Annotated in this window: 35 protein-coding genes, 3 pseudogenes and 2 riboswitches; of the genes and pseudogenes, 29 read left to right on the top strand and 9 right to left on the bottom strand. The window is 67.0% G+C overall.

Translation table 11 applies throughout. From position 1 onward, the window contains the following. Window positions 1-187: 187 nt before the first annotated feature. From MKK54_RS01250 to MKK54_RS01275, 6 genes and pseudogenes are all read right to left on the bottom strand, one after another. Window positions 188-760 (bottom strand): winged helix-turn-helix domain-containing protein, encoded by a 573-nt coding sequence (locus MKK54_RS01250; protein ID WP_244008698.1) that lies wholly within the window; start codon window positions 758-760, stop codon window positions 188-190. Between the two features lie 83 nt (window positions 761-843). Next, window positions 844-1,730 (bottom strand): annotated as a pseudogene (locus MKK54_RS01255) (IS3 family transposase); the annotation flags it as partial. Between the two features lie 417 nt (window positions 1,731-2,147). After that, window positions 2,148-4,268, bottom strand: coding sequence for a peptidase domain-containing ABC transporter (locus tag MKK54_RS01260; protein ID WP_244008699.1), 2,121 nt, complete (start codon window positions 4,266-4,268; stop codon window positions 2,148-2,150). A 4-nt stretch (window positions 4,269-4,272) separates the two neighbouring features. Next, window positions 4,273-5,550: an HlyD family secretion protein gene (locus tag MKK54_RS01265; RefSeq protein ID WP_244008700.1), complete on the bottom strand. Its 1,278-nt coding sequence runs from the start codon at window positions 5,548-5,550 to the stop codon at window positions 4,273-4,275. Window positions 5,551-5,779: 229 nt separating this feature from the next. Beyond that, on the bottom strand, window positions 5,780-5,989 hold the full coding sequence (locus tag MKK54_RS01270) for a hypothetical protein (RefSeq protein ID WP_243910716.1): 210 nt from the start codon (window positions 5,987-5,989) through the stop codon (window positions 5,780-5,782). A gap of 130 nt (window positions 5,990-6,119) precedes the next feature. Continuing rightward, window positions 6,120-6,329: a hypothetical protein gene (locus tag MKK54_RS01275; RefSeq protein ID WP_244008701.1), complete on the bottom strand. Its 210-nt coding sequence runs from the start codon at window positions 6,327-6,329 to the stop codon at window positions 6,120-6,122. Window positions 6,330-6,863: 534 nt separating this feature from the next. On the opposite strand from MKK54_RS01275, the gene MKK54_RS01280 reads away from it, so the two are divergent. The 9 genes from MKK54_RS01280 (at window position 6,864) to MKK54_RS01320 (ending at window position 18,261) form a co-directional block, all read left to right on the top strand. Further along, window positions 6,864-7,736, top strand: a complete 873-nt coding sequence (locus MKK54_RS01280) for a helix-turn-helix domain-containing protein (RefSeq protein ID WP_244008702.1) — start codon at window positions 6,864-6,866, stop codon at window positions 7,734-7,736. A gap of 332 nt (window positions 7,737-8,068) precedes the next feature. Continuing rightward, a riboswitch (cobalamin riboswitch) is annotated at window positions 8,069-8,271 on the top strand. 120 nt (window positions 8,272-8,391) lie between these two features. Next, complete coding sequence (locus MKK54_RS01285) at window positions 8,392-10,371, top strand: TonB-dependent receptor plug domain-containing protein (protein ID WP_244008703.1); 1,980 nt, start codon at window positions 8,392-8,394, stop codon at window positions 10,369-10,371. A gap of 83 nt (window positions 10,372-10,454) precedes the next feature. Beyond that, window positions 10,455-11,240, top strand: coding sequence for an ABC transporter substrate-binding protein (locus MKK54_RS01290; protein ID WP_244008730.1), 786 nt, complete (start codon window positions 10,455-10,457; stop codon window positions 11,238-11,240). After that, window positions 11,237-12,271, top strand: a complete 1,035-nt coding sequence (locus MKK54_RS01295) for a FecCD family ABC transporter permease (protein WP_409564106.1) — start codon at window positions 11,237-11,239, stop codon at window positions 12,269-12,271. The genes MKK54_RS01290 and MKK54_RS01295 overlap by 4 nt, the downstream gene beginning before the upstream one ends. Further along, the gene (locus tag MKK54_RS01300) at window positions 12,268-13,086 is read left to right on the top strand and encodes an ABC transporter ATP-binding protein (protein ID WP_244008705.1); all 819 of its coding nucleotides are present in this window, start codon (window positions 12,268-12,270) and stop codon (window positions 13,084-13,086) included. The genes MKK54_RS01295 and MKK54_RS01300 overlap by 4 nt, the downstream gene beginning before the upstream one ends. Continuing rightward, complete coding sequence (locus MKK54_RS01305; protein WP_244008706.1) at window positions 13,061-14,020, top strand: DUF6925 family protein; 960 nt, start codon at window positions 13,061-13,063, stop codon at window positions 14,018-14,020. Before MKK54_RS01300 ends, MKK54_RS01305 begins: the two co-directional genes overlap by 26 nt. A gap of 50 nt (window positions 14,021-14,070) precedes the next feature. Next, entirely contained in the window at window positions 14,071-14,577 is a 507-nt protein-coding gene (locus MKK54_RS01310; protein ID WP_244008707.1) for an AAA family ATPase, read from the top strand. 83 nt (window positions 14,578-14,660) lie between these two features. Then, window positions 14,661-14,860: riboswitch (cobalamin riboswitch) on the top strand. 111 nt (window positions 14,861-14,971) lie between these two features. Next, window positions 14,972-17,080, top strand: coding sequence for a TonB-dependent siderophore receptor (locus MKK54_RS01315; protein ID WP_244008708.1), 2,109 nt, complete (start codon window positions 14,972-14,974; stop codon window positions 17,078-17,080). 26 nt (window positions 17,081-17,106) lie between these two features. Continuing rightward, window positions 17,107-18,261: a DUF1624 domain-containing protein gene (locus MKK54_RS01320; RefSeq protein ID WP_244008709.1), complete on the top strand. Its 1,155-nt coding sequence runs from the start codon at window positions 17,107-17,109 to the stop codon at window positions 18,259-18,261. Between the two features lie 306 nt (window positions 18,262-18,567). On the opposite strand, the gene MKK54_RS01325 is transcribed toward MKK54_RS01320, so the two are convergent. Continuing rightward, window positions 18,568-20,004: a carotenoid oxygenase family protein gene (locus MKK54_RS01325; protein ID WP_244008710.1), complete on the bottom strand. Its 1,437-nt coding sequence runs from the start codon at window positions 20,002-20,004 to the stop codon at window positions 18,568-18,570. A gap of 421 nt (window positions 20,005-20,425) precedes the next feature. Next, a complete protein-coding gene (locus MKK54_RS01330; protein WP_244008711.1) occupies window positions 20,426-21,274 on the bottom strand; it encodes a LysR family transcriptional regulator in 849 nt (282 codons plus the stop codon). A 98-nt stretch (window positions 21,275-21,372) separates the two neighbouring features. On the opposite strand from MKK54_RS01330, the gene MKK54_RS01335 reads away from it, so the two are divergent. The 3 genes from MKK54_RS01335 to MKK54_RS01345 all read left to right on the top strand — a co-directional run bounded on the left by MKK54_RS01335 (window position 21,373) and on the right by MKK54_RS01345 (window position 23,889). After that, a complete protein-coding gene (locus MKK54_RS01335; RefSeq protein WP_244008712.1) occupies window positions 21,373-21,777 on the top strand; it encodes a tautomerase family protein in 405 nt (134 codons plus the stop codon). Window positions 21,778-21,919: 142 nt separating this feature from the next. Beyond that, entirely contained in the window at window positions 21,920-23,077 is a 1,158-nt protein-coding gene (locus MKK54_RS01340; RefSeq protein ID WP_244008713.1) for an alpha/beta fold hydrolase, read from the top strand. Window positions 23,078-23,181: 104 nt separating this feature from the next. After that, complete coding sequence (locus MKK54_RS01345) at window positions 23,182-23,889, top strand: haloacid dehalogenase type II (protein ID WP_244008714.1); 708 nt, start codon at window positions 23,182-23,184, stop codon at window positions 23,887-23,889. A gap of 212 nt (window positions 23,890-24,101) precedes the next feature. On the opposite strand, the gene MKK54_RS01350 is transcribed toward MKK54_RS01345, so the two are convergent. Continuing rightward, window positions 24,102-25,010, bottom strand: coding sequence for a LysR family transcriptional regulator (locus MKK54_RS01350; RefSeq protein ID WP_244008715.1), 909 nt, complete (start codon window positions 25,008-25,010; stop codon window positions 24,102-24,104). A 244-nt stretch (window positions 25,011-25,254) separates the two neighbouring features. On the opposite strand from MKK54_RS01350, the gene dctA reads away from it, so the two are divergent. The 17 genes and pseudogenes from dctA to MKK54_RS01435 all read left to right on the top strand — a co-directional run. After that, a complete protein-coding gene (gene dctA / locus MKK54_RS01355; RefSeq protein WP_244008716.1) occupies window positions 25,255-26,610 on the top strand; it encodes a C4-dicarboxylate transporter DctA in 1,356 nt (451 codons plus the stop codon). A gap of 67 nt (window positions 26,611-26,677) precedes the next feature. Further along, on the top strand, window positions 26,678-28,108 hold the full coding sequence (leuC, locus tag MKK54_RS01360; protein ID WP_244008717.1) for a 3-isopropylmalate dehydratase large subunit: 1,431 nt from the start codon (window positions 26,678-26,680) through the stop codon (window positions 28,106-28,108). Between the two features lie 3 nt (window positions 28,109-28,111). Beyond that, on the top strand, window positions 28,112-28,720 hold the full coding sequence (leuD, locus tag MKK54_RS01365; RefSeq protein WP_244008718.1) for a 3-isopropylmalate dehydratase small subunit: 609 nt from the start codon (window positions 28,112-28,114) through the stop codon (window positions 28,718-28,720). A 16-nt stretch (window positions 28,721-28,736) separates the two neighbouring features. Continuing rightward, window positions 28,737-29,636, top strand: a complete 900-nt coding sequence (locus MKK54_RS01370) for an alpha/beta fold hydrolase (RefSeq protein WP_244008731.1) — start codon at window positions 28,737-28,739, stop codon at window positions 29,634-29,636. Window positions 29,637-30,264: 628 nt separating this feature from the next. Beyond that, complete coding sequence (gene solA / locus MKK54_RS01375) at window positions 30,265-31,434, top strand: N-methyl-L-tryptophan oxidase (RefSeq protein ID WP_244008719.1); 1,170 nt, start codon at window positions 30,265-30,267, stop codon at window positions 31,432-31,434. A 131-nt stretch (window positions 31,435-31,565) separates the two neighbouring features. Continuing rightward, window positions 31,566-32,396, top strand: coding sequence for a transporter substrate-binding domain-containing protein (locus tag MKK54_RS01380; protein ID WP_244008720.1), 831 nt, complete (start codon window positions 31,566-31,568; stop codon window positions 32,394-32,396). 40 nt (window positions 32,397-32,436) lie between these two features. Next, window positions 32,437-33,183: an amino acid ABC transporter permease gene (locus MKK54_RS01385; protein ID WP_244008721.1), complete on the top strand. Its 747-nt coding sequence runs from the start codon at window positions 32,437-32,439 to the stop codon at window positions 33,181-33,183. Next, window positions 33,180-34,028, top strand: a complete 849-nt coding sequence (locus tag MKK54_RS01390; RefSeq protein WP_244008722.1) for an amino acid ABC transporter permease — start codon at window positions 33,180-33,182, stop codon at window positions 34,026-34,028. The genes MKK54_RS01385 and MKK54_RS01390 overlap by 4 nt, the downstream gene beginning before the upstream one ends. Window positions 34,029-34,056: 28 nt before the next feature. After that, window positions 34,057-34,809 carry an amino acid ABC transporter ATP-binding protein gene (locus MKK54_RS01395; protein ID WP_244008723.1) on the top strand — a complete coding sequence of 251 codons (753 nt, stop codon included), beginning with the start codon at window positions 34,057-34,059 and terminating at the stop codon, window positions 34,807-34,809. Between the two features lie 138 nt (window positions 34,810-34,947). Next, window positions 34,948-35,238 (top strand): annotated as a pseudogene (locus MKK54_RS01400) (transposase); the annotation flags it as partial. A gap of 216 nt (window positions 35,239-35,454) precedes the next feature. After that, window positions 35,455-36,351, top strand: coding sequence for a LysR family transcriptional regulator (locus MKK54_RS01405; protein WP_244008724.1), 897 nt, complete (start codon window positions 35,455-35,457; stop codon window positions 36,349-36,351). Between the two features lie 207 nt (window positions 36,352-36,558). Further along, window positions 36,559-37,284 carry a PIG-L deacetylase family protein gene (locus MKK54_RS01410; protein WP_244008725.1) on the top strand — a complete coding sequence of 242 codons (726 nt, stop codon included), beginning with the start codon at window positions 36,559-36,561 and terminating at the stop codon, window positions 37,282-37,284. Continuing rightward, window positions 37,281-37,970, top strand: coding sequence for a 4-carboxy-4-hydroxy-2-oxoadipate aldolase/oxaloacetate decarboxylase (locus tag MKK54_RS01415; protein ID WP_244008726.1), 690 nt, complete (start codon window positions 37,281-37,283; stop codon window positions 37,968-37,970). The genes MKK54_RS01410 and MKK54_RS01415 overlap by 4 nt, the downstream gene beginning before the upstream one ends. Before the next feature lie 114 nt (window positions 37,971-38,084). Further along, window positions 38,085-39,389 carry an MFS transporter gene (locus MKK54_RS01420; protein WP_244008727.1) on the top strand — a complete coding sequence of 435 codons (1,305 nt, stop codon included), beginning with the start codon at window positions 38,085-38,087 and terminating at the stop codon, window positions 39,387-39,389. Window positions 39,390-39,441: 52 nt separating this feature from the next. Beyond that, a complete protein-coding gene (locus MKK54_RS01425) occupies window positions 39,442-40,899 on the top strand; it encodes an MmgE/PrpD family protein (protein ID WP_244008728.1) in 1,458 nt (485 codons plus the stop codon). A 166-nt stretch (window positions 40,900-41,065) separates the two neighbouring features. Continuing rightward, a pseudogene (locus MKK54_RS01430) lies at window positions 41,066-41,374 on the top strand (transposase); the annotation flags it as partial. 665 nt (window positions 41,375-42,039) lie between these two features. Beyond that, window positions 42,040-44,356: hypothetical protein (locus tag MKK54_RS01435; protein ID WP_244008729.1), on the top strand; the 2,317-nt coding region annotated here is incomplete at its 3' end.

Below are 44,356 nucleotides of genomic sequence, written 5' to 3' on the forward strand. Positions count from 1 at the left end.
GCCTCGCGGGCGAACAGCGCTAGCAGGCGCTCGAAGAGCGGCTTGGAGACGCCGTTGCCGACGTACCAATGGCTCTCGCCGGTGGCCGGCGCCACGAAGGCGGTGACGTAGAGCCACTCGTAGCGATGATGGCCGAGCGCGACCGGCCTCTGTCCGCGCGGAGCCCAGACCCGGCGGATGACCGGCTTCAGCCCGATGCGGTGCTCGTCCGTGCAGAAGACCGAGACCGGGCGCCCGGGATGGCGCGCTTCTTCCTCGGCGAGGGTGTCGGCGAGTTTTTTTTGAAGGCGGCTTGTTCTTCGGGGCTGGCTGCGGCCGGGTTCTTGGGACGTGGCGCCTGGATCGACCAGTCGAGCGCCTGCAGCGCGTCCCAGGCGCGTTGCGGGTAGACCGAGGCGAGGCCAAGGTCGGCTGCCATCCAGGTGGCGATCTTGGTCGTGGTCCAAGCCCCGCCATCGGGCGGCGGTGTCTCCAGACGCGTGCGCAAGCGATCCAGAAGCTCGGGGGTCAGAAGGCGGGCGGTTGCGCCGTTGCGGCGGCGGCGGTCGCCCAATGTGTCGGGCCCGAACTGGTTGTAGCGGCGGGCCAGTTGCTCCAGCCAGCGCGATACGAAACCGGTCACGGCGGCGACATCCGGCACCGTCTGTCCCTGGGCCAGAAGCCAAATCGCCTGATAGTGACGCGCCGCGCAGGCGTCTGCGCTCGTGCGAGCCCGCCGGCCCAGCTCCTCGACGCTCAGATGGTCGGCGATGTGTGCCATGCCTGCCTCCGCAAGACGATGCGGAGGCTAAACCCAATTCCCCTCAACGGGAATCCGTCCCGAATCAATCAGCCGGAAACGGTATCACTCGTGTATTGCGAGCCCTGGTCCGAGTGATGCAGCAAGGCATCCGGCTTTCCTCTGCGCCAGATCGCCATGACGAGCGCATCCGTGACGAGTTGAGCCGTCATGCTGGTTTGCATCGACCAGCCCACGACACGGCGTGAGAACAGATCGATGACGGCGGCGACGTAGAGCCAGCCCTCGGCGGTCCAGATATACGTGAAGTCGGCGATCCACTTCCGATTCGGGGCGTCGGCCGCAAACCGCCGATCCAGAAGATTGGGCGAGGCGGTCGCCCGCTCTCCCTCGTCCTTCGGCAGGCCACGTCGGCGTGGCCGTGCCCGCAGGGCGTTCTCGCGCATGATCCGCTCGATGCGGTGCAGCCCGCACGAGACGCCCTCAGCCAGCACGTCATGCCAGACGCGCCTTGCGCCGTAGGTGCGGTCGCTGGCCACGAAGCTCGCGCGGGCCTTGACCAGGATGGCGTCGTCGTCCCGCGCGCGTTGGCTGGGCTGCCGGGTGAACCAAGCGTGGAAGCCGGAGCGCGACACGCCCAGCGCAGCGCACATCCAGGCAACCGGCCAGACAGCGCGATGCTTTGCGATGAACGCGAACTTCATATCGCGTCCCTCGCAAAGTAGGCGGCGGCTTTTTTTAGGATGTCACGCTCCGCCTTCAGACGAGCGACCTCCTTGCGCAGCCGGTCGATCTCGATCTGCTCGGGCTTCATCTGCCCCTGACCGGGAAAGGCGTGCTGCGGATCGGCCGCCGCCTGCTTCATCCACCGGTGCAGCATCGTCTCGTGAACATCGAGATCGCGCGCGGGCTGCGCGACACTGACACCACGTTCCCGAACCAGTCGAACCGCCTCGATCTTGAACTCACGTCCGAACTTGCGACGCTGCATGGAGCACCTCAGGCTTCACCATCACACCTCAACCGGGTGTCCGTGAAACTGGCAGCAGGCCAAAGCGGCAAGCTTCCGCTCCCACCCTCCAGCGACCTTCGGATCGTCCGCTTCGAGGCTGATGAGGCGGTGACCCACGACCGAGGTGGGTGGGAAGCGGAATGGCCGCTCTTAGGCAGGCCATGAGACAAAGCTGACATTCTGAGCCAACAAGAGAAGGTCGTCCGTATTGCTTTCCCTGCAGCCACCGTGGCCTGCTCCTGCTGTAGCCAATTAAATTTGCGACCTAGCCCTTAGGCTGAAAATTCGTTGCGGAAATCCAGTGCAGCATAAATATATTTTATCATATATTATTTGAAAATCAATAAGCGCCGATTCAAAATCCTATAATAACTTACATACTCGAATTTTTGCAGTCTAAGCTGACGCTTGCGCTGCAAAATGATAAGTAGCGTTGGCGTGCATCACGGTCGCGGGGCGGTGCGCGACGATCACGCGGGTCATGCGCAGGTCCCGCAGGGCGGTCGCGATGGCGGCCTCCGTGGGCTCGTCGAGGTGGCTCGTCGCCTCGTCCAGGAACAGGATCTCGGGTCGTCGGTAGAGCGCGCGGGCCAGGATCACGCGCTGCTTCTGCCCCCCCGACAGGGTGGAGCCCATGTCGCCGACCAAAGTCTCGAACCCCATCGGCGTCCGGCGGATGTCGTCGAGAACCGCGGCACGTGCCGCGCATTCCTCGATCCAGCCCGGATCGGGCCGCTCGTCGAAACAGGCGATGTTCTCGGCGATCGATCCCGCGAACAGGCCATCGTTCTGCATGACACCGGCGATGCGCCGGCGATAGGCCGCCGAGCCGAGGGTGCGGAGGTCCTGGCCGTCGATCAGCACGCTGCCCTCGGTGGCCGGCAGCAGACCCATCATCACCTTCATCAGGCTCGACTTGCCGCAGCCCGACGGTCCCGTGATCGCGAAGCTCGATCCGGCGGCGATATCGAGGGCGAGATCGCGGAAAATCCACGGCTCGTCGCTGCCGTAGCGCAGGGCGAGGCCCCGCACCGCGATGCTGCCGGCGGCCCCCCCGGCCCCGACGACGGCCGGACTCGGCACCGACGGCGCGAGCGTGAAAGCCTGCTCCTCGGGCTCGCTCATCACGATGTCCGACAGGCGATCGGTCTGGACGTTGAGCATCCGCAGCTGGAAGCCCGACTGGATGAGGTTGCCGATCCGCTGCGAGAACTGGTCGCGGTAGGCGAGGAAGGCCACCAGCATGCCCAGAGTCATCGACTGGTCGATCACCGCTCGCGCGCCGAGGACGAGGAGCAGGAGGCGGTCGATCCCGAACAGCAACTCGTTGGCCCGCCCGAAGACGAGGTCGAGGCGCTGCAGGCGCAGGCGCGCGTTCACCGAGGTGACGAAGTGGTTCATCCAGGTACCGTTGCGGCGCTCGCGCAGGTCGAGGAGCTTCACGCTGGCCATGCCGCGCACGGTCTCGATGAAATGCGACTGCTGGCGCGCCTCCGCGACGATCGCCTCCTCGGTCCCCTCCCGGTAGGAGCCGTAGGCGAAGATCCGCAGGATCGCGGTCAGGACTGTCGAGGCGACGACGACGAGCGCGAGCCATCCTCCGTAGACCACCAGCATGGCGAGCATGCCCACCGACATGATCCCGTCGAGGATCGCCTGCACGAGGTCCGTCGTGATCCCCTTCTGGATCGTGGCGAGCGACCCGAAGCGCGAGATCACGTCGCCGACGTGGCGCTTCTCGAAATAATCGAGCGGCAGCCGCGAGAGATGTCCGAACAGGCTCCCGGACCATTGCAGGTTCAACTTCGTGCCTGTGAGCATGATCGCCCAGGTTCGAGCCACCGAGAGCACCAGCTGGACCACGAGCAGGAGCGCCAGTCCCACCGCCACCACGAGAAGGAGGTCGAGGTCGGCGTTGACGATGACCTCGTCGATGACGATCTGCGAGGCGATCGGCATCAGGATCGCGACGAGTTCGATCCCGAGGGAGAGGGCGAGGATCTGGGCCAGGGCCGGACGGATGCCGCCGATGGTGCGGAAGAGGTCCCGCAGGGCGAGCCCGCGCTGGCGCGTCTCGCGGACGAAGCTCGTCGTCGGGCTCGTCTCCAGGGCGACGCCCGTAAACTCCCGCGACGCCTCCGCCAGGGGGAGCCGGCGCCGGCCGCGTGCCGGGTCGTGGATGGTGATGCCGTTCGCCCGGACGGCCGTCAGCACCACGAAGTGGTTGAGGCCCCAGTGCAGGATGCACGGCAGCTTCAGGCGCGGCAGGTCCTTGAGCTCGACCCGCAGGGCCCGGGTCGCCAAGCCCATCGTACCGGCGAGGTCGATGAGATTGCGCAGGGTCATGCCCTTGAGGGACAGGGCGTGCCGCCGCCGCATGGTCCCGAGATCGACGTGGCGACCATGGTAGCCGAGGACCATGCCGAGGCAGGCCATGCCGCATTCCGCCGCCTCCGCCTGGAGCAGGACGGGCGCACGCCGGCCGAAGCCGAAATGAAGGTTGGTCAGGAGACTCACGCGTTCATTGGCCCCGGGTCACGAGATCGACGCTGCGCTTGACCCGGTACAGGGGATCCAGGAGCCATCGGTAGAGCGGGCGCTGCTCGAGGGCGATATCGGCCTCCACGCGCATGCCCGCCTCGAGGCGGCGCTTCTCGCCGTAGGCAAGGACCGCATCCTCGTCCGGGCGGACGATGATGCGGTAGATCCCGTCGCCGCTCTTGGCCTTGCCGCCGGCGGGCTCCGGCGCATCCGCGGCCTCCAGGGGGGCGCGGGTCACCTCCGAGACGGTTCCGCGATAGAGGCCGAAGCGCTGGAACGGGAACGCGGCGTAGCGGAGCATCACCGGCTCCCCGGTGTCGATGAAGCCGATGGCCGAGGATTCGACGAACAGGTTGGCCTGGAGGCGCCCCTCGCTCGGCAGCAGCGTCAGCAGCGTCGCGCCTGCCGACACGCTCTGGCCGGCCTGGACGCGGATGGAGGTGAGGATCCCGCTCTCGGGCGCCCGCACCTCGATGCCGCGGCGTGCCTCGCTCTCGGCCCGCTGCTGTTCGAGCTGGGCGGCGGTGCGGTCCATCTCGGCGAGGTCCCGGGCGAGTTTGTCGTCGAAGGTGGCAAGCGTCGAGCGCAGTTCCCCGACCTTGCCCATGAGCTGGAGGTTGGAGTTCCGGAACTGGGCGAGCTGCGAGCTGGCCTGCAGGTAGAGGTAGTTCTGGTTCTGCAGGTCGGCGGACCGCGCGAACCCGTCGCCGACGGCCTTGGCCAGAACGTCGACGCGCTCCTTCAGCGGCGGCACCAGCTTTTCCTGAAGGCTCACCTGCTCCTCGAGCTGGCGCGACTGGGATTGCAAGTTGTCGATCTGCTCGGCGAGCGAACGCTTTTCAGTCTCGGACATGCTCGCGCGCAACGCCGCCTGAGTCTCGATGCTCGCCTTCTGCCGTGCGAGCTGGTCGATGATGCGCTGCTGGGTCGGACCGTTGGCGGAGACCGCGTCGAGATCCAGCGTGTAGAGGAGCTGCCCGCGCCGGACCTTGTCGCCCTCTTTGACCGCCGAACTGCTGACCCGGCCCGCCACGGGACTCGCCACCGTCATCAGGCCGACGTCGGGGGTCAACATCCCGTAAGCGTGCACGCGCCGCGTGTAGGTGCCGAGCCCGACGAAGAGGAGCGTCGCGATGATCATCAGCGCAGTCAATCCGGTCACCGTGCGGACCGAGACGGGCTGAACGATCTGGGCTTCTCCGAGCCAGGAATCTTTGCGTGCCTGAGCGACCTCGGCGCGAAACAACGGTGTCGTCATCGACGGTGGCGTTTCTCCGTGCCGCGCCTTGCGATCGATTTTTGGGGGCGACGTCTCAGTGTCTCTCACAAAACTCCCGCTGCGCCGCTGTGCCCAAAGTGAGGATCGGCGGTGGTCGGGAGTTTTGTGCGGCACTCTAAACCGAAGTCAGCGGCAAGCCCACGGGGAGCTTGCCGCTGATGGTTGGATCGAGTCTGCCGCCGGACGTCAACCAGACGGCGACACGCTCTTACTTGCCGCCCAGGAGGCCACCGACCGCACCGAGCAGGCCGCCGACCAGACCGCTCACGAGACCGCCGACTTGCCCGACCACGCCGGAAACGGCGCCCAGCTCACTGGAGAGGTCGAGATCGAGGCCGAGGCCCAGGGACAGGCCGCCGCCCACGGCGTCGAGTTCCGTCGCGTTGAGCTCGCGAATGGTGTCATGGTTCTGAGTCATGGTCGTTCTCCGATTGGGCCGATCTCAGCCAAGGATTCGGGTGTTCCGTCGCCACGGGGCCACGCGTTGAGAGGGGCCGGACTGCGCGACCCGGGCTAACTGAATGCTGGGGCTCACTTGATGCTGGGGCTCACTTGCCGCCGAGCAAGCCGCCCACAGCACCGAGCAGGCCGCCGACCAAGCCGCTCACGAGGCCGCCGACTTGGCCGACTACGCCAGAGACAGCACCAAGTTCGCTGGAGAGGTCGAGATTGAGGCCAAGTCCCAGGGACAGGCCACCGCCCACAGCGTCGAGTTCCGTCGCGTTAAGTTCGCGAATGGTGTCGATCTCCTTGGACATGATATCTCCAATTCTTGATGCGGGATGAAATCGTATTCAATTTCTCTTCGTATATGTGAGAGCAGTACCCCTGTTGCTCCTGATTACGAAGCTAACGGATGAGAAACATACTTCAACCCTGCCGGCGGACGCCGCCTCGATCCACGGTACGTCGGCGCCGAATTTTGATCGGCCGGAATCGCCTGGGTCTTTGCCGAGGCAAAGGATGCCTAGATCGTTCGTCCGAGACTCATATTTGGCGAAAATTGAGATCGGTATGGCAACATCCTGAATTTCAGATTAAACTATTGATTTTTAATGTGAAAATTGAAATTGACTGACAATTTGTCGCAGAGAAAAACGTGCTTCCACTACTGGCTGCTGCGGAAAATTCCTCTTCCGGAATCGGTTTCAGGAAATTGCTCTCATCGCGGAGGCACGGTTATACCGATGGAATTATAGAGCTTCCGATCAGCAGCCCGGTGACGGTCCAGCTTCGCGTTGGATAAGACACGGATGCTGATGGAAATGTCTCCTGTGTGCGGAGGAGGGTTGATGAAGCTAGAGTTCCGTGACTTCGGCAGCGACATCTCCTTCGACGGGGATATCAAGGCCGTCCTGTGCGACAGCACGCGGAACGGCTGGCGGGGGATCTACTTCTCCGACGTAATCCTCGGCGCGAACGGCCGCGTCTCCATCGAGCAGAGGGGCGTCCATTTTGGGCTGTCGTTGCGACCGCGCGACCAGACCTTTCACTATGCCAGCCAGGATCACCACTTCAACGAGGACAACATCTCCGTGCTCCACCCCGGGGCCTCGGTATCCGGGACCTGGACGGGGGAGTTTCGCAACCTGACGCTGAAGATCGCACCGGAAACCATCGAGCGGATGGCGGACGTCGCACCGCACCGAACCGGTATCCAGACCCAGTTCGTCAGCGCCCGCTCGCAGAGCGCGGTCGAGTATCTCCTGCGCGCCATATCGGTCGACCTTGAAGGGGGATGCCCGCACGGCGCGCTCCTGGTGGAGAGCGTGGCCTCCACCCTCATCCGGATGTTCTCGACGCCGGAACGCGACCATCGCACGATCCCCAGGCTGCGGTCGTCCGAGGCGGCCCTCCTGCGGGACCTGATCGCGTCGCGTCTGTCCGAACCCCTCACTCTCTCGCACCTCGCCGAGGCCGCGGGCGTTAGCATGGGGCACCTCGTGCGCGCGTTTAAGGCCTCCTTCGGGGTGACCCCCTACCAGTACATCCTCCGTGCCCGGGTCCTCTACGCCCGTGAATTGATCGAGTCCGGCGACGCCAGCCTTACGGACGTTGCAACACGGGCCGGATTCACCGACCTCAGCCAGATGTCCAAGACCTTCCGACGGGTGCTGGATCTGTCGCCGAGCGCGGTGGCCCGGCAAGCGCGCAAGGGCGGTTAAACGTGGCGGGCGCTCGAGATGCCTGATCCGTCTCGTTGGGCCGAGCCGACAGGCGATGATGTCTTCTGCCGGACCGAGCGCATACGCCATACTCCGCCATGGACTGACACGACTCCTTTCAAGAACAGTAAGGATCCAACGCTCTGAGGAAGTCGGGCCGCTTCCGGAATGGTTGCTTGGGGTGGTTTTGCGACGATCCGCTTCCAATTGAGTTGTTGAGAAGCGGATGCTGGATGGCATCGGGCGAACCTTCGGAAGTGTTGATCTGTAACCTTGTGGGCACACATCGTCGGAAAGCCTTTGGGCACCATTGACGGCGTACCGTTCGGTCTGGCCTCCTGGCGGTCGACGGTTCCTCTCTGGAGGATCAAAAGGGAACGCAGTGAGGGCTTTCGCCCGATGCCGCGGCTGCCCCCGCAACTGTAAGCGGCGAGCCCATCATCAACACGTCACTGGCGGCCTCAAGCCTCTGGGAAGACGATGAGAGGGCGGTGACCCGCGAGCCAGGAGACCTGCCGTCAGTCGTGGTCACACGCGAAACGCATCGGGCGGGGTGTCCTGGTGGGTGTCGAGGCGTCCGGCTGTCCTCTTGGCAGACGAGCGCCCAGGCCTCGTTCGCGGTGACGTGCCACAGACGTCGCCCGAGGCTTGTCCCATGTCCTTTCCCTCCCGATCCGCGTGCCTGCGCACGCTCGTGCTCGCCTGCGCCTCCCTTCCCGTATCCGCCCTGGCGCAACAGGCCGCCGCCCCCTTCGCCGATGTCCCGCGCGGGGCCGAGGCGGCCGTCACGCTCTCCGAGCTTTCCGTCTCCGCCACCGGCGTTCCGACCCCGGTCGACCAGGTCGGATCAAGCGTCACCGTGCTCACCGCCGCCACCCTGGAGGCCCAGCAGCGCCGCACCGTCCCGGATGCCCTCCAGCAGGTGCCGGGCCTCAACGTCGTGCAGACCGGCGGCCCGGGTGGCCAGACCTCGGTGTTCATCCGTGGCTCGAACTCGAACCATGTGAAAGTGCTCGTCGACGGAATCGACGCGACCGACCCGTCGAACCCGAACGGCTCCTTCGACTTCGGGCAGCTCCTGACCGACGACCTCTCGCGTATCGAGGTGCTCAGGGGTCCCCAGAGCGGCCTCTACGGCAGCGACGCCATCGGCGGTGCGATCTCCTTCACGACAAAGCGTGGCGAGGGACCGGCCAGGGCGAGCGTGCGCATCGAGGGCGGCTCGTTCGGTACTTTCAACCAAAGCGGCAGGATCAGCGGGTCGGAGGACGGCTTCGACTATTCGGTCTCGATCCAGCACGTCCGTGCGGCCGCGACGCCGGTGACGCCGCCGAACCTCGTCCCGTTCGGCCGGGCGATCCATCCGAATTTTTACGATAACGAGACCGTCTCGGCGAAGTTCGGCTACCAGTTCACCGACACCTTCCGCATCAACTCGGTGACGCGCTTCATCAACTCGCGCCTGCTGTTCACCGGCACCGACTACAGCACCTTCCCGGCCTTCCCGGCGGCGTTCCGGAGTGCCGCCGACGTGCAGCAGGTATTCATCCGCAACGAGGCCGAATGGACGCCGTTCGCCGGCTTCCACAACCTCTTCGCCGTCAACTACTCGAACCTGTTCAACCGGCAGCAGGGCCCCCTCGATCCGCTTGTGACGCCGGACGCGACGACGGGCTTGGGCGAGCGCACCCTCTACGAATACCGCGGCGACTATCAGATCTCGCCCGGCAACCTCGTCCTGTTCGGGGCGCAGCGCGATGACGAGAGCCTGTCGACCACCGACCCGAGCCCGTTCGGGGCCGGCAACCTGCGGGCGAGGAACGGCAATACCGCCGGCTACGCCGAGGCGCAGCTGACGCCGTTCGACCGGGCCTCGCTCATCGCCAACATCCGCCACGACGAGAACGACGCCTTTGGGCCGGCCACCACCTTCCGCGTCGCGCCGAGCTACATCCTGCCCTTCACCGAGACCCGGATCAAAGGCAGCGTCGGCACCGGCTTCAAGGCGCCGACCTTGAGCCAGTTGTTCCAGAACTTCCCGGCGTCCAACTTCTTCGCCAACCCCAACCTCAAGCCGGAGGAGAGCCTCGGGTACGACGCCGGTATCGAGCAGCCGCTGGGGGATCGTATCCTCGTCGGCGCGACCTACTACGCCAACGACTTCAAGAATCTCATCACCGCGAACGCGACCTTCACCTCGAACGAGAACGTCGGCCGGGCCGCGTCGTACGGGGCGGAAGCCTTCGTCGCCGTCCGGTTCTCCGATACTCTTACGGGCCGGGTCGACTATACCAACACGGTGACCAAGAACGAGATCACCAACCAGGAGCTCCTGCGCCGGCCCCGCCACAAGGGCAGCGCGACAGCCTTCTGGACACCCCTCCCGGGCCTGACCGTCAGCGGCACCGTGATCGTGCTCGGCCACTTCGTCGACGGCAACCGAGACTTCTCGGTGGCCCGGCTCAAGAACCCGGGCTTCACCCTGGTCAATCTCGCGGTGAACTACGACGTCAGCGAGACGGTGAGCGTGTTCGGGCGGGTCGATAACCTGTTTGATCGTCGCTACGAGAACCCCACCGGTTTTCTTGGCGCTGGCCTCGCCGTGTACGGCGGCGTCCGCCTGACCACGTTTTGAGACCGCCGATGGCACGACGGTCCGGCTTCGCGGTCCTAACGGTGATGCTGGCGGTCAGCCAAACCTGGTCGATTGCCGGTGGGATGGCCGCCCCGGCGTCCGGAGGACTCCGGCACGTCGTCTCGATGAACCTCTGCGCGGACGAACTTGTGCTCCGGCTTGCCGACCGCGATCAGGTTACCGCCGTGACCTACCTCGCCCACGACCCGCGCGGCTCGACCGTCGCGCGGGAGGCCGCCGGCATCGCGGTGACGCGCGGCCTGTCGGAGGAGATCGTTGCCCTCCGGCCCGACCTCGTCGTCGCCGGTGCCTTCACGACACGGACCACGGTGGGCCTGCTCAAGCGCGTCGGCTTCCCCCTCCTCGAACTCGGCGTACCCCACGACTTCGACGGGGTGCGGGCGCAGATTCGGACCGTCGCCGCGGCCCTCGGGCACCCGGCGCGCGGCGAGGCCATGGTCTCGGCCCTCGACGCGCGCCTGGCCGAGGTGGTGCCGGCGGCCAAGCCGCTCCGGGCCCTCGTCATGCGTCCGAACGCCTTCACGGTGGCCCCCGGCAGCCTTGGCGACGCGGTGATCCGCGCCGCCGGCCTCGTTAACGTCGCCGCCGAACTCGGCCGCGACCGCTTCGGGCAGGTCCCGCTGGAGGCCGCGGCCTTCGCCGATGCCGACCTGATCGTCCTCGATGAGGGGGAGCCCGGCAGGCCATCGCTCGCCGACGCCCTGCTGCATCACCCCGTCCTCGACGCGCTGCGCCGGCAGGGGCGCACCGTCTCGATTCCGAACCGGCTCTGGACCTGTCCGGGTCCGCAGGTCGCCGAGGTCGTGGCCTTGCTCGCGGCAGCCGCGCGCGACAGGGCAACGCGATGAACGCCCCCATGCGGGCGCCCGTCCGGATCGAAGGCCGCCCCCCTGGACGCCGGACCGTCATCGGATGCCTCGCCCTGCTGGTCGTCCTGCTCACGGGCGCGTCCATCGCGGTCGGCTACGCCCCCTTCGACGTTCCCGCAGCGGCCGGCGACCTCCTTGCCGGACGGGCGACGCTGCCGGCCCTGGTGCTCTGGGAACTGCGCCTGCCGCGCGCCTTGCTCGGGGGTCTCGTCGGCTTCAGTCTCGGGCTGACCGGTGCGGCGATGCAGGGCTACCTCCGCAACCCCCTCGCCGATCCGGGCATCCTCGGCATCTCCTCGGCGGCGGCCCTCGGGGCCGTGGTGGTGTTCTACGGCGGGTTCGCGGCTTCGTTTGCCCTCGCCCTTCCTTTGGGCGGGATCGCCGGCGCCGCGCTGGCGGCGCTCGCCCTGAACCTCGTCGCCACCAGGGGCGGCACCACGCTGGGATTGATCCTCGCCGGCGTCGCCCTGTCGAGCTTGGCCGGCGCCATGACGGCGCTGGCGCTCAACCTGTCGCCCAACCCCTACGCGGCCCTGGAGATCGTGTTCTGGCTGATGGGGTCGCTCGCCGACCGCAGCATGGACCATGTCTGGCTTTGCCTGCCGCTGATGGCGGTGGGCTGGGGCCTGATGCTGTCCACGGCTCGCGCGCTCGATGCCCTGACGCTGGGCGAGGACACGGCCGCGAGCCTCGGCTTCCATCTGGTCTCGGTCCGCCTGCGCCTCGTCACGGGCGCGGCACTCGCCGTGGGCAGCGGCGTCGCCGTCAGCGGCGCCATCGGATTCGTCGGCCTCGTCGTGCCGCACCTCGTACGACCCCTGGTCGGCGCACGTCCCGGTGCCAGCCTGTGGCCGAGCGGACTGGCGGGGGCCGCGCTGGTACTCGCGGCGGATCTGGGCGTTCGTCTCTTGGCGACGCGCCCGGAACTCAAGCTCGGTGTGGTGACGGCGCTCGTTGGGGCACCGTTCCTGATCGTGCTCCTCCTGCGTGGGCGAGGGCGCGACGCATGAGCCTCGCGACCGCCGCCCTCGATGTCCGCCTCGGCGGCCGTGCCATCCTCTCGAATGTCAGCCTGTCCCTGGAACGCAGGGCCCTCGTCGGTCTGGTCGGTCCGAACGGCGCCGGCAAGACCACCCTCCTGCGTTCCCTCGCGGGCTTGGTCGCCCCGACCAAAGGCCGCGTGGATCTCGACGGTATGCCGCTCAAGGGCATTTCCCGCGACGCGCGCGCCAAGCGCATCGCGGTCCTTTTCCAGGGCGCGGGGGCCGGTTGGCCGATGCAGGTGCGTGACCTCGTCGCTCTCGGGCGGCTACCGCATCGACGCGCGTTCGGTGGCCTCGATGCCGCCGATCACGCCGCCATAAATCGAGCGATGGCACGGACCGATGTCGCGCGCTTCGCCGAGCGGACCGAACCGACCCTATCCACAGGCGAGCGGATGCGTGTGCTGCTGGCGCGGGCGCTTGCCGTCGAAGCGGAGTGGTTGTTGGCCGACGAACCGATCACCGCTCTCGACCCGGCCCACCAGCTCGACGCCATGACGCTGTTGCGGAGCGTGGCCCTGGCCGGCACCGGCGTCGTCGCCGTCCTGCACGACCTCTCTCTCGCGGCCCGGTTCTGCGACCGGATCGTGGTCCTCGGCGAGGGACGTGTCGCCGCCGATGGACACCCGGACGTTGCGTTGAACGACCGGCTGCTTTCGGACGTCTTCGGCGTCACGGTGTGCCGTGGGGCCGGACCGGACGGAACCGCCTATATCCTGCCCTGGAACCGTTCGGGGCCCCATACGGAGGAGATCGATGCAGCCTTCCCGAAACAGCCCTGATGCCACCGTCGCCCTTCTTCGCGGTGCGCTGGCCGATCCGACCACGGCCTGGAGCCTGGGCAGCTTCGGTGCGATCGCCGAGTTCATGCGCGATCCCGACGAACCCGTCGTGGCGCTGCCGGACGAGCGCCTGGGCCTTGCGACCGCGCGCGGGGCCATCGCCCTGACCCCGAGCTCCGACCTGCGGCCCATCGCCTACGAGACGGCCGTCTCGTCCGGCTGGAACCACGCGCTCGCGCTTTGCCTGCCGGAGGCGACCTGCGCGATGAACCGCAGGACCGTGGTGACGGAGCTTGGGCCCGACCGGAACGCCGCCCGGGTCGAGGATCGCGACGACATCCTGTTCGATCTCGGTCTTGGCCTTCTCGCGGTGGATGCCTGCGTGCGGGTACGCGATCCGGAGGCCGTCGAGCGGCTGCGGGCCGGCGTCGGCATGCCGCTGTTCGACCACGCCAATCCCATCGGGCCGCATCTCGTCGCCATGAGCCCGCACCGGGTGTTCCTGGCGCGGATCGGGCGCGTCGAGGTCTATGCCCCGATCCCCGGCCCCGGCGGCACCAGCCCGGAGGGGCCGCACACGCACGTGCTGCCGAAGCTCCTGCGCAGCGGTCGGACCCATGCCGCCACGACGCCGATCCCGGCGGGCTGGGTCCCCTGCGGCGGCCTGCACCCGGCCCATCCCTACAAGGACATGATGGGCGAACGCATCGCCTTTGACGCCGGACGCTACGAAGCGTTCCAAGAGATGCTCGACCAGTGGGGTGATCCGGAACTCGTGGCGATCAAGCGCGGCGGGTCCGAGGCGCCCGGCGGCACGGTGTCGACCCGCCACGCCCAGGGCGCACGCCGGGTCGCCGAGGCCCAGGCGCGTTACCTGCGCGGCGAGATCATCGAGGCCACGGCCGACGACGAGGATGCGGAGGCGACAGCCTGATCGTGACCCGGACGGCGCCCGGCAGAAATCGTCCGGGGGCGCCCCAAAGGGTGATCGGCCTGATCGGCTGCCCGGGCGCGGGGAAGACGACCTACGCCCGCCGCTTCGACCCCCTCGACGGTTGGGTCCACCTCACCCTCGACGATTTCCGTCAGGCCCTCTGGCCGCCGGACCGGCAGGTCTACTGGCAACTCAGGCAAGGCTCGCATGACGATGCGGCCCGGGACGTCCTGCACCGGGTCAAGGAAGCGGCCCTGGAGGCCGCCCTGGCGAGCGGCTTCAGCGTCGTGATGGCGGACACCCATCTCACCAGACCTGTGTTCGAGCGCGAGCTCGGGATCGTGGCCCGTCACGGGCTCACCGTGGAGTGGAAAGTGTTCGACGTGTCGTGGGAGGTCCTGAAGGCTCGCAACGCGGAGCGCGGTCGCGTGGACCCGTCGCATCGCCAGCCGGATGAGGTGCTCCGGTTCACCTACGAGGTATTCCGATCCCCGGACGCGTGGTGGCGTGACTTGCCGCCGGATCAGGTCGAGGTCCTGACCTACCGGACAGGATGAGCGATCCGTCTCACCAAGTGTTGCGGGCCGGGCATAACCCTCGTGCATCGCACTTGGTCCGTTGACGAGCATGGGCGTCGGCATGTTACCTCGGCCGTGACGGTTCCTCCCTGGAGGATCAAAAGGGAACGCGGTGCGGGGGTAGCCCCAACGCCGCGGCTGCCCCCGCAACTGTAAGCGGCGAGCCCTTCGCCACCGACGTCACTGAGCGGCCTCGCTCGGGAAGACGGTGAAGGGCGGTGACCCGCGAGCCAGGAGACCTGCCGTCAGTCGTGGTCACACGCGAGACACGCTGGGCGGGGTGCCCCGGCGGGTGTCGGGGCGTTCGCGTGTCGCGAACGGTTCGGCCTCGTTCGCGGTGACGTGCCACTGCCGTCGCCCGAGGCCCATCAACGTGTCCCGTTCACCGTCCATCCCGCTGCTGCCCGTGCTGGCCCTGTCCTGCGCGATCCCCGCCGCCGTCGCCGCCCAGGGGACGCCCTCCGGTGAGACCGCCGTGGTGCTCGACGCGCTCTCGGTCGAGGGGACCTTCACCGCCACGCCGACCTACCGGGTGCCGGACCTCTACAGCGGCACCAAGACGGTGACGCCGCGACGGGACGTGCCGCAGCAGGTCGACGTGGTGCCTCGCGAGGTCCTGGTCGACACCGCCGCGACCCGGGTCGAGCGCGCCCTCGACTACGTGCCCGGTGTCGGCAAGCAGAACGACTTCGGCGCCCAGAACCTTGCCCTGTACTCGGTGCGGGGCTTCGCCACGCAGGACATCTTCCAGAACGGGTTCAACATTGCCCGCGGCTACAACGGCGCGCCCGACACCCAGAATGTCCAGTCCATCGAGGTGCTGAAGGGCCCGGCCGGTGCCCTCTATGGTCGGAGCGACCCGGGCGGGACGGTCAATATCCTGACGAAGCAGCCCGTGGCCCGGCCCTTCGTCGAGATGGGCACGCTGTTCGGCAGCTTCGGCACCGCCCGCACCACGGTCGACGCTGGCGGCGCGCTGAGCGAGGACGGCAGCGTCCTCTATCGCTTCAACGGCGCGCTCGCCCGCCAGGACAGTTTTCGCGATTTTGTCGACGGCGACCGGGTGCTCGTGGCCCCCGTCGTGAGCTGGCAGGTCACGCCCGACACCAAGATCACCTTCGAGGCGCAGTACCTGCGTAACCGTCAGACCTTCGACCGCGGCACGGTGGCGGTGAACAATCGTCTCGGTCTCGTCCCGCGCTCGCGCTTCTTCGGCGAGCCGGGTGACGATTCCGTGTCCGAGAGCGCGCTCCTGCAGGTCCGGCTGGAGCACGCCTTCAACACCGACTGGCAGTTGCGGGTCGCCACCCATCTCAACACCGGCAGCCTCACCGGCCTCCAGACCGGCGCGACCGGCATCCTGGACGATGGCCGCACGCTCCTGCGCGAGTTCCGCCGGCACGACTTCACCTGGGGCGTCGCCATCGGCCAGGCCGAACTCGTCGGCCGCTTCGAGACCGGGCCCTTCGCCCACACCTTGCTGCTCGGCCTGGAGCACGAGCGCTACAACAGCACCGAGAACCTCCTGCGCTCGACCCCGCGCCTCAACCCCTTCGCCATCGACCTGTTCAACCCCGTCTACGGGCAGGCCAAGCCGCCCTTCACGCGCCGCTACAGCGCCAGCGAGAACGTCGGCAATACGGCGGTCTACCTCCAGGACCAGATCGCCCTGAGCCCGGAATGGAAGCTGCTGCTGGGCAACCGCACCGACTTCTACAACCAGACCTTCCGCGACAAGGTCGCGAACGAACGGACCGAGCAGGATCGCACCGGCTTCTCGCCGCGGGCCGGCCTCGTCTATCAGCCGCTGTCGTTCCTGGCCCTCTACGGCAACGTCGCCGCCTCGTTCCGCCCCAACACCGGCTTCGACAGCGCGTCGCGGCCCTTCGCGCCCGAGACCGGGTTCGCCTACGAGGTCGGAGCCAAGCTCGACCTGTTCGACGGCCTCAGCGTGACGGCGGCCGCCTTCCACATCGAGAAGGAGAACGTGCTCACCACCGACCCGGCGGACTTCTTCTTCCAGATCGCCGCGGGGGCCGTGCGCAGCCAGGGCTTCGACGTCAGCCTCGTCGGGCAGGTCACGCCCGAGTTCCGGGTGATCGGCGGCTACGCCTTCATCGACGCGGCGGTCACTCGCGACGAGGTGCTGCGGGTCGGATCGCCGCTCCTCAACATTCCACGCCATAGCGGCTCGCTGCTCGGCATCTACGAGGTCCAGGCCGGCGAGTGGAAGGGTTTCGGGATCGGCGGTGGGTTCCGGGCGGTCGGTTCGCGCCTCGGCGACAGCGGGGTCGAGAGCTTCCGGCTGCCCGGCTACGTCCTGACGGACGCGCTGGCCTACTACCGCTACGAGAACCTGCGCTTCGGCCTCAACGTCGACAACATCTTCGATGAGACCTACTACGAGCGCTCGTACAATACCTTCTGGGTCGGCGTCGGTGAGCCGCGGCGTGTCACCGTCAGCATGACGGCGCGGTTCTAATGGGCGAGCGTCGGGAGCCATCCGAGGTGTCAGCCAGTCTATCGACACTGTCCAGCCGCATCGCCTCCATCGATGCCCTGCGCGGACTGGTGATGGTGCTGATGCTCCTCGACCACCTGCGCGAGACTTGGTTCCTGCACGTGCCCGTGGCCGACCCGGTCGACGCACGGACGACCTTACCGGCCGTGGCACTGGCCCGCCTCGTCGTCAGTTTGTGCGCGCCGATCTTCGTCGCGCTGACTGGCGTGGCCGCGTTCCTATTCGGCACCCGGCACACGCTGGCGGAGACGCGGGCCTACCTGCTGAAGCGTGGGCTCGTGCTGATGGCGCTGGAGGTCCTCTACCTGTCGGAACTGTACTGGGGCGTGGCCAGTCCGACGCTCTGGCTGCAGGTGATCTGGTGCATCGGCGTGTGCATGATCCTCCTCGCGGCCCTGATCGGCCTGCCGCGCTCGGTTCTGTTTGCGCTCGGACTGCTGATCGCCTGCGGTCACAATCTCCTCGACCCGATCCACCTTCGGCCCGACCAATCGCTCTTTCCAGTCTGGGCGATGCTGCACCAGCGCGATGTCATCGCGCTCCCCTTCGGACTCATCGCCAAGACGACCTATCCGGTGCTCCCATGGATCGGCGTGATCGTGCTCGGCTACGCGGTCGGTCCGTGGTTCCTGCCGGGCGTCGCGGTCATCACCCGCGAGCGCCGGCTCCTGGCGCTCGGCTGCGGGATGCTCGTCGCCTTCATGGTCCTGCGTCTGGCGAACGGCTACGGCGACAAGCCCTGGTTCGTGGTCGAGGGCGATGCACTTGGGACTGTGATGAGCGTCCTCGCGCTGACGAAGTATCCCCCGTCGTTACTGTTCCTGCTTTTGACGCTAGGAGTCGGGGCGCTGCTCCTCGTTGCGCTCGAGCGGATGCGCGACGCTTCGGTCGTCTCGGCCTTGGCGGTATTCGGCGGTGCGCCGATGTTCTTCTACCTGCTCCACCTGACGATCCTGCGGCTCCTGTATCACGGCGCCGCCGCCGTCTGGGGCCCGACGCAGGGCAGCGTGTTCGGCGTCGCAAATTACGGCTGGGTGCTGGTCTGGTATGTCGGGCTGGTCGTGCCCTTATACTGGCCGACGGCTTGGTTCTCGCGCTTCAAGGCGGCGCGCCGGGATATTGCATGGCTCAGGTATCTTTAGTCCCTTGAATGCGACTGGGTCTGGTCCTCTCGCCATCCTCCGACCCCTCAAGCTACGACAGCAGCAGTCACGCGCTCGATCCCATCGAATGACGCGCTGGCGGCGAACTTCGGCATGGACTGGAACTGGCTCGCCGGCTTCGCTGGCATGGAATGTTTGCGGGACGCTCCGGGATGAACGCGCCGTCCTTCTCGACGAGACCTTCAAGCGCTGCGATGGTCGACCGGACTACGATCGCAGCACCGGGGTGCGGCGGGATTGGCTACTGCTCATGCACGCGAGCGCGTCCGAAGTACCGAACGACAGTCAACCGGCCCTTTGCTTTGGAAACCAATTCCCGTGAAAGCCTGGTGGGATACGGTGCCCTAGGTGGACCGCGGCGACAGGCGCCGCCTCGAAAGCGCGCGCGTCGAGGATCATGAAGTCGGTCGTGTCACTCACCGTGTCGACAACGAGCCCGACGAGCCAGCCCTCGTCTTCTTCAGCCTCGGGCCTCGCCGGCACGAATACGAACTCGCCCGGGACGCGGTCGGGGCCGAACTCGTGCACGCGCCGCTCCCCTGTCTCCAGATCGTGCTTGTAGAGTTGCGTCGCGCCCACGAGCTGTGTGTTGCCGTCGGCAGGGACCGAGCCCGTGTAGACGTACCGGTGGAGTTGTCCGAAGCGACGCTCGTCGATCCGGGGGAACTCCTGCGCCGCAGGGTCGATCACCCGCCGGTCGACCCGTCCCGTCGCGGGGTCTGCGGTCCAGCGCTCCAGGCGACCCGGTGCGTCGAAGCCGCCACTGGCCGAGGCGAACACCGTCTCGTAGGCGATGACATCAAGGAGCACGCGCCCATCAGCTTCGTCGTAGGCGTTGGCGACGTGGAAGGCGAAGCACGGCTCGACCGCGCACCACACGATGTCAGCGGCCGTGCCGTGTCTCGGGAGCAGGCCGACGCGGGCGCGGTGGGCGGGATTCCAGCGGAACGGGAAGCGGTGACCGGCCAGCACCGCCCGCATTGAGAAGGTGACGGGCAGGTCCAGTACGACGACGAAGCGCGTCGTGATCGCGCAATCGTGGATGCAAGGGCCGTGCTGGACCGGGATCGCCACGTCACGCACGACGCGGCCCACGGGCGAGATGACGACGTGGCGCACGCTGTCCCAGACGCGGCCATCATAGGCGATAGCATGTGTTTCACCGGTCGCCGGATCGCGATGCGGGTGCCCCGTGAAGGAACCGGCGAGGGTGCCGTCGAACGTATCGTAGCGCTGCGTCTCCAGGTCCTCGGACAACAGGACCGGAAAACTGCCGGCCTCGACCACGGCGAAGGCGCGATCGCCGATCGCGACGACGTTGGTGTTGACGGTGTCGTCGCCGCGGCGCGGCCCCGGGGCAGCGGGCCGGCCGAGCGCTTTGGAGGCCGCACGCGAGCCGATCCAGCGGTTGCGGTACCACAAGGCCTTTCCGTCCTCGATGCGGAGACCGTGCACCATGCCGTCACCAAGGAACCAGTCGTGGCCACGCGTCGTCGGGCGGGCGGGGTTGGCGCCCATCTTGAGGTAGCGGCCGTCGAGAGCGGCCGGGATCGCGCCGGTCACGGGCAGATCGCGCAGGGTCAACTCCTCGCGCATCGGCGCGTGGACACCGACCACGAAGGGGTGCTGCGTCCTCGGAAGGCGCAGTCGATTGCAGGCCGCCACCAGCGCGACAAGGCCCTCGGCGGCGGCACGCAGACTGGACTCCATCAAGTTCGGCATCGGGCGCTGGCTCGGGGTGGTCGGAGGAAAAGCGAGGGCCCTCGTGATGGAGGCGTTCCCATTGCCGGGCAAGAATGACAGCTCTGGTCGCCTGGGAAGACAGGGCGATTTTGTCGATGATGTATCCAACCACGGCTGGCCACGCGACGGGAGTGGATCGCTACGTCGGCGGCTCGGTCAGCCAAGCGCTCGGACGCCTACAGCTGCCGGATGAATGGATGCTTTTGGGTTTGCCATCGACGAACTTCTAAGACTTTGTTGGGTCGAGGCCGTGCAGGCAGCTATCGGTGCTCCCCGGAAGCGGTCGCTCATCACCGGTCCGCCAGCTTCGTAAAAGGGCAGTCTGCGACGGTCACTGGCTCATGCTTTTCGGGCGAACCAGAGACGGTTTTAAAGCCTTTGTCCCCCGGTGCCGTATAGATTACGCGATCCGCAACATGGACTGTACCGCAGCCTCCAACGCCCGTGCGGCCGCGGCTGCTGAGGGAGAATGAGCACGGGCAAACATCACGATCTCCGAGGGCGGTAGCACGGGAAGATCATAGCGCGATCCGACGTCGATCATCCGCCCCGAAGCGACCGCACCCATCGGAGCGATGCCGAGCCCAGCCCTCACCGCTGCCACCAGCGCGCTGCAGCTGCCCCCAACGAATGCCTCGCGCCACGGCCGGTGGGCGGCGTCAAGGTGGCGTACCGCCATCGAGCGGACCCCGCAATTCGGCCCGAGCGTCACGAGCGGGATCGGACGGTCCGGCGCGACGACGTCCTCCTCCATCGACCGCCAGCCGATAGGATCCAGACCCAGCACCTCGCCATCCGCGCCCCCGGCCTCGCGTCGGATGATGACGGCGTCGAGGTCGCCCTCGTCGAACGACGTGCGAACCTGCTGCGACAGCCCGAGGCGCAACTCGACGACGCTGCGCGTTGGAAGAACGGCACGGACGTGCCGGATCACGTGCTCCAGCCCGGTACCGAGGGCGTGGTCGCTCGCCCCGATGACGATGCGTACGGTCGGCGCATCGTCGAAGCGTGTCGCCTCGTCGTGAGCAGCCATCAACGCCCGCGCCTTGGCGAGGAACGCCAGCCCGTCCTCCGTCGGCCGGACGAACCGGGGCGTGCGCTCCAGGAGTTTGCGCCCCAGGGCCGCCTCCAGTCCCTTGATGCGGGCGCTGACTGCCGGCTGCACAGTGCCGGCCGCCTCCGCCGCCCGCGTCAGGTTTCCGAACTCAACCGCGAGGATGAACAAGCGCACCGAGACGAGATCGAGCATGATACGGATCCGTTATCGTAACGAGAGCGGATCATAGCGTTCCGCGTAGAGGCGGCAAAGTCCAGATTGGCGTCACGACCAACGCCGAGGAGGCAACCATGCCGATGATCATCGTCCGCTACGTCACGCCGACGTCCCGCCCCGACCTGCGCGCGCACATTGCCGAGCTGGCCGCGCGCCTCGGCGCCGAGAAGCTCGGCAAGATGCCCGCCGTCACCGCCATGCTCATCGAGGAGGCCGATCCGCAAAGCTGGTTCATCGGGAGCAAGCATCCCACGGACGAGGGACTTTCGGCCTTCTGGATGGACTTCAAGATGACCGTTGGCACCAACACCAAGGACGAGACCACCGCATTCGTGAAGGCGGCCTACGAAGGCATGGAGGCCTTGCTCGGACCGCTGCACGAGGAATGCTACGTCCTCGTGCATGCCGCTGACGGCGATGCCTACGGCTACGGCGGTCGTACCCAGAACGGCCGCTGGGCCGAGGCCCATCCGGGCTGAGGGCTCGAGCGACATGAACCCGATCAGCAGACGAGCCACCGTCGCTGGCGTGGCCGCGCTCGCTCTGAGGGCGGGCGTAACCGGAGCCGCGCAGCCATCCCAACCGCAGCGGGCCGAACGCTCCGCGAACGGAGGACACGACATGACCTCAGGTTCTCTGGAAGACTACCCGGCGCTCCCCGGCCTCCGGCAGCGTTACCTGCACGACATCGAGGGCCTGAGCGTGCGGATCCTGGAGGCCGGGTTCGAGACGCCCGGCCGGCCCCTCGTCCTGTTGCTGCACGGCTTCCCCGAACTCGCCTGGAGCTGGCGCAAGGTCATGCCGATGCTGGCGCAGGCCGGCTACCACGTCGTCGCGCCCGACCAGCGCGGCTACGGCGGCACGACGGGCTGGGATGCCCGGTCCGACGCAGACGTCGCTGGGTTCCGCACCCATGCCTACGCCCTCGACGCCCTGCGGGTCGTGTTCGCCCTGGGTTACCGTTCCGTTGCGGCCGTGGTCGGACACGATTTCGGCTCGATGGTCGCCGCCTACGCCACCCTCGTCCGTCCGGACGTGTTCCGATCCCTAATGATGGTGAGCTTCCCATTCGATGGGCCGCCCGCAATCCCGTTTGACGACGCCGGGAGCGCGTTGACATCGCCCCGCCCCTCCCTCGCGGCGGAGCTCGCTGCGTTGCCTCGCCCACGCAAGGACAGCATGGCGTTCTTCGCCTCGTCCGGGGCCGAAGCCGACATGCTCCACCCGCCGCAGGGCCTGCACGCCTTCCTGCGGGCCTACTTCCACGTGAAAAGTGCGGACTGGTCGGGCAACCATCCGCATCCGTTGGCCAGCGGCTCAGCCGCCGAGCTCGCAACGTTGCCGACCTACTACATCATGGATCGTGCGCTCGGCATGGCCGCCACGGTGGCGCCCGATGCGCCGAGCCCGGAACAGGCAGCAGCCAACACCTGGCTGCCGGACGCCGATCTCGACATCTACGTGCGGGCGTTCTGGCACACGGGCTTCCAAGGGGCGCTGAACTGGTTTCGCTGCCACACGGGTGCAATCGGGCGAGGCGAGATCGCACTCTTTTCCGGCCGGACTATCACGGTGCCGACCCTGTTCGTTTCAGGCGTGGCCGACTGGGGCAGCTACCGCAAGCCCGGCGCCCTCGCTCGCCTGCGGGAAACCTATCCGGGGCTGATTGGTCCGACCTTCATCGAGGGAGCGGGTCACTGGGTGCAGCAGGAGCAGCCCGAGCGGTTCGCCGCCCTGCTCATCGACTTCCTTTCGGGCCACGGGGCAGACGGAAAGTAGCCCCGATGTCGGGAGACCCTGACCGCGCCAGCCTAAACCGACGCGCGCTCCTCGCAGGTCTGTCCATCTTACCGATCCCTTACGCCCAGGCCGGGACGTCAGCCATGACCGATCAAGCCGCACCGTCTGCGACCAGCGCCGATCGTCCCATCGTAGTGTTCGACATCGACGAAACCCTGCTGGATTTCACCGTGCTCTCGCACGTGTTCGGCGCTGCGGACATGCTGCGCACCTGGTTCAACCAGGTGATCCTCTACAGCGAGGCACTGACGCTGTCGGGTCTCTACGTCGATTCCGGCACGGTCGGCGTCGCCGTTCTCAAGATGTTGGCCGAAAGCAAGGGCCGCCGGGTCGAAAGAGCCGACATTGAGGCATTGAAGCGGTTGTCCGGAGCGATGCCGACCTATGCCGACACGCCGAAGGCCTTGGCCGATCTGCAGGAAGCTGGGTTCCGTCTCGTCACGTTCAGCAACAATCCCAGCGCCGGTGTTGACGCTCAACTCACGCACGCAGGGATCCGAGGGTATTTCTCCGAGCTACACAGCATCGACGACCAGGTGCACCGATACAAGCCGGCCAGAGAAAGCTACAACGCGCTCGCGACGACGCTCGGCGTCGCGCCATCCGACCTTTGGCTCGTCTCGTGTCACGCCTTCGACACGCTGGGTGCAGCCGCTGCCGGATACCGTACGGCACTCGTGCTGAGGCCGGAGAACGCGCCCGTTGCTCTCGGTCGCACCCCGGACATCGTTACAGACGACCTGGGCAGCATCACCCGACGCATCGTCCTGGCCAGTGCACGCCGAAACTGACCCAGCCGCAATATAGCTTCGTGATGTCTTTATGCTTGTCCAACTCTTCATCAAATTTGTTTCTGGTGAGAAGGCTGCATTCGACCCAGCCCGGTTACGCAGATGACCGCCGTCGTTTCCTGAAAGCAGACATAAGCTCTAACTCTAGTAAATGATGGGCACTGGTTTGCAGTTCTAGCTAAAATCCGAGGTTTGCCCGGCACCAGGCTACCTTAGTCTTCGGTCGAAACCAACTCCCACATGCGTTCCGCGGTGGGGCTTTGACGAGCGCGCGGGCGGTAAAGCCGGATCTCGACAGAGATATCGTCGTCGGCTCGGGAAGCCCTGACGAGGCTTCCGCGTTCGAGGTCATCAGAGACGATACTGAGCGGCGCCCATGTCAGGCCGCGACCGTTCCGAGCCATCGCGACGAGGACGGAGGTCAGATGCGAGGCGAAGACGGGCTTCAGGGAAGCCCCGCTCTCCGCGATCACGTGCGTGCCCTCCAAGATGCGTCCGAGCCCGGAGTCGTTTGTAAAACTCAGGAGGGGAAGCGGGGCCATCGGACTTCCCGGCAACTCGTATAGCGGTCCTGTTCCTTCCGGGTTCGGTGCGCTCACCGGGAGCAGGGTGTCGGTCCCGAGACGGACGGACCGGAACTGGTCGGTCATCAGCAGGTGGGAGGTTTGCGGATGATGGTGGCACAGAAGGAACTGCGCCTCGCCCCTCAGCATCAGCTGCTCGCAGGCGGCCATGTGGGCGGCGGTCAGATTGACCGTCGCCTGGAACTGCTCCCTCGCTTCCAGGGCCTTGAGCCAGTTCGGGAAGAAGGTCAGCGAGAGGACCTGAGTGGAGGCGAACCTGAGGGTCGACGCAGCCATCAGACCAGCCTCCCGGGCCGCTTCCCGGCCCTGGAAGAGACGCCGTAGAATCTCTTCCGCAACCGGGCGGAACCGTTCCCCGGCCGCGGTGAGCATGACCGGTTGTGCGTCACGAACGAACAGTGGCGTACCGACCCAGTCCTCCAGGGCCCTGACCCTGCGGCTGAACGCAGGCTGCGTGATGTTGCGCTGCTCGGCGGCTCGGGAAAAATGTCCAAGGTCGACGAGCGCCAGGAAGTCTTCGAGCCAGGCCGCGTCCATCCTGCGAGTCCCCGTCCTTCGGGAAAGCCGTCCCCCGCCGAAGCTCGGCGGCCTCGTTCCACGGGAGGATGAGGGCGGCCCAAGCCCCGGTCAATGTTCCGGGCCGACCGGCGAAACCCTGCCTGTATGAACTGATGCCGGATCGGCATTGGCACTTTAAACCCGGATCCCGGATCTCTGGACGCAACCAGTCACGGCCGCCGGATGCGGAACGTGACGACAAGCCCAACCAGGGAGAAACGCCATGCAGATTGCGGCCCAGGCCCAGCGAAAGCCATTCTATACGAGCCTCTACGTCCAGGTCGTCGTCGGAATCCTCCTCGGTGTCGCGGTCGGCTACCTGGCACCGTCCTTCGGCGTCGATATGAAGCCGTTGGGCGACGTCTTCATCAAGATGATCAAGATGGTCATCGGGCTCGTGATCTTCTGCACGGTGGTCGCCGGCATCAGCAGCATGAGCGACATGAAGAAGATGGGCCGCCTCGGCGGCAAGGCCCTGCTCTATTTCGAGGTGCTCTCGACGCTCGCACTCGTCATCGGGGTCATCGTCGGCAACGTCGTCCGGCCGGGGGCCGGGATGAACGCCGACGTGACCAAGCTCGATGCCGGCGCCGTCGCCAAGTACGCCGGCCAGGCCAAGGAGCATGGCACCGTCGACTTCCTGATGAACATCGTGCCGCACACGGTGTTCGATGCCCTGGCCAAGGGCGAGATTCTGCCCGTCGTCTTCATCGCCGTCCTGTTCGGGTACGTGCTCTCGAAGATGGGCGAATCCGGCAAGCCGCTGCGCGACCTCGTCGATTCGGCCTCCCACTGGATCTTCGGCGTCATCAACGTGCTGATGCGGTTCGCCCCGCTCGGCGCGTTCGGGGCGATGGCCTACACCATCGGCAAGTTCGGGCTCGGCTCGCTCGGCCAGCTCCTCGGGCTGATCGGCACGTTCTACCTCACGGGCGCGATCTTCGTGTTCGGCGTGCTCGGGCTGGTCTCGCTGTGGGGCGGCTTCAGCCTGCTCAAGCTGCTCCGCTACCTTAAGGAGGAGTTGCTCATCACCCTCGGCGCCAGCTCGTCGGACGCGGCGCTTCCGTCGCTGATGGAGAAGCTGGAGCATCTCGGCTGCTCGAAGTCGGTGGTCGGACTGGTGGTCCCGACCGGCTACATCTTCAACGCCGACGGCACCTGCATCTACATGACCCTCGCCGCTCTGTTCGTGGCGCAGGCGACCAACATCGACCTCAGCCTGACGCAGCAGATGGCGATCTTCGGCGTGTCGCTGCTGACCTCGAAGGGCGCCTCCGGGATCACCGGAGCCGGCTTCATCGCCCTGGTCGGGACCCTCTCGGTGGTTCCGGCGATCCCGCTGGCCGGCATGGCCCTCATCCTCGGGATCGACCGCTTCATGAGCGAGGGCCGGGCCATCGTGAACATCATCGGCAACGCGGTCGCCGCCATCGTGATGGCCAAGCTGGAGGGCGAACTCGATGTCGACCGCATGCAGGAGGTGCTCTCCGGCAGGCTCGTCGAGGATTACGCGGTCGGTGGCGACGGCTCCGTCCCCCGTCGTTCCTCCATGGCGGCCTCCGCCACCGCCTCGCTCTGAGCCCGGCCCACCGCCCAGGCGCGGCGCATACGCCGTGCCCTTTCCCTTCGAGAGAGGCTTAAGCCCCATGCAACCGAAGACCCTCTACGACAAGCTCATCGACGCCCACACCGTCCGCCGCCTCGACGACCGCACCGGCGCCGGCTCGGAGATCCTCCTCTACGTCGATCGCACCGTGCTGAACGAGTACACCAGCCCGCAGGCGTTCAGCGGCCTGCGCGAGGCCGGCCGAACGGTCTGGAGCCCGAAGGACTCGCTTGCCGTCGTCGACCACGTCAATCCGACCGCCCCCTGGCGCGTCGCCGCGATGCCGGATGCGGGCGGGGCGCGTCAGGTGTCCTACTTCGACGAGAATTGCCGCGAGTTCGGCATCGAGCTCCTCGACGTTCTGCACCCGCTACAGGGCATCGAGCATGTCGTCGCCCCCGAACTCGGCTTCATCCTGCCCGGCATGGTGATCGCCGCCGGCGACAGCCACACCACGACCTACGGCGCGTTGGGTGCCCTCGGGTTCGGCATCGGCACCTCCGACATCGAGCACTACCTGGCGACGCAGACGCTGCAATATCGCCGCGTCCGCACCATGCGGGTGACCGTGCAGGGTCTGCTGCCGGCGGGAGTCACGGCCAAGGATGTGGTGATGGCCGTCATCCGCCAGATCGGGGCGTCCGGCGCGACGGGCTACTCGGTCGAGTTCGCCGGCGACGGCATCGCGGCCCTGGAGGTCGAAGGCCGGATGACGATCTGCAACATGATTGTGGAGGGGGGCGCCCGTGGGGTCGTCATCGCCCCCGACGAGAAGGTGTTCGCCTACCTGCGCGACAAGCCCCGCGTGCCCCAGGGCGCGCTCTGGGACGCCGCCGTGGAGCACTGGTCGAGGCTGCGCAGCGATCCCGACGCGGTCTTCGACCGGGAGGTCCACCTGGACGCGGCGGAGATCGAGCCGCTGGTGACCTGGGGCACGAGCCCGGACCAGGCCGTGCCGGTCGGCGGCATGGTCCCTGACCCGACCCGGGAAACGGACGCCGCGCGACGCGGCGACATGAACCGCGCGCTGGCCTACATGGATCTCACACCCGGCATGGCGATGGAGAGCGTGCCGATCCAGCGGGCCTTCATCGGCTCCTGCACCAACGCCCGCCTGTCGGACCTGCGCGAGGCCGCCGCCATCCTGCGCGGCCGCCGGATCGCGGAGGGCGTGCGCGGCATGGTCGTGCCAGGCTCGTCCAGCGTGCGGCGCGCCGCCGAGGCCGAGGGCCTCGACCGCGTGTTCACCGAGGCGGGCTTCGAATGGCGCCAGTCCGGCTGCTCCCTGTGCCTCGCCATGAACGACGACGTGCTCGCGCCGGGGGAGCGCTGCGCGTCCAGCACCAACCGCAACTTCGAGGGCCGGCAGGGCGCGGGCGGACGCACCCACCTGATGAGCCCCGCCATGGTCGCCGCCGCCGCGGTCATGGGACACCTCACCGACGTCCGCCGTCTCGCCAAGGAGGCCTGACCGATGCAGCCGTTCACCACCGTCACCGGACCTGCCGCGGCGCTGCCGGCGGCGAACGTCGACACCGACGTGATCATGCCGAAGCAGTTCCTGAAGGGCATCGACCGCAACGGGCTTGCCGAGGGCGCGCTTCATGGCCTGCGCTTCGGCGAGGACGGCGCGCCCCGCGCCGACTTCGTCCTGAACCGACCGGAATGGGCCGGCACCCGTTTCCTCGTCGTCGGCCCGAACTTCGGCTGTGGTTCCTCGCGCGAACACGCCGTGTGGGGCCTCATGCAGCTCGGCATCCGTGCCCTGATCGGCACCACCTTCGCCGGGATCTTCGGAGACAACGCCGCCAACAACGGCCTCCTGTTGATCAGGCTCGACGCGGCGGACCTCGCCACGTTGAGCGAACGAGCGCTCGATCCGGCGAACAACAGCCTCACGGTCGACCTGCCGGGGCAGACGGTCTCGACCGGCGACGGACATAAGGTCACGTTCGAGATCGCGCCCCTGCGGAAGGACGCGATGGTGCGGGGTCTCGACGCGATCGGCAGCACCCTCGACCATGCGGCCGACATTCGCGCCTTCGAGACACGCTACCGTGCCGAGCATCCCTGGCTGGCTTGAGATCGAGGAGGCCGTCATGCTCGGACCGGACCCGTTCCTTCCAGGTTTCGACCTGCACGACATCAAGGCCGGCGCGATCCGCATCCGCGCTTCGGTCGGCGGCGCGGGACCGCCGGTGCTGCTGCTGCACGGCCACCCGCAAACGCATGCGACGTGGCAGGCCGTCGCGCCGATCCTGGCCGAGCGCTTCCGCGTCGTGGCCTTGGACCTGCGCGGCTACGGTGATTCCGACAAGCCCGAAGGCGGCGAGCGCCACGTCAACTACTCCAAGCGCGCCATGGCGGCGGATGCGGTCGCGGTGATGCGCCACCTCGGCCACGAGGCTTTCGCCCTCATCGGCCACGACCGCGGCGGCCGCGTCGCCCATCGCCTCGCCCTCGACCATCCGGAGGCCGTGACCCGGCTTGCGGTGCTCGACATCGCGCCGACCGCCACAATGTACGCGCGCACGGACAAGGACTTCGCCGCTCGCTATTTCTGGTGGTTCTTCCTGATCCAGCCTGCTCCCTTGCCGGAACGCCTGATCGCCGCCGACCCGGAGTTCTTCCTGCGCACGCATGTGGACGGACAGTCGAAGACGTCGGGATCGCCCAGCCCCGAACTCTTCGCCGAATATCTGCGCGTCTACCGCGATCCGGCAACGCGCCACGCGATCTGCGAGGATTACCGGGCCGCCGCGACCATCGACCTCGAACACGACGCGGCCGATGCCGACGAGCGTATCGAGGTCCCCCTTCTGGCACTCTGGGGCGCCAAGGGCACGGTTGGCCAGACCTACGACGTGCTGGCGACATGGCGCGAGAAGGCGCTCGACGTGCAAGGGCATGCGCTCAATTGTGGGCATACCCTGCAGGAGGAGCGCCCGGACCTTGTGCTCGATGCTTTAGCGAGCTTTCTCGCCAATGAGGGGCGATAGGCTTTTGAAGATCTTGCTCGACCACAAAGGTCGCTTTGGAATTGGCGACGGCTGTAATCAGGTGACCGGGTGCGGTGGGGAGCCATCTACCATCGCAATCCGAGTGAACGTTCGGTTTCCTGGAATCACTTCCTGTAAGCAGCCAGACTGCCTTACACCCTGAGCGGCCCTTCAGCTTGTGACCCAACCACGATGTAGAGAGGAATTCGACCGTCGCTTGAAAGCGGACGTTTGCCGCGCAATCCCGCCGGCCTGGGTCGGTCCCATCGCCGATATTCAGAATCATTCCTTGGCACGTCACGACGGGTTTGCGGCGGGAACGTTGACGGAGACTCCGGAAACGGCGGGCTAAGTGTCTCTCACAAAACTCTCGCTGCGCCGCCGTGCCCAGAGTGAGGACCGGCGGTGGTCGAGAGTTTTGTGAGGCACTCTAAATCACCCCGTCATAGGCGACCGCCGCCTCCACGGTGGATGAACCAATCGCCTGGTTCCGTGGTGGAGCGATCCGGCAGGTGGCGCCCCATCGGTGCGTTGGGCGTGGCATGCGGCCAAGCGCATTGCCTCGAAACCGATTTGCCCTCAAGCCAAGCACATAGCGGCTCGAGTGCGGATCGGAGCGCATCCTGCAATGGAAGACCGTTTTGACATTGCTGTCGTTGGCCTTGGCGCCATGGGCAGCGCGGCCCTCTATCAACTGGGGCTGAGAGGCGCGACGGTCGTCGGACTCGATCGCTTCGCCCCGCCGCATACTCTTGGTTCGAGCCACGGCGAGAGCCGCATTACCCGGCAAGCCGTCGGTGAGGGCCGCGACTACGTTCCCTTCGTCCTGGCCTCGCACCGGATCTGGCGGACCCTGGAGGCGGAGACCGGGGAGACACTGCTGACCGCCTGCGGTGTCCTGGTGATGGGGCCGGGCAGCGGCATCTCCTCTCATCACGGCAAGCCGGATTTCGTCGGGCGCTCGATCGACGCCGCACGGGCTTTCGCGATCCCGCATGAGGTCCTCGACGGGCGTGAGGTCGCGCGCCGCTTCCCGCAATTCCTGAATCTCAGCGGCGACGAGAAGGCCTATTACGAACCGGGTGGTGGCTACGTGCGTCCAGAGCGCTGCATCGCCGCGCAGCTGCGCCGGGCCGGCGAACTCGGCGCCACGATCCGCACCGGGACTACGGTGCTGTCGATTCTCCAGGAGCCGGGCGGCGTCCGCATCGAGACCGATCGTGGCGTCGTCTGGGCCGACCAGGTGGTAGTCTCGGCCGGGGCCTGGACCGCGCCGCTGCTCGGTGCACCCTTCACGGAGTTGCTGACGGTCAACCGCCAGCTCCTGCACTGGTACGCCCTCGATGACGCCGCGGCCTACCGCGCCGACGCGCCGGTCTTCATATGGATGCACGGCTCCGGCGACACGGACTACATCTACGGCTTCCCGCCCCTGCCAGGCGAGGCCGAAGTCAAGGTCGCCACCGAGCAGTACGAGACCACCACGCGGGCGGAGACCCTCGAGCGCACCGTGAGCCCGGAGGAATCCGCCGCCATGTACCGGTGCCACGTGGCGGACCGGCTCGCCGGTGCGACGGCGCGGGTGACCCGGGCCGCCGCCTGCCTCTACACCGTGACGCCCGACCGGGGCTTCGTCATCGATCGCCACCCGCGGATGGACCGGGTCCTGGTCGTTTCCGCCTGCTCCGGGCACGGCTTTAAGCACTCGGCCGGAATCGGTGAGGCGGTGGCGAACGAGATGGTGCAGGCGAGCGGGCGCATCGATCTCGCACCGTATTCGCTCGCGCGCTTCGGCTGATCCCCACAGCGATGGCCCGGCGATTGCTTGACGCAATCGAACCGGACGAGGCAATCTCCCTGATGAGGGATCGTCGGACCCCGGTCTTTTCTCCGGTCGCCCCGGATGTGCCATGCAAAAGGTGCCGTGACATGCGTAAGCCGACCCTGGCGTTCCTCGGCTCCGGCCTGCTCACGGCGAGCGTGCTGCTCTCCGCTTCCTTGGCGACGGCGGCGGATGGGATCGAGGCGATCAAGCAGCGCGGAACGCTCGTCGTCGGCGTAAAGGCGGATTACCGGCCCTTCGGCTTCCGCGATCCGAGCGGGGCGATCATCGGCCTGGAGCCGGACCTCGCCGCCGACGTCGCCAAGCGCCTCGGCGTGAAGCTCGAACTCGTGCCGGTGGTCTCCTCGAACAGAATCGAGTTCCTGCAGCAGGGCAAGGTCGACCTTCTCATCGCCACGCTCTCGGACAAGCCGGAGCGCCGCCGCGTGGTGCAGGCGATCGACCCGCAATACTATTCCGACTTCGTCAACGTGATGCTGCCGAAGAAGGCCGGCATCACCGACTGGGCGCAGCTGAAGGGCAAGCCCCTCTGCGCCACCTCGGGCGCTTGGTACAACAAGGACGTGGCCCGCACCTACGGCGCCGAGATCGTCGCCTTCGACGGCTCCGAGAAGCCGCTCTTCGCGTTGAAGCAGGGGAATTGCCTCGGCTACGTCTACGACCAGAGCATGCTTCAGGGGAAACTTCTCGACGCCGACTGGAAGGCGGACTACGCGCTGCCGCTGAAGGGCATCCTCGACGCCCCCTGGATGATGGCGGTGGCGCCCGGCAACAGCACGCTGCAGACCCTGCTGGAGACCACCACCAAGGACTGGATGAAGTCCGGCTTCATCGTCGAGTCTGAGAAGAAGTGGGGCATCGAGCCGACGGAGTACTCGAAGGCGATGCACGAGAAGTACAAGAACGCGACCAACTGAGACGCGTCGGGCCGCTTAACCGGCCGTCTTAAGGAGCACGATGGACGCCGTTCCGAACTGGTTCCGGGCTCTCTACGAGTCCACGGGCTTCAACGTCACGATCTTCTACGATGCCTATGACTGGGCCCGCTACGTCAACGGCCTGAAGACCACGCTGCTGCTCGCAGTCACGACGATTCTCGCGAGCCTCGTCATCGGCGCGGTAGGAGCGCTCCTGCAGAGCGGTCCGTCGCGGCTCCTGCGCGGCCTCGTCAACGGCTTCGTGGTCGTCTTCCGCAATACGCCGCCGCTGGTGCAGATCTTCTTCTTCTATTTTGGGCTCGGCACCCTGCTGCCGGCCGCCCAGACCGCCGACGGCCTGCGCGTGCCGATCCTCGACAACGTGCAGTGGGCTATCGTCTCGCTGTCGCTGTTCGCCGGGGCCTTCAACGTCGAGATCTTCCGCTCCGGCATCGAGGCGGTGCCGCGCACCACCATCGAGGCGGCCGAGTCCCTCGGCTACACCCGGATCAAGGCCTACCTCTATGTCGTGCTGCCGCTCGCCCTCCGGGTCTGCCTGCCGGCCCTCAACAACAACCTCATCAACCTCCTGAAGACCACCACCCTGGCCTATGCCATCGCGGTGCCGGAGACGCTCTACGCGGTGAAGCAGATCTGGTCGGAATCGCAGAACGTGCTTGAGATGATGATCGTCCTGCTGGCCACCTACGCCGTCCTCGTCGGCGTCCTCGTCTGGATCATGCATCGCTGGGAGCGCGCCCTGCGCATCCCGGGCTACAGCCGATGAAGGCGCCCCCGCCGCCGAGCGACCTGCCGGTCCTGCTGCCGTTCCGGGTCTCGCGCACGCGGGCCCGGGTCACCCTCCGCCCGGCCCAGGCCTGGCTCCTCGGGGCGTGGCTCGCCGGCCTCGTCCTCGTGGTGCCGGCCTTTGCGCAAGGGGCGGAGGCGGTGCTGTCGCCGCTCCAGGTCATCCTGCGCTGGGCGCCGCTCCTGCTGACCGGCTTTGCCTTCAACGTCGCCATCTCCCTCGTTGCGATGCTCCTCGGCACCGTCGCGGGCCTCGGGTTGGGGCTCGGCTTGGTGAGCGAGGGGCCGATCCTGCGCCGGGTCGCCTGGGGCGTGACGCAGGTCTTCCGCAACGTGCCCTGGCTGGTGCTGCTGTTCTTCGTGATGTTCTTGGTGCCGTTTCAGGTGACGGTGTTCGGGCTGCGGGTGCCGCTGCCCGACTGGGTGAAGGCGACGGTGGGGTTCGCGCTACCGGTGATGGCCAACGTCGCCGAGATCGTGCGCGGCGCAGTGCGCTCGGTGCCGGCCACCCAGTGGGAGGCGGCCGAGTCCCTGGCCTTCACGCGACGCCAGACGCTGTTTCGCATCATCCTCCCCCAGTGCCTCAAGCGGATGCTGCCGCCGTGGATGAACGTCTACGCCCTGATCGCCATGGCCACCGTGCAGGCATCCATCGTCGGCGTCACCGAGATGCTGACGCTGACGGCACAAGTCCACGCGGCGGAAGGGGGGCGGCCCGAGCTGTTCGCGCCCCTCTACGGCTTCGCCCTGCTGTGCTTCTTCCTCTACTGCTACCCGATCGACCGTCTGACCGCACGCCTGGAACGGCGCTTCGAGACGGCCTGAGGCCAGCGTTCCCAAGGGTGCGTCCCCGATGCTGAAGGTTCCGTCCGGCGATGCGCCGATCGTGCAACTGCTCGACGTGCACAAGGCCTTCGGCCAGGCCGAGGTCCTCAAGGGCATCAGCTTCGACGTGCGCCGGGGCGAGGTCGTCTGCATCATCGGACCGTCGGGCTCGGGCAAGTCGACGCTGATCCGCTGCATCAACGCCCTCGTGCCGGTCACCTCCGGCACCATCCGGGTCGACGGGATCGAGGTGGCCGATCCGAAGCTCGACAAGCTCGCCCTGCGCCGCAAGGTTGGCATGGTGTTCCAGCAGTACAACCTGTTCCCGCACAAGACTGCGCTCCAGAACGTCATGATGGCGCCCGTCCATGTGCTCGGCCAGGACAAACGGGAGGTCGAGGTTCGGGCGCGCGCGCTCCTCGCCAAGGTCCGGCTCGCCGGCAAGGAGGGGGCTTATCCCGGCGAGATGTCGGGCGGGCAGCAGCAGCGCGTCGCCATCGCCCGCTCCCTCGCGATGCGGCCGGACGTGATGCTGTTCGACGAGGTGACCGCCGCCCTCGATCCCGAGACGGTCAAGGAGGTGCTGGTCACCATCCGCGACCTCGCCGAGGAGGGCATGACCTGCCTCCTCGTCACCCACGAGATGAATTTCGCCCGCGAGGTCGCCGACCACGTCTACTTCACCGATCGCGGCGTCATCGTCGAGCACGGCCCCCCCGAAACTCTGTTCTCGTCCGCCGTCGATCCGCGCACGCGGCAGTTTCTATCTCAGGTTCTTTAGGGGTCGATCGGAGTGTCGTCAGGCATGCTGCGGGCATCGCCCCCTTGCCCGTTAGGAAAATGACCGGCTGCTTACGACCGAGGCTGTGTCAGAAGTCCGGTCTGAGATAGACTTAAGGCCTCATCTGCGGAGGTCGGCATGGGTCGGTTCGTCGAGGGGCAGGACCGTCGGCAATCCTGGTTGCTGCCCAGTTCGCTGGACGACTATGTCACCGCGGACAATCCGGTTCGAGTGGTCGAGGCCTTCATCGACGACCTCGATCCGGGCACCCCGGGCTTCAACCGCTTCGAGCCCGCAGCGACGGGGCGGCCCGCGTATGATCCGGCCACGCTCCTGAAGCTCTACCTCTACGGCTATCTCAACCGGGTGCCGTCGAGCCGGCGGCTTGAGCGTGAGGCGCAGCGCAACATCGAGGTGATGTGGCTGACGTCGTCAACGAGGGCCACGACCGAACCCAGCTCGTTTCGATGGGCAGTACGCCGTTCCTGACGAAGGGCTTGAAAGACGTGAGAACCGAGATGAGCCTCGCGATTACCCGCTGACTGCCGTCCCTAACACAGTCGGGATTGAATTGTCCGAGCGCCCGAGCCACCCTCGGCACGGGCGGGCGTTCTCCGGACACTCGGATGGGAGCCAGGCGCGGCCGTGGAGCGTATCGACTTTCTGGGGCTCCAGGCGTTCCTGAGCATCGCCAACTGGGGGAGCTTCAATCGTGCGGCTGCTAGCCTGAACCTGTCGCAGGCGGCGCTGAGCCATCGCCTGAAGAAGCTGGAGGACGAACTCGGGGTCAAGCTGGTCGCCCGGACGACGCGGCAGGTGACCCTGACGCCCGCCGGCGTGGAACTCTTGCCGAGCGCGCTACGAATCGTGGAGGAACTGTCCCGGCTATTTGGGACGTTGCGCAAGCAGGGGCGCGAGAACCAGGATGTCGTCCGGTTCGGCTGCCTGCCGACGATCGCCACCTACCACCTGCCGATCATCCTGCGGGGCTTCGGCACCTCCCACCCGGGCGTCCTGTTCCGTGTCATCGACCACTCGGCCACCGCCATCATCGAACGCGTCAGGGCCGGAGATGCCGAGTTCGGCATCACCATCATGTCGGCCCAGCACTACGACCTCGACATCGCACCGATCCATCAGGAATCGTTCGTGCTGGTCTGCCCGGCCGACCACACGCTTGCCTGGGCGAAGGCGGTGACCTGGTCCGATTTGCAGGACGAGGTGATGATCAAGATCGGGGAGCAGACCGGCAATAACCTGCTCATCGCAGCCGGCCTGGGTGGTCGCTACGCGGACATGCGCTGGGTCTACGAGGTGCACCGCGTCGCCACGGCCATCGGAATGGTGTCGGGCGGGCTGGGTGTCACCGTCGTGCCGCGCCTTGCATTCCAGTCGGCGCAGGACGGTGGGATCGTCGCCGTCCCGGTTCGGGGACCGAGCATCTCGCGCACGATCGGGATCGTCACAAGGCGGGGCCACATGCTGTCGCCCCTCGCCGAGAGCCTGTCGCGGGCGATCCGGGACTATTTTGGCACCCTCTGAGCTTCCTCGGCAATCGAAGCATGTGCGGCTCGATGCGGTTCAACAGCCCTGAAGCCGCATGATCCCGGCCAAGCTCATTGTTCGATAGAATGCATGAAATGTAGTAATCTATTCATTTGTTTCATTTCGAGGATGCCGCTACCGATGAATGCACAATAGTGCGTGTGCCCGAGGGCGTCGCCGCAATACTGGGAGGACAAGACGGACATGACAACGCAAGCGAAAGCTGGCCTCGTCGTGACGGCGCACCCGGGCGATTTCGTCTGGCGCGCCGGCGGAGCCATCGCCCTGCATGCCGCCAAGGGCTACCGCATGAAGATCGTCTGCCTCTCCTACGGTGAGCGCGGCGAGAGCCAGTGGGCCTGGAAGAGGGCCGGCGTGCGCATCGAGGACGTCAAGGCGCAGCGCCGCGCCGAGGCCGAGGAAGCGGCCGGCATCCTCGGCGCCGAGATCGAGTTCCTCGACGTCGGCGATTATCCCTTGCGCGTCGGCGAGGCGGTTCTCGACCGTCTGGTCGACGTTTACCGCGAGACGAAGCCGTCCTTCGTGCTGACGCACGCGCTGGAGGATCCCTACAACTTCGACCATCCGGTCGCCGCGCACATCGCGCAGGAGGCCCGGGTGATCGCCCAGGCCGCAGGGCACAAGCCCGACCCGGACCGCAGCTACAGCGCGCCGCCGGTCTTCCTGTTCGAGCCGCACCAGCCGGAGCAGTGCAACTTCAAGCCCCAGGTCATCCTGAACATCGACGCGGTCTGGCAGACCAAGTTCCGCGCCTTCCAGGTGCTCGCCGCCCAGAAGCACCTTTGGGAATACTACGATCGCGTCGCCCTCAACCGCGGCGTCCAGGGGGCCCGCAACTCCGGGACGGCGATGACCTATGGCGAGGCCTACCAGCGGCTGTTCCCGATGACCGTGGAGGAACTGGCATGAGGACCGTCGTCGTCCGCAACATCCCCAGGATCGCGCCCGAGGTGGCGGCGACCCTCGCCGGGCATGGCGTCTCCACTGTCCACGAGGCGCAAGGGCGCGTCGGCCTGCTCAAGTCCTACATGCGCCCGATCTGGCCCGGCGCGAGCGTGGCCGGCAGCGCCGTGACCGTCCTGGCGCAGCCGGGCGACAACTGGATGCTCCATGTCGCCATCGAGCAATGCCGCCCCGGCGACGTGCTGGTGGTGGCCTGCACCACGGACAACACCGACGGCATGTTCGGTGACCTTCTCGCGACATCCCTCAAGGCGCGTGGCGGCGTCGGCCTCGTCATCGATGCGGGCTGCCGCGATGTCCGCACCCTCAAGGAGATGGGCTTCCCGGTCTGGTCGCGGGCGATCTCGGCCAAGGGCACGGTGAAGGCGACGCTCGGCAGCGTGAACGTTCCCGTCGTCTGCGCCGGGGCCCTGATCCGACCGGGTGACGCTGTCGTGGCCGACGACGACGGCGTCGTGGCGGTACCCCACCGCGATGCCGTGGACGTGGCCGCCAAGGCGGATGCCCGCGCCGCCAACGAGATCGCCAAGCGCGACCGCCTGGCGTCCGGCGAGCTCGGGCTCGACCTCTACCGGATGCGCGAGACCCTGGCCGCAGCCGGGCTCGAATACCTCGACGAATTCCCGGACTGACATCGCCCGAGTTCTCGGTCGGCAAGCCACCCGGAAAGAGGCGGCTCCGTCCGACACGTCCCGCCCGGCGGCCTCGCGCGGGCATGATCCCGCACGGCTGGAGGAAACGCTCCCATGATGAAGCTCGGCTGGTACTCGAAACTCGACCAAACGGAACGGAGGACCTACTGGGCCTGCTTTGCCGGCTTCGGTCTCGACGCCATGGACACCACGATCTACGCCCTCGTCATCCCGGCGCTGATCGCGACCCTCGGCCTGACCCAGGCCGAGGCCGGATACCTCGCCACCGCCTCCCTTGCCGGCGCCGCGGTCGGCGGATGGGCCGCCGGCATCCTGGCGGACCGTCTCGGCCGGGTGCGGATCCTGCAGGTCACCATCCTCATGGTCGCCGGCTTCACCTGCCTGGCCGCGTTCATGAGCGATTTCTGGTCGCTCGCCGCCGTGCGCTTCCTCCAGGGCCTCGGCTATGGCGGTGAGGCTGCCGTCGGCGGGGTGCTGATCAGCGAGGTCATCCGCCCGGCGCTCCGCGGCCGGGTCGCGGCCTCGGTCCAGAGCAGTTACGCGGTCGGCTACGCGATCTCGGTGAGCCTCTTGCCCGTCATCGCCGCGTTGTTCTCGGAGGAGATGGGCTGGCGGGTGTTCTTCGCCATCGGCATCATCCCGGCCGGGCTCGTGTTCTTCATCCGCCGGCTTGTGCCGGAATCGGGCATCTACACCGAAGCTCGGACGGCGGAGCTCGCCGGCGTCGTCCCCCCACCGTTCTGGACCATCTTCACCGGCCCCTACCTTCGTCGCACGATCGCCGCCGCCATCATGTCGACCGGCATCTTCGGCGGCGCCTACGTCATGATCACCTGGCTGCCGAGCTACCTGCGGATCTCGCTCGGCCTGTCGATCAAGTCGAGCACGGGCTACCTCGCGATGAACATCCTGGGATCGCTCGTCGGGCCGTTGCTCTTCGGCTGGCTCTCGGACCGGATCGGCCGTCGCCCGGCCTTCATGACCTTCCTCGTCTTGCAATCGGGCAACGTCGCGATTCTCCTGCTCGCGCCGGTCGGCCTCGACACGACGATCGTCCTGAGCTTCTTCCTCGGCGCATTCCAGGGAGCCCTCGCCTCGGGCATGCTGCCGACCTTCGCGGAGTTGTTCCCGACGACGATCCGGGCGAGCGGCCAGGGCTTCTGCCTTGGTGGCGGGCGTGGGTTCGGCTCGGTGGTTCCCGCCACGGTGGGCATTCTGACAGCGACCGTGCCGCTCGGAACGGCGATGGGCATCTGCGCCCTCTGCGCATATGGCACGGCCTTCTGTGCGGCGCTGTTCCTGCCGGAGACGGCAGGAGCCGACCTGCACGGCAAGGGGATCGACCAAGGTACGATGGCGGGCCGGGATGAAGGGGCGACAAGGATCGCCTCGGCGTAAGCTCGATCGCGATGGATCACCGCTCGATGAGTCGCTCTAGGGGAGTTCGAAAATGATGTGGGACGCATGGGGTGGCACCCCCCATCGCCGCCGGTTTCTGCAGGGGAGCGGCAGCCTGCTGGCTGCCTCCGCCCTGCCTGCCCACGCCGTTTCCACCGGGAGCGACGTCACCGGACGGCTCGCACGATACATGGTCGAGGCACGCGACAGGCCCCTGCCGCCCGAGGTCCTGCTGGCCTGCAAGCATCGCATCCTCGACACCTTCGGCGCCATGATCTCCGGCGCCCGGATGCGGCCGGGCGAGATGGCGACGTCCTATGTCCGCAGCATCGGGGGCGTCGCCCAAGCCTCTGTCGTCGCGTCGGACCTGCGCACGACCGCGATCGACGCAGCGCTCGCCAACGCGATGTGTGCCCACGCCGACGAGACGGACGACTTCGAGCCCGTCACCAAGGCGCATCCGGGCTCGGCGACCGTGCCTGCGGCCTTCGCCATGTCCGAGAAGGAAGGCCGCTCCGGCGCCGAGATGATCCGCGCCGTCGCTCTCGGATACGACCTCTGCTGCCGCCTGCTGCTGGCGCTCGGGCCGGACCTCGTACGCGGCACGCATCGGAGCGCCGAGGGCACGAGCTCGACGTTCGGAGCGCTCGGTGCCGCCGCCGCGCTCGCGCGCCTCGACGAACGCGGCATGCGCTTCGCGCTGTCCTACGCCGCGCAGCAGGTCTCCGGCCTCTGGAGTTGGGTGAAGGACGAGGACCATATCGAGAAGGCGTTCGATTTTGCCGGCATGGGCGCGCGCAACGGCGTCACTGCGGTATCCATGGTCCAAGCCGGCCTGACAGGCGTCTCCGACGTGCTCGACGGCACGCATAACCTCTTCATCGCGCTGTCCACCGATCCGAAACCCGAGGCGATGCTGGATGGTCTCGGCAGCCGCTTCTTCGTGACGGAGACCGCCATCAAGACGTTCTCGGTGGGCTACCCGATCCAGTCGCCTCTCGACGCCGTGTTGACCCTACGCGGCCGGCATGACGTGCGCGCCGGGGATGTCCGGCAGGTGGTGGTGCATCTGCCGACCGATGCGGTCGGCATCGTCGGACACAGTGCCATGCCGGACGTGAACTGCCAGCACCTCGTCGCCCTGGCACTCGTGAGGGGGGCGGTCTCATTCGCCGACAGCCATGATCCGAGCCTGATGCAGGAGCCCACGATCCGCGCCCTCCGCGAGAAGGTCGAGGTCGTCGGCGATCCGGCACTGATGACGCGGGATGCCCCGCGCAGCGCGCGGGTCGTGGTGACTCTGGTCGACGGTCGCAGGCTTGAGCACTTCACGAAGTTTCCCCCGGGAACGAAGGAGAACCCATTGAGCACGGAACGGGTCAACGCGAAGGTGCGCGACTTGGTCGTGCCGGTGCTCGGGGCGTCGCGGGCGGACGAACTCATCGCCCGCCTCAACGACCTCGAAAGCCTTCCGGATGTCCGTGCGCTACGACCGCTGATCGCGAGCTGATGCACCCATTCGTTGGAAGCCTTACGGTTTGCGCGGCTCGATCTCGGCTGCCATTTGCGTCCTGCCATTGCAGATCATACTCGGACCCCGTGACGCGTCAGACTGAGCGCAGACTCAGAGCGCCTAACAGAACGGCACGGAGCGAGGCTTTCCGCGTTGGTTTGGCATGGCCAGACCGCTTCTCCCCGATGATCTCTGGGCTGAGATCGCTCCGCTCTTGCCGCCACCTCGGCCCCGTCCGAAGGGCGGGCGTCGTCCGATCGAGAACCGGGCCGCACGGACGGGCATCCTGTTCGTGCTGCGCTCGGGCCTGCCGTGGGAGATGCTGCCGGCCGAGACGGGCTGCGGCTCCGGCATGAGTTGCTGGCGTCGGCTGCGGGATTGGCAAGCGGCGGGCGTGAGGCGCCGCCTGCATCACGTTTTGCTGGAGCGTCTGCACGCGACGGGTGAGATCGATTGGAGCCGGCCTCGCCTATGCCTGCCCGCAGAACCTCCGCCTCGCCGAGTACCGTCGGACGGGGCGGGAGAAAAATGACGCCCCGCCTTCCGAAGGCGCCCCCGTCACCCAGCCTGCCCGCCGTGCGGCAAGCCATCATCGGCCGGCTGTTCGCCAGCCTCGTCCCGCCCGTCCTGTGCCCCACGGCCGAAGGCGCTTCAGGCGGCGCTCTGATCCCAAAGGGCCCAGGCCGTGAACCCAGCGTCACCGCAAAGTGGGGAGGCACTCTGCGCTATCCGTACAGACCGGCGTGCCGCCTAAAGCACGCAGATTATTAATCAGCCTAAGACTAAGCCTTATTATGAACAATCGCATTTTTATTAGGTGGCATGTGCAATGAGCATTAATAGATAATTAACTTTCTTAATATAGAATAAATTTTGAAGTATCATCGGCGCCGCAAGAAATTCGAGATGAAATACATATGTATTTCTTATTTGGCTAAATTATTGCCAATTCTACTTGACGAGCCGATGCTATAACGTCCAGGCCCTGCCCGAGGTCTGATCAATGTGCCGTGCCGAACCGCGCGAATAACGGGTAGCTGTATGAACCAAGCGTCCGAGCGTCTCCGGAGCGTGCCGATTCCCCATCGAGCCCTGCACCTGACGCATCCCGCCGCCGGACCTTGCGGAGCAAGAACCATGTCCGCAATCCGACAAACTGTTTTGCATGCCCCCCTCGGCGTCCTCGTGCTCATAGGCCTGCTCGATCAGGCGGTGGGACAGACGACGTATACGAACACGCTGACCGGAACGAGCGCCGACACGACCTATCCGGCGACGGTCGGTGCGAACGGCACGCGGACCTATACGTTCGGCAGCGGCGACTCGGTCAGCACCCAGTCGGCCAACGCACAGGACATGGCCGCCATCGACATTACGGGCGGCTCACCGGTCGTTCTGCGCGCCGGTGCGGACGGCAAGGGATCGCTCGCGATCTCGACGGTCCGCTCCGATCTCACCGCTTGGGGTTATGCCTTCGGCCTCAACCTGACGGGCGGCGCCAACCTCGTCGTCAACGGAAACAGCACGATCTCCGCCCGGTCCGATCGTGCGGTCGAGTTCGGTACGGCGTGGAGCGGAAGCGAGTCGCACGCCCTGCATGTTTACCAGTCCTCCGCGACGTTCAACGGAGACACCAAGCTCTCGGTCTATTCTCCGGGCTACGGGCGCGCGCTGTGGGTCTACCAGGGCAACGTGGTCTTCAACGGCCGAACCGATATCACGACCCAGGCGAGGGGCGCGGATACGAACGGCGTCTACAATTCCGGTGGCGGCCGGAGCTTCATCGGGTTCAACGGCGACCTGAACGTGGTCTCGTCCGGCATCTGGCCGAACGACAACGTGCACGGCATCTACAACGACGGTCAGAACAGTCGCGTCGCGATCGTCGGCAATCTGTCCATCGCGGCCACATCCTACGGCTCGACCGTGATGGGCATCCGCAACCAGGGCTACCTCACGGTCACGGGCACGGCCGACGTGACCGCGACGGGCCCCCGCTCGGCCCGGGGGATCAGCAACACCCATAGGACCGCCCGCGTCGCGATCGACGGCGACGTCAACGTCAACGTCACCAACACCACCGGCTACACGCCGTTCGGCCTGCCGACCGGACTCTCGAACCTGTACGGGCGCGACGGCACGATGACGTTCGGAAGCGCCGCCTCCGTCGCGGTCCGGGGCGTGACCGACAGCTATGCCATCGATAACACCGGCCTCGTCACGTTCTCCAACCCGAGCAAGCTCGTCACGCTGCGCACGGCGGTCGACTGCGCGACCTGCGGATCCTACGGAATCAACAACAACGACGGCGTCGTCACCGTCGCGGGCGGTCTGGATGTCGCGGTCAGCAACACCGGAACGGGCGCGCGCACCGCGATCTTCAACCTCGCCACGGGCGTGGGCGCGCAGGTCAGCGCCAACCGGGCCGGCGGGCAATTGGTCCGGATCGACGGCGATGTCCTGACCGGCAGCAACCTGCGGAGCGGAACCCTCTACGAGGGCGTCACCGACCTCAAGCTCGATACGGCCGCGTCCTACCTCAAGGGCAATGTCCTCGGCTACGTCGATCCGAACACCGCCGACACGGACGTGTTCGGCGCGGGCCGGACCAACCTGACGCTGGCCAACGGGGCCGTGTGGATGCCCACGGGCGGCACGCGCGTGACGAGCGATTTCGGCACGGGCTCCCTGACGGTCGGGGCGGGCAGCGGCATCGACATGGCGGGCGCCTGGGGCAGCTTCGCGCCCGGCAGCGTGCCGACCTATCAGTACCGGACGCTCAACATCGGCAGCAGCACCACCGGCGGCGCCACCGTCGATCTGCGCGACGGCGCGCGGTTCACGATCCTCAGCAACATCCTGGGGGGGACGGCCGACAAGATCGTCTTCGGATCGGGCATCGCCGCGTTCACGGCCGCCGGCACGCAGGGCATTCAGATCGCCTACGATCCGGTCCTGCAGAACGCCGCCTGGGTGAATGCCGGCACGCTGAAGACGGGCGTGACCGTCGCCGCCTCCGCGCCGATCACGATCGTCGACGCGAGCGCCGCCGCAGGCGGCAGCGCCAGGTTCGCCAGCGTCGCCGGCGTGACCAGCCAATGGAGCGGCACCTACGAGAACGCCCTGGTGCGGTTCGGATACACCCCCAACGTCGCCCTGGGCGCCGACGGGAAGACGATCGTGCTGACGGGCATCACCATCGGTTCGGGCTCGGGTTCGACTGCCGCCACCGCCGCCGCGGTACAGTCCGTGACCCTGGCCTCAACGGAGAGCGCCACCGCGGCGGCCACGACGTCGGTGGCTTCGACTGCCACGACCGGGACCGCGGCCTCGGCCACTTCGGCGGCCACGACAGCGACCGCGACCTCGGCCGCTCCGGCTGTCACGACAGGGACCGTGACCTCGGCGGCTCCGGCGGCCACGACCGCGACCGCGACCTCGGCCGCTCCGGCTG

The organism is Methylobacterium sp. J-068 (assembly GCF_022829445.1).
Lineage (GTDB): Bacteria > Pseudomonadota > Alphaproteobacteria > Rhizobiales > Beijerinckiaceae > Methylobacterium.

What these genes read in the sequence shown, in the direction of transcription:
- MKK54_RS01250 (WP_244008698.1), bottom strand. Translation starts at nt 760, where the DNA reads ATGGCACACATCGCCGACCATCTGAGCGTCGAGGAGCTGGGCCGGCGG.
- MKK54_RS01265 (WP_244008700.1), bottom strand. Translation starts at nt 5,550, where the DNA reads ATGACGACACCGTTGTTTCGCGCCGAGGTCGCTCAGGCACGCAAAGAT.
- MKK54_RS01270 (WP_243910716.1), bottom strand. Translation starts at nt 5,989, where the DNA reads ATGACTCAGAACCATGACACCATTCGCGAGCTCAACGCGACGGAACTC.
- MKK54_RS01275 (WP_244008701.1), bottom strand. Translation starts at nt 6,329, where the DNA reads ATGTCCAAGGAGATCGACACCATTCGCGAACTTAACGCGACGGAACTC.
- MKK54_RS01280 (WP_244008702.1), top strand. Translation starts at nt 6,864, where the DNA reads ATGAAGCTAGAGTTCCGTGACTTCGGCAGCGACATCTCCTTCGACGGG.
- MKK54_RS01285 (WP_244008703.1), top strand. Translation starts at nt 8,392, where the DNA reads ATGTCCTTTCCCTCCCGATCCGCGTGCCTGCGCACGCTCGTGCTCGCC.
- MKK54_RS01290 (WP_244008730.1), top strand. Translation starts at nt 10,455, where the DNA reads ATGGCCGCCCCGGCGTCCGGAGGACTCCGGCACGTCGTCTCGATGAAC.
- MKK54_RS01295 (WP_409564106.1), top strand. Translation starts at nt 11,237, where the DNA reads ATGAACGCCCCCATGCGGGCGCCCGTCCGGATCGAAGGCCGCCCCCCT.
- MKK54_RS01300 (WP_244008705.1), top strand. Translation starts at nt 12,268, where the DNA reads ATGAGCCTCGCGACCGCCGCCCTCGATGTCCGCCTCGGCGGCCGTGCC.
- MKK54_RS01305 (WP_244008706.1), top strand. Translation starts at nt 13,061, where the DNA reads ATGCAGCCTTCCCGAAACAGCCCTGATGCCACCGTCGCCCTTCTTCGC.
- MKK54_RS01325 (WP_244008710.1), bottom strand. Translation starts at nt 20,004, where the DNA reads ATGCCGAACTTGATGGAGTCCAGTCTGCGTGCCGCCGCCGAGGGCCTT.
- MKK54_RS01330 (WP_244008711.1), bottom strand. Translation starts at nt 21,274, where the DNA reads ATGCTCGATCTCGTCTCGGTGCGCTTGTTCATCCTCGCGGTTGAGTTC.
- MKK54_RS01335 (WP_244008712.1), top strand. Translation starts at nt 21,373, where the DNA reads ATGCCGATGATCATCGTCCGCTACGTCACGCCGACGTCCCGCCCCGAC.
- MKK54_RS01340 (WP_244008713.1), top strand. Translation starts at nt 21,920, where the DNA reads ATGACCTCAGGTTCTCTGGAAGACTACCCGGCGCTCCCCGGCCTCCGG.
- MKK54_RS01345 (WP_244008714.1), top strand. Translation starts at nt 23,182, where the DNA reads ATGACCGATCAAGCCGCACCGTCTGCGACCAGCGCCGATCGTCCCATC.
- MKK54_RS01350 (WP_244008715.1), bottom strand. Translation starts at nt 25,010, where the DNA reads ATGGACGCGGCCTGGCTCGAAGACTTCCTGGCGCTCGTCGACCTTGGA.
- dctA (WP_244008716.1), top strand. Translation starts at nt 25,255, where the DNA reads ATGCAGATTGCGGCCCAGGCCCAGCGAAAGCCATTCTATACGAGCCTC.
- leuC (WP_244008717.1), top strand. Translation starts at nt 26,678, where the DNA reads ATGCAACCGAAGACCCTCTACGACAAGCTCATCGACGCCCACACCGTC.
- leuD (WP_244008718.1), top strand. Translation starts at nt 28,112, where the DNA reads ATGCAGCCGTTCACCACCGTCACCGGACCTGCCGCGGCGCTGCCGGCG.
- MKK54_RS01370 (WP_244008731.1), top strand. Translation starts at nt 28,737, where the DNA reads ATGCTCGGACCGGACCCGTTCCTTCCAGGTTTCGACCTGCACGACATC.
- solA (WP_244008719.1), top strand. Translation starts at nt 30,265, where the DNA reads ATGGAAGACCGTTTTGACATTGCTGTCGTTGGCCTTGGCGCCATGGGC.
- MKK54_RS01380 (WP_244008720.1), top strand. Translation starts at nt 31,566, where the DNA reads ATGCGTAAGCCGACCCTGGCGTTCCTCGGCTCCGGCCTGCTCACGGCG.
- MKK54_RS01385 (WP_244008721.1), top strand. Translation starts at nt 32,437, where the DNA reads ATGGACGCCGTTCCGAACTGGTTCCGGGCTCTCTACGAGTCCACGGGC.
- MKK54_RS01390 (WP_244008722.1), top strand. Translation starts at nt 33,180, where the DNA reads ATGAAGGCGCCCCCGCCGCCGAGCGACCTGCCGGTCCTGCTGCCGTTC.
- MKK54_RS01395 (WP_244008723.1), top strand. Translation starts at nt 34,057, where the DNA reads ATGCTGAAGGTTCCGTCCGGCGATGCGCCGATCGTGCAACTGCTCGAC.
- MKK54_RS01410 (WP_244008725.1), top strand. Translation starts at nt 36,559, where the DNA reads ATGACAACGCAAGCGAAAGCTGGCCTCGTCGTGACGGCGCACCCGGGC.
- MKK54_RS01415 (WP_244008726.1), top strand. Translation starts at nt 37,281, where the DNA reads ATGAGGACCGTCGTCGTCCGCAACATCCCCAGGATCGCGCCCGAGGTG.
- MKK54_RS01420 (WP_244008727.1), top strand. Translation starts at nt 38,085, where the DNA reads ATGATGAAGCTCGGCTGGTACTCGAAACTCGACCAAACGGAACGGAGG.
- MKK54_RS01425 (WP_244008728.1), top strand. Translation starts at nt 39,442, where the DNA reads ATGATGTGGGACGCATGGGGTGGCACCCCCCATCGCCGCCGGTTTCTG.